Raw genomic sequence first — 56957 nt, forward strand, 5'->3', positions numbered from 1 at the left:
AGAGCATCCTGAAAAAAATTCTGACATACTTTACGGGCAGGCATAGCGGTGATCCCATTGAATTTGTGGAAGAATCAGTAGATCACATCTTGCTATGTCTGTCTCATTTTTGTGGGGATTCGTCAGGGCTAAAGGGGCTTTTTTCGCCCGGCACTAAGGTGATTATTGAAACTGATTGCTATTTGCATTTAAAATCAGGGCTTCATTTGATAACTGCGATTGTTATGACCACGCTGACTATGCCTTTACCGAAACGCACGCCTGTCGCCATGATGTTGTCCGTTGTGCTCCATGGTGCAGTCATCGCCGGTATTCTCTATGCGTCTTTTCATCAAACCCGAGAACTGCCCAAAGCATCCCAGCCAATCAGTGTGACAATGGTCGCGCCCGAGGTTCAGCCTGAACCCGCAATCACACAACCGACACCGCAACCGGACCCCCAGCCAGCCCCTGAGCCTGTGGCCGAGCCGAAACCCACTCCGGAACCGCCTAAAGCTGAGCCAGTGCCGATTCCCAAACCGGAACCCAAACCGGAACCCAAACCGGAACCCAAACCTGAGCCAAAACCCAGACCGCGGCACCAGCCCAAACATACACAGCCAAAACGCGAAGTAAAACCGCGTGAGGAAGCGAAGCCCCAGGCCAACCCCTTAAAGCAGGATGCGCCTGCAACACAGACTAAGCCTGCGACAGCGCCGAAAGCCACACCGTCAGCGACACCTGCGCAGACGGCCTCAACCGGCCCAAAAGCGCTGAATATCAGCAAGCCAGCCTATCCGCCACGCGCGGCGGCCCTGCGAGTAGAAGGCCGTGTCAGAGTGAAATTTGATGTGGACAGTGACGGACGGGTCGACAACATTGATATTCTGTCTGCGGAACCGCGCAACATGTTTGAGCGCAGCGTCAAACAGGCCATGCGTTCGTGGCGCTATCAGAGCGGTAAGCCCGGTACCGGTCTGACGATGAATATTGTGTTTAAAATTAACGGCGGGGCCAGCCTTGAATAAGGCTTGTGAGGCGTTTCAGCAATGTGAAGTCGGCTAAGCGGGCCCGGACCCACCCGGGTCCGGTTCAGATTCAGCCTGTCTGCGATGTCAGGCTGAACCGCACTCAGGCAGGGGCTGACTGATTATCCCGTCCCGCAGGCAGCTGACGGGGATGGCCTTCATTGTCCACCGCAACATAAATAAAGACCGCTTCGGTTGCGCAATAGGTCTGACCAATAGGCTCAGACGACACTTTCTTAATCCATACCTGCACATTGATCGTCATTGAGCTGTTGCCCGTGCGAATGCACTTTGCGTAGCAACTGACAACATCGCCGACCGCGACGGGTTTTAAAAAGGTCATACCATCCACTCTGACGGTGACGACACGGCCCTCGGCGATTTCTTTTGCCAGAATGGCACCGCCCATATCCATTTGCGACATCAACCAGCCACCGAAGATGTCGCCGTTTGCGTTAGTATCCGCAGGCATCGCGAGCGTCCGCATGACCATTTCGCCCTGGGGCAATTTATGTTTTTCGTCCATTGCGTTGTTTTCTTATGTAATGAATGAAAGGCTGCCCGCACAGACGGGCAGCAGGTTTATTTTTGCTGTTGTTGCGGCATTTTACGCCAGATATAGAGCCCACTCAGTAAGGTAAAGAGTAGCGTCAGGCCGGTCAGCCCAAACACTTTAAAGTTAACCCAGACTGACTGAGGTAACCAAAATGCCACATAGATATTCGCCAGACCACACAATAAAAAGAAGAGGGCCCAGGCAATATTCAGATTGCGCCATACAGTGTTGGGTAACTCCAGCTCTTTTCCCAACATGGTCTGAATTAACGGCTGTTTCATAAACCACTGGCTGAACAGTAACGCCAGCGCAAACAGGCTGTAGATCACCGTGACTTTCCATTTAATAAATTCATCATTATGGAAAACCAGGGTGAGCGTGCCAAACACCGCCACCAGCACAAACGTAAAAATGGTCATTTTTTCAAGCTTGCGATAGAGCACCCAGCTTGCCACCAGCGCCAGGCCGGTCGCGACAACCAGGGCTCCTGAGGCGACGAAGATGTCGTACAACTTATAAAAAATAAAGAAAACCACAAGGGGAAGAAAGTCGAGTAACTGCTTCATAGTCATTCCAGTTAAGGCGGTATTCCCGGCCAGTGCGCCCGAAGGCGCACGGACAATCAACGTAACAGCATATAAAGCCGGTACAGGTAAATTACTAACAGGGTTGAAATCAGATTCCCGATAGCGGTGAAAATCACCGTCGACACGTTCATCGGCAGCACTACTAACGAGGTAAAGAAAAACATCACTGCCAGTTTTGCCAGCAGCCACAGAATAATGGCTGGCGCAATCAGTCTGACGTTTTTCCAGGCCATGCGCATGCTGGCGCGCATGGCGGCGATAACGCCCAGTTTTTCATTTGCCAGAATGATTGGCGACAACGAGAGCACGATGGTAAGCAGCACGCCAGGCACCACCAGAACCATAAAACCCAGTTGGGCGACCAGGGTGATCAAAAAGGTCAGCAGCAGCAGTTTCGGTAATAAAGGCGCGGATGTACCAATGGCACGCAGCGCGCTCACGCGCTGGCCAGACGATACCAGCGGAATCAGGCACAGCATACCGCCCAACAGCAGCGTATTGCCGATAAGGCCTGCAAAAGTACCCGCAGCAGACGCACGCAGCAGAACCTGCTGCTGTTCGGGCGACATGCTCTGCACCATTTCAAACAGCGAGGCACTGCTTATATCGCCTTGCTGCAGGATCGCCATTTGATCGTCACCCGGTGTGAACGCATGTAAAAGCATCACTGTGACAAACGCGGTCAACAGTGACATCAGCACCAGGGTAATCAGTTGATGACGAAAAAAATTTCCTGTGTCACGGTATAACGAGCTTGCCGTGATAGACATGTACACTCCTTGAAAGAACCGGGTTAATTAACCCGTCGATTGTACATGTTCTGGCGGCTCGCTGGCACCCGCAACCGGATAACTTTCTGTCATAACAGGTAAAGATGAGTGAAACAGTGCGGGAAGGCCATAGCGTGCCCGGGCCCGATCGCAACCTTCATTCCCGATCCCGTTTTCGCCGGACATAGCAAACTCCCGGCAGGGCGAGGGGCGGTTCTCATAAATACTGCACGACACGCAGTGGCCGATTTCCCCTTCAAGCGCAATACAGCGCGGCGAACGATCGTTCGTCCCACGCATATTTCGCATCATCAGACTTAAAGGTTCCGTTAATTCTGTGGGAACGGGGCCGCCCGCATCGTCGGCTTCAGCCCAGTAAAACGAGACGCGGAAGTGGGCACAACAGGCACCACAGCTAATACAGGGGTTTGTAGTTTCACTCATTTGATCGCCCGCCACCTCTAAGGCATCGAACCAAAATCACAGGGGGAGATGAGCAAAGTAATGCCGCTCCATTTTTTCGGCAAGCACTATTTGTGTCCGGGATACGGGCATAAAATTGATCTGAGTCAATCCATTGTTTTTTAAATCATTTTTCCGTCTTGATTTAGATGCATTTATAAAAAAATCGCGCTAAACCTGTGCGCACAAAAAAATGATTCAGTGCAGGCACCTTACTTTCTCACAGGAGTGACTATGAAACTGGCTAAATGCACCATGCTGCTGGCGCTTGCGTTACCTCAACTGGCACTGGCCCACCAGGCTGGTGATTTTTTTATTCGCGCAGGTAGCGCCACCGTTCGACCTAACGAAGGCTCGGATAACGTACTGGGTATGGGCGGATTCAGTGCCAGTAATGATACCCAACTGGGTTTAACGTTCACCTATATGGCGACAGACAATATTGGCGTCGAGCTACTGGCCGCCACACCGTTCCGCCATAAAGTTGGCCTTGGCCCAACGGGCACGCTGGCGACGGTCCGGCAATTGCCGCCAACGCTGATGGCACAGTACTACTTCTTTGACAGCCAAAGCAAAGCGCGACCCTATGTCGGCGTCGGCATTAACTACACGACGTTTTACGATGCAAAGTTTAATCAGACCGGTCGTGATGCGGGATTAAGTGATCTCAGTGTGAAAGACTCGTGGGGCATTGCCGGTCAGGTAGGGCTGGATTATCAGATTAACCGTGACTGGCTGCTGAATGCATCATTGTGGTACATGGATATTGATACGAACGTGAAATTTAAATCGGGCGATCAGCAGCAAAATATTCATATGCGTATTGACCCCTGGGTATTCTTCTTTGGCGCAGGTTATCGCTTCTGAAGAAAAAAGGGCCACGCAATGCGTGGCCCTTTTGGGTTTAAAACGGCGTTATTTAATTTGCATGTTATTTACGACTGATCTTACCCCAGCAACGCTTCGGGTCACCTGAACGGCACGGTTAGCCATTTGTGGTGAGCTGACAAAGCCGCTGAGCTGCACTTTACCTTTAAAGGTTTCAACGTTGATTTCGGTTGATTTCAGCGACTCATCTTTTAACAATTCGGCTTTCACTTTGGTGGTAATCACGGTGTCATCAATGTAACCGCCGGTGCCTTCTTTCGTTGGCGTTGGCGCACAGGCGCTGAGTGTTAATGCAACAACAGCCGCGACCATGGCACTTGCCAGCACTTTAAACCATTTCATTGCTTCTCTCCCTGTCACAAATAGGATACGTCGTTACCATAACGGCGCCTGTTAATTGTGGTGCAGAAAATCCGAAATGGGCAAACGGACAGCGAAAAAAAACAGCGAAATCATGCCTTACCGGGCGGTAAGGCATAAGGTGAAGGCTGTTAGCGGGTGGCGGCTTTCATGCGGGAGACAAATTCTTTTAATTCAGTCAGCATCACTTTGGGCTGCGCTAAATTTTTCTCGATAATTTTTACCACGGCAGAACCAGAAATAGCCCCCGCCACGCCGGCATCAATGACTTCTTTTACCTGAGAGGGCTCGGATATACCAAAGCCCTGGAGAGAAGGCGGTGCATGGTACTCACGCATTTTATCGATCAAATGCTTCAAAGGCAGATTAGCACGATTTTCAGCACCGGTGATGCCAGCACGTGAAAGCACGTAGATATATCCACGACCATGTGAAGAAATTTGTCTCAGAAGTTCATCGTCTGCATTTGGCGGACAGAAGAAAATAGGAGCAATATTATGACGCATAGCAGCCTGTCGAAAGGGAGCAGACTCTTCCACAGGGACATCGCCAATTAATACAGAGTCAACGCCCGCTTGTTCACAGCGTTGATAAAATGCGTCGATACCATTATTAAAGACCAGATTTGCATACATCAGCAAGCCAATCGGCAGGTCAGGATATTTTTGGCGAACGCTCGCAATTATCTCAAAGCATTGTGTAGTGGTGGTGCCAGCGGCAAAAGCACGAAGGCCCGCTCCCTGAATTGTCGGTCCGTCAGCAAGAGGGTCCGAGAAGGGGATACCGAGTTCAAGTGCATCGGCGCCACCTTCAACAAGGGCATCAATAATACGTAGCGATAGCTCAGGAGAAGGATCACCCAGCGTTATGTAAGGGACAAACACACCTTCTTTCTTCGCCGCCAGACGCGTAAACAGTCGATCATAACGTTCCATCAAATTTCTCCCTGCGCAGTCAGAATATCGTGAACGGTGAAGATATCTTTATCACCCCGACCAGAAAGGTTCACCACAATCAGCTGCTCTTTCTCCGGCTCCGCCTTCGCCATTTTTAACGCATGGGCCAGCGCATGGGCGGATTCAAGCGCAGGGATAATGCCTTCCGCACGACACAGCGTTTTAAAGGCTGCCAGCGCTTCATTGTCGGTGACGGAAACATAGTCCGCGCGGCCGATGCTGTTCAGATGGGCGTGCTGAGGGCCGACTGACGGGAAATCGAGGCCGGCAGAAATCGAGTAGGACTCTTCGATTTGCCCTTCGCTGGTCTGCATCATCGGGGCTTTCATCCCAAAGTAGATGCCGACCCGGCCGTGTTTCAGCGGTGCGCCGTGCTCACCGGTTTCGATACCGTGGCCCGCTGGCTCAACGCCAATCAGTTTGACGCTCTCTTCCTCGATGAAACCGGCAAACATGCCAATCGCATTGGAGCCGCCGCCGACGCAGGCGATGACGGCGTCGGGCAGACGTCCTTCTTTTTCCAGAATCTGTTTTTTCGTCTCTTCACCGATCATGCGCTGGAACTCACGCACGATGGTCGGGAAGGGATGCGGGCCGGCCGCGGTGCCCAGCATATAGTGGGCGGTTTCATAGCTGCCCGACCAGTCACGCAGCGCCTCGTTACAGGCATCTTTCAGGGTGGCGGAACCGCTGTGAACCGGAATCACTTCGGCACCCATCAGGCGCATCCGAAAGACGTTAGGTGACTGACGCTCAACATCCTTGGCGCCCATGTAGATGCGGCATTTCATGCCCAGCAGCGCACAGGCCAGGGCTGAAGCCACACCATGCTGACCGGCTCCGGTTTCCGCAATAATCTCGTTTTTGCCCATCCGTTTAGCCAGCAACGCCTGTCCCAGTACCTGGTTCGTTTTGTGCGCGCCGCCGTGCAGCAGATCTTCACGTTTCAGGTAAAGGCGGGTTTGAGTGCCTTTGGTCAGGTTACCGCACAGGGTTAAGGCTGTCGGGCGGCCGGCATAGTTTTTCAACAGGTCGGTAAATTCAGCCTGAAACTCAGGGTCTTTTTGGGCGCTGACAAAGGCTTCTTCAAGCTGCTTCAGCGCAGGCATCAGAATTTGTGGCACGTACATGCCGCCAAACTCGCCGAAATAGGGATTAAGTAAAGTCATGGATCTATCCTTTTGTGTGCCCGCCTTCAGGCGGGCCAGTCCAGTCAGTAGGCGCGAAGCGTTCGGAACACCGCCGCAATTTTGCTGGCATCTTTGATGCCTGGCGCGCTTTCTACACCGGAATTAAAATCGAGTCCTGCACAACCCAACTGTGCGGCTTCCACACAGTTATCCGCGCTCAGCCCACCGGCCAGCAGAACATTCTTCAGGTCCTGCCCGTGTAGCAGCGACCAGTCAAAGGTCTGGCCCGAACCGCCCTGACCATTATCGAAAACGTAACGGTCAATATGCGGCCAGTTACGTTCTGGCAACGCGTCGCTGATGCTGAGCGCTTTCCAGATTTGTACCTGTTCAGGCAGTGCCTGATAAAGCGCAGCCACATAAGCGTGGTCTTCATCGCCATGCAACTGCACAGCAGACAGCTGCAATGATTCCACTTTAGTGACAATGTCACTTATTGCCGCATTGCGGAACACACCGACATAGTTAAGCGGGGCACCGGCTATCACGGCACGTGCTTTCTCGGTATCCACCTGACGCGGCGAGCCCTCGGCAAAAATAATTCCGCCGTAAATAGCGCCGGCATCACAGGCCGCGCAGGCATCTTCAGGGCGCGTCAGTCCGCATACCTTGTTGCTGCCCAGGGTGACACGTCGCACCGCAGCATGAAGATCCTCTTCTTCCATCAATGCCGAACCAATCAGGAAGCCATTTGCAAAATGACTCAGTTCACGCACATCGCGGTAATTGTTGATGCCCGATTCGCTGATAACGGTCACACCTTGCCCTAGGCGCGGCGCAAGCTGACGCGTCCGGTTGAGATCAATCGACAGATCGCGCAGGTCGCGGTTATTAATGCCGACCACTTTGGCTTCCAGCGCAATAGCGCGTTCCAGCTCCTGCTCATTGCTGACTTCAGTCAAAACGCCCATCTGCAGGCTGTGTGCGATGGCGGAAAGCTGACGATACTGCTCATCATCCACGACCGACAGCATCAGCAGGATGGCGTCAGCCTGACAAAAACGCGCCAGATAAATTTGATAAGGGTCGATGATAAAGTCTTTACACAGCACCGGCTGCGTAATCGCAGCACTGACGACGGGCAAAAAGGCAAAGTCGCCCTGGAAATATTTTTCGTCGGTTAATACCGAAACGGCAGAAGCATAATGGCGATACACCCCGGCGATCATTTCGGGATCGAAATCATCGCGGATCAGCCCTTTTGAAGGCGAAGCCTTTTTGCATTCCAGAATAAAGGCAGTGCGGGTGCCCTGCAGTGCGTCATAAAAACTACGGCTGGAAGGAACAATGCGCGGCTGGAAGCTCTCCAGCGGTTGCTGCTGCTTACGCGCTTCAACCCAGACGGCTTTGTCTTTCACGATTTTATCTAACACTGTACCCTGCATGATTATCCTCTTGATGCCAGAGCCACCACGCGCTCATAAGCCTGACCGCTACGGATGGCGTTAAGCGCACGCTGTGCATTTTCACGGAGATCTTCATTACCAAACACTTTCAGGAGCATGGCCACATTCACGGCAACCGCCTCCTCATGGGCCTGCTCGCCATTACCCTGGAGTAAACGTGTCAGAATGTCACGGTTTTCTTCGGGCGTGCCGCCTGCCAGCGCGTCTTTAGGATGGAATCCGAAACCAAAATCCTCCGGACTTAACTGATAGCGGGTGATTTCCCCTTCGCGCAGCTCGGCCACCTGTGTCACATCGTGCAGGGCAACCTCATCCATGCCGCCGCCATGTACCACGGCTGCACGCTGGTAGCCTAATACTTTCAGCGTCTGAGCAATCGGCAAGACCAGCTCAGGGCTGTACACGCCAATAACGGCTAACGGTGGGCGCGCAGGGTTGATCAGTGGCCCCAGAACGTTAAACAACGTGCGGGTCTTCAACTGCTGACGCACCGGCATAGCATGGCGAAAGCCCGTGTGGTACTGCGGTGCGAACAGGAAGCAGACATTCAGATCGTCCAGTGCGCGCCGCGCCAGCTCAGCGGGCATATCCAGGTTAATCCCGAAAGCGGCCAGCAGGTCGGATGACCCCGATTTGCTGGATACGCTGCGATTGCCATGTTTTGCCACCTTCAGACCACAGGTAGCGGCGACAAAGGCACTGGCGGTTGAAATATTAATGCTGTTACTGCCATCCCCGCCGGTGCCCACAATATCGGCGAACGCATAATCCGGACGCGGAAACGGTTTGGCATCTTCAAGTAAGGCACAGGCTGCCCCGGCGATTTCCTCCGGGTTCTCGCCCCGGACTTTCATCGCAACCAACGCCGCCGCCAGTTGGGTAGGTTCAAGCTGGCCGGTAATAATGGCGCTGAACAGCTGGTGGCTTTCTGCCTGCGTCAGACTATGCGACTGGTAAAGTTTTTCCAGAATCGGTTGCATTGCGTTCTCCCTGTTACTTCGCCAGCGCCCAGGCAAGTGTCTGTTCAAGCAGACGTGCGCCCTGAGTGGTTAAAATGGATTCAGGATGGAACTGGAATCCGCAAACCCGATCGTGTTCATGACGGACGGCCATCACCATGCCGTTGTAGCTGGCATTGACCGTTAATTCGTCTGGTGTATTGCTGCCCACCAGTGAGTGGTAACGGGCAACGGGAAGAGGATTACTCAGTCCGGCAAACATCGCCTCGCCGTCATGGTTAATGGATGACGCTTTGCCATGCAAAATTTCACCGGCCTGACCGACATGGCCGCCATACGCTTCCACAATCGCCTGATGGCCCAGGCAGATCCCGATAATCGGTAACTTTCCGCGTAGCGCACCCAGCAGTTCGGGCATACAGCCCGCGTCTTTCGGCGCGCCAGGGCCGGGTGACAGCATCAGGACAGGATTGTCCATGCTCTGCAAACGTTCAGTCAGCAAAGCGGCCGGTACGTTGTTGCGGTAAATCACCACGTTGTGCCCAAAGGTGCGTAGTTGATCGACAAGGTTGTAGGTAAATGAGTCGATGTTATCCAGCAGCAGGATGTCAGCCATCAGAAGATCTCCTTGCAGTGATGAGCAGTGGCGATAGCGCGCAGCACCGCGCGGGCTTTATTGCGGCTTTCATCGGCCTCGGCCTGTGGGTTAGAGTCGAGCACCACGCCCGCGCCGGCCTGTACAGTGGCCACGCCGTTTTCCACGTAGGCTGAGCGGATCACAATACAGGTATCCAAATCACCGTTGGCGGTGAAATAGCCGACAGCGCCGCCGTAAATACCGCGTCGGGTGCCTTCGGCTTCAGCGATCAGTTGCATGGCGCGAACTTTAGGCGCGCCGCTCAGCGTGCCCATATTCATGCAGGCGCGGTAGGCATGTAGCACATCCAGATCCTCACGCAATGTCCCCACCACGCGGGAGACCAGGTGCATAACAAAGGAATAACGATCAACCTTGGTCAGATCCGCGACGTAGCGGCTTCCGGGACGACAAATGCGCGCCAGGTCATTGCGTGCGAGATCGACCAGCATCAGGTGCTCGGCCAGCTCTTTATGATCGGTGCGCATTTCAAGTTCGATACGGCTGTCCAGATCGCGGTCCAGCGAGCCATCCGCATGTCGACCGCGTGGACGCGTTCCGGCAATCGGGTAAATTTCGATCTGTCGTGAGGCGGCGTCGTACTTGAGCGAGCTTTCCGGCGAGGCGCCAAAGAGCGAAAAATCCTGATCCTGCATAAAGAACATATACGGGCTGGGATTACTGCGTTTTAACGTATCGTAAGCGGCCAGCGGCGACGGGCAGGGCAGTGAGAAGCGACGTGATGGCACGACCTGGAAGATCTCACCAATACGAATAGCATCCTGCATCTTCCTCACCACATTACAGTATTCTTCATCGCTCTGGCTGGTGGTCAGCGTCATCGTTTCGATCGGCTTGACGGGCAACGCAGGTGCAGGTTGCAGCATTTGTCCGTGTAACTGCTCAATACGGCTTTGCAGACGCTGGAATTCGTGGGTGGACGGACAGAACAGGCTGGCCTGCAGGCGGGCACTGTGTGCCTGGTGATCGAGCACCAGCAGGGTTTCCGCCAGATAGAAACAGTAGTCAGGGCAGCGCTGCTCACTGCTGAGCGTCGGCAGGTCCTCAAAACCCGCGACCAGATCATAGGCAAACAGGCCGCCAACGAACACGGCTTCGCGCTCATCGGCGGGCGAGTTCACTAACTGCGGGATCACACGCAGGGCATCAAACACCGACAGGGCGCGTAAGCGAGAGTCTTCATCTTGCTGATCGTGGGTCGTCGTAAATGTTAACACCCGGCCATCAGGGCGCGATTCATTTTTGATTTCGGCGGGAAGCGCCTCGTCCAGCAGCGGCAGCAGCGCCCGACCATTATCAGACAGGGCCTGCACAGTGACGCAGTTACCCAGCGCGCTGATACGTAGGGCACTGTCGATGATCATCAGACTTTTTAAATTTTCCTTGCTGTCGATATCCGCAGATTCAAGCAGCAGCGTTGACGGGCGTGCGCCGCATAACTGATGAAAAACCGCGGCGGGATCTTCCCGATAAGGGGCGTTACCGGTAATTAACTTCACTGTAGGTTTTGCATTGAGCATGATGATTTCTCTGAATGTCGTCCAAAAAAAAGCCCGCTTGTTGGCGGGCTCAGGTATCTGCACAGGTTTACGCTAAGTGTGCACGACAACGCCGCCCGACCGGGAAACATTGCGCCACCAACCAGTGAAAAGCGTAATAACCATTTTCATAAACACATACCCGTCTGCGGTGAACTTGTGTACTAGTTAACTGGTTCGTGACAAAAATGTCAATACACTTTTTCAGTGACCCATAAAATCGTTATCATGCTGACCTGTTCCATCGCCAGCAGGAGTTGTTTTGAGCGATATCGCCCGTTTTCCGCTTTACGATCTACATAGTCATACACGGGCTTCCGATGGATTGCTATCCCCGCAGGCGCTGGTCGAGCGTGCGGTTGAAATGCGCGTAGGTGTGCTGGCCATTACCGATCACGATACCGTGGCGGGCGTCGCCGAGGCACAGCAGGCCGCATTACGTGCTTCGTTGCCAGTCAATGTCATAGCCGGCGTCGAGATTTCCACGCTGTGGGAAAATCATGAGATCCATATTGTTGGATTAAATATCGATATTCATCATCCCGTCATGACGCAGTTCCTTGCTGGTCAGTATACGACGCGACTGGAACGCGCCCAACGCATTGCTGAGCGGCTTGAAAAAGCCCAGATTCCCGATGCACTGGCGGGCGCCCTGCGTTTAGCTGAAGGGGGGATGATCACGCGGGGACATTTTGCCCGCTATCTGGTTGAGGTTGGCAAAGCGAGCACTATGGCGCAGGTATTCAAAAATTATCTGGCCCGAGGCAAAACCGGCTACGTGCCGCCGCAATGGTGTACAATTAATCAAGCCATTGATGCCATTCACCATTCTGGTGGCTGTGCGGTGCTGGCTCATCCGGGACGCTACGGATTGTCGGCAAAATGGCTGAAACGCCTGATCGCGTATTTTCGCGCTGCGGGTGGTGATGCTATCGAGGTGGCACAATGTCAGCAGGCACCCGATGAGCGTACCACGTTAGCCGGGTACGCCCGGGATAACGATCTGGCCGCATCGCAAGGTTCTGATTTTCATCAACCCTGCCCGTGGATTGAGTTAGGCCGCAAACTGTGGTTACCCGCAGCCGTAGAACCCGTCTGGGAACGCTTTCCCGCACTGGCTCCGGCTGCTGAATGCACGGAAAGGTGATAAGAGGTTTTTATGAGTCAACTGTTTCATATTCATCCGGATAATCCGCAACCGCGTCTGATTAACCAGGCTGTGGAGTACCTGAACAAAGGTGGCGTGATTGTTTACCCGACCGATTCAGGCTATGCCCTGGGATGTCGTCTGGAAGAAAAAGGCGCGATGGAGCGCATTTGCCCTATACGGCAACTGGATGGTCATCATAATTTCACACTAATGTGCCGCGATTTGTCTGAGTTGTCGGTGTATTCACAGGTGGGCAACAGCGCGTTCCGCCTGATTAAAAATAACACGCCGGGCAATTACACGTTTATTCTGAAGGCGACGAAAGAAGTCCCGCGCCGTCTGATGAACGAGAAACGTAAAACCATTGGTTTACGTGTCCCGTCGAATCCAGTGGCCCTAGCGTTACTGGAAGCGCTTAATGAACCGATGATGTCGACATCCTTGATTCTGCCAGGCAATGATTTCACTGAATCTGATCCGGAAGACATTCAGCACAGTATTGGTAAGCTGGTGGACTTAATCATTGACGGCGGCACGCTGGGACAGCAGCCTACCACCGTGATTGATTTGACCAGTGATGCCCCTGAAATTGTCCGTGAAGGCGCTGGCGACACAACGCCTTTTATGTAAGCCAGTCAGGTTTTACGGGTGTCAGGAATCGTCGCCTGTAACCAGTTTTTAAACTGGCCGTAAGGGATATAGAGTGACACATCTTTCAGTATCACTTTCCCGCTACGGCCATTTTTAATTGAATCGGAATACCCGACGATCACGCCGCCGATGGTATCGTCACTATTGAAGACCCCACCGCCAGACATCCCCTGAACCACGCCAGCATTGGAAGCCATCGCGATGCACGGACTTTTATTCCAGAGGTTACGAATGGCGGTGCGTGCGAGATTCACACCTTTTGATTCAACAGGTAGCGCCGAAATATAGCTGTAACCGTACATCTTTACGTGATCGCCAATATCGGTGCTGCGGAAGTGAGCCAGCGTATCAGGCGGATTCTTGTGATAAATAATCGCAAGGTCGCAGTAAGGGTGATAAGACTTCACGCGCTGCACGGCAAATTTTGCCACATGCGCGGCAGTCAGGCTGTATTCAGGCGTCAACGGAATAGTGGTGCCCAGCGTGCCTAAACCCAGAATCGTCGGAATGCCTGTCACGCTCATATCCACGTGCTGCATTGCCGTTCGGCTGTACTCGGTATGGCCCACGGAACAACCGCTCAGCGCCAACGCAATCAACGCTGAACTTACAAAACGTTTTTTCATGGTGGTGTCTTCGCTTAAGCATGCCAGTAAAATCCCTGGTGAAGATTAAAGACATGCAAATTAAAGCTCATCGTGAGCCGTATTAACGCAGCGTTTCCCGATGCGCCAGTATTAAGATTAATAACAACCCTTTAGCGTGCTGCAATTTAATGCCCGGGTCAGAAATAACTGACACCGTACGGGGCTTTGTTGAATAATAGGTAATCATTCTGTTTTGTCTGCACTGTTTTGGTAGAAAACGCTGATGCCAGACAGAACACCGTCATACGCAAGCATGTAACGCATTGATTTTATGTTATCTGAAACAACCGTTTTCATAGTACCACAGCATAAAATCCATTTATTCAACAAAGCCACCGTACGGATTAAAATCTGCTCACTGTCCGGTCGCATAATGTGTTATCGGCAATAGATTGCAATAGTCCAATTTTTTTTAACTTTACGAGGGTAGAAAAAAAGTCATTGCGGACTTAATGATAAAAAACAGGGTGATGACCACCTTATTATTCTTTCATTATCGGCTGATGAATAAAATTGTACAGTGATTTTTATGTTGTATAGCTTTTCCCGACGCAACCTGTTGATAATAGAGTAAACAGGGTGCATTGAAGATGCGAGGCGGGCTAACAGAGGGCTGCCGGGGCCCACAATGATTTTATTTGACTTAAGTAGCGGTGTTTTGTTTTTATTTTTTGTAAACAGCCACAAAAATAAAACTGTTTAGCGCGCCGACTGAGTGTGAGCCGTTAATGAAAAGTATCAGGGGCTTTGTTGAATAAATGGATTTTATGCTGTGGTACTATGAAAACGGTTGTTTCAGATAACATAAAATCAATGCATTACATGCTTGCGTATGACGGTGTTCTGTCTGGCATCAGCGTTTTCTACCAAAACAGTGCAGACAAAACAGAATGATTACCTATTATTCAACAAAGCCGGTTTATCCTGAATGTAATGGATATGGAATGATGGATAACCTTATATCAACCCGGCAGGCACTCAGGTTGCGTTGCGTTTGCTACTGGCATTACGACGAGCGGGTCTGCCACTGGCCTGGCTGTGACGTTTCACGGCCCGACGAATCTGATTGGCTTTTGTACGACGGCGATCTTTCTCAACCGCCAGTTTGGTGACGGTTTCGTCATCCATTCCTACCAGATTGCGCAGATAATTGACCGCTGGCAGATCCAGTTCCATCCAGCCACCGCGTGGTACACCTTTTGGCAAGGTGATGTCGCCATAGCGGACACGCATCAGGCGGCTGACCTGTACACCCACGGCTTCCCATAAACGGCGAACTTCACGGTTGCGTCCTTCAGTCAGGGTGACGTTGTACCACTGGTTGATGCCTTCTCCACCCGCAAAACGCAATGTTTTGAACGCTGCCGGACCATCTTCCAGTTGCACACCTTTACTGAGCTGACGAATTTTGTCATCGTCAACCTGGCCAAACACGCGCACCGCGTATTCACGTTCCACTTCCCGGCTGGGATGCATCAGGCGGTTAGCCAGTTCACCATCCGTTGTAAAAAGCATGAGTCCACAGGTATTCACGTCAAGGCGGCCAACGGCAATCCAGCGCGAACCGCGCAGGCGCGGCAGACGATCGAAGACCGTAGGCCGCCCTTCAGGATCGCTGCGTGTGCAGAGTTCACCTTCAGGTTTATAATACGCCAGCACACGGCACACTTCTGTTGCAGATTCAGCAATCGATACCAGATGGCCATCAATACGGATTTTCAGGGCTTTATTGTTTTCGATGCGATCGCCGAGTGTGGCAAGCTTACCGTCAACGCTCACGCGTCCGGCCGCAATCATCGCTTCAATTTCACGACGCGAACCGTGACCGGCACGCGCTAAGACTTTTTGTAACTTCTCGCTCATGGAGCTACCTCATTGTCGCCTTCCCAGGCGTCGTAATTTCTTAATAATCAATGGGTTATATTGACTGTTGGAGGGTATTATAACCGATGTACAACACAATGTAATCCCCTTTGTTGTCCAAGATGTTACTCAATATTAGACGTAAAAAAGCCGCTTCTGAGAGCGGCTTTTATATTTAGTTAAAGCTTGTAGAACTGTCTAAGGCGAACGTCATATTGTCCATATGATTTGTCAGTGCCAAATCCATCTTCGTATCAAACAGGTTTCCAAACTCTCCAGTATTCATCTGCAACTGTATCTGGCCTCCCATGCTCAGTTGCAATGGTGGCATACTCATTGAGAATGGATTGCCGTTCTAGTAATTCTGACCAAGGCTGGCACCAGTGAACATCGAAGCATTTGAAATTGGGTTGGTATAACCTGAGCTGAGTCCTGTTGTCTGATTATCACCAAATAAACCCCTTGCCCCATTGATAGCAGTCCCAAGCCATGAATCGTTGTAATAGAGTCCGCTACTGTTCACGTCTTGCTTCGTTCCAAAATGAGAGTTTAGCCAGTTAACAGCCCCTGCCAGTGCCGCTGCCAGTTGAACAAGATGTCCTGTAGTCTCGCCAGCAAAGGAGCCTAAATCTTTAATAACAGGCTTTAATTGTACAAATGCGTCCTCTAGACTTTCCGCACTCATGCCCGTTTTCTTGAGACCATCCGCATAGCTGGCTGCAAACTGATCGCCCATAGCGTTGGAGACTGTCTCTGCTGTCTGGCCAAGTTGGCCTAACCACTTTACAGCCTCCTGCTGTGCATCGGTTAATAGCAACCCCTTCTGTGCGATTTGCTGCATGGCTTCTACAACGTACTGGCCGTTATCACCAATGGATTTACTCACAAAGGAAAAGTCATTCACACTTTCAGAAAGTGCAGTAAATTCCTGCTCAGTTAGTTTAGCACTTTTCTTGAAGTTATTAAGGATGATGCCTAACTCGACAGGGCCTTTGGCAGATTTTAGTGTGTTAACCGCTTCATCACGGCCATACCCACCACGTGTTGTCATAATGTTTGCCCAAGCACTAAGTTCCCCACCGCCAGAATAATTCCACTCACCTGTTTTCTTATTCTGCTTCCACTGACCTTGTGAAAGCTGGCCCTGTTTGTCCTAGACATCTTTGGATATGTCGGCCAGCTTATCATCTGACAGGTCGAATCCGGTGCGTTGCATCACACTTCTTTTTAAGGCCATGGCAGAAAGTGGATCGAGGCCCATACTTTGCATTTTCATGCGGCCCTGTTGCCGCTCTACTGCGCCACTTACAGCTTCCCGAGTGGCATTGACGGCAAAGTATCCGGCACCACCAATTCCGAGTGCAGAGCCTAACGGAGAGCCTAAGAGAGCACCTAACGCAAGAGTGTTGCTGTTCCCCTTGCGTGGTTGCTTTCCTTCAATGCGTGCTGCACGGCGAGCCTGACGAGCTTGAGCTGAGGTATTAAGGCTATAAAAAAGCCGCAACATCGTCTGTTGCGGCTTTTTACTTTCTGGCTGACGCTCCCGGGCATCTTACCGGTGGAAGAGGGGAAACGCGCCGGTTACTAAGCCGCCCGCCATCAGCACCAGGCTAATCAAAATCCCCCATTTTATGGCAAAACGTTGATGGTCACCGATATCCACTTTGGCCAGACCGACTAACAGATAGACCGACGGCACCAGTGGACTCAGCAGATGGAAGGGTTGGCCCACAATGGAGGCTCGGGCAATTTCTTCTGCTGAAATGCCATAGCTGGCGGCCGTCTGCGCGATGACAGGCAGAATGCCAAAGTAGAAAGCATCGTTGGACATAAAAAAGGTAAACGGCAGACTGATCAGGGCGGTAAATAGCGCAAGATAAGGTCCGAAACTGTGCGGAATAAAGGCCAGCAGGCTTTTCGCCATGGCGTCCACCATGCCGGTACCTGACAGTATGCCGGTAAAAATACCTGCCGCAAAAATCAAGGCAGTCACTGCCAGCACATTACTGGCGTGTGAACCGATACGGGCTTTTTGCTCTTCAAGCGAGGGGTAATTAAGCATGACGGCAATTGCAAAAGCCAGCATAAACAGAATCTGGATGGGCATGGCACCCACCACCAGAAGCACCAGCAGTACCGTGGTCAGAATAAAGTTTGGCCAGAACATTTTGGGCCGGCGATTTGCTGCGCATTCGTCTGCATCACCCAGGCCCAGTTCGATATTATTCAGATGGTCGTCGCTGATGCGCATGACGCCCAGACGTTTACGTTCCTGTAGCCCAAACACGAAGGCCAGACCGACAAGAGCAACACAGGCGATAAGGATGGCCGGTAGCATGGGAATGAATATATCCAGCGCATCAATGCGCAGCGCGGCCGCCGCGCGGGCTGTGGGGCCTCCCCACGGCGACAGGTTCATGATGCCGCTGGCCAGGTTAACCAGGCAGGTCATTGCCAGCACATTCATGCCCAGTTTCCGGTAGAGGGGAAGAAACGCGGCAATGGCAATCATATAGGTGGTGGAACTGTCGCCATCCAGCGAGACCAGCAAGGTTAATACAGCGGTACCGACCAGCACTTTAAGCGGGTCGCCACGCACAATTTTCAGGATGAAACGCACCAGCGGATCAAACAGTCCGGCATCGATCATCAGGCCGAAATAGAGAATAGAAAACGTCAGCATCACTCCCGTTGGAGCCAGCGTTTTGACCCCGTTCAGCATCATTTCCCCAAGTCCGTGATAAAACCCGCCGATAAGCGCAAAAAGCGTCGGGATAAGAATGAGCGCGATTAGCGCTGACATGCGTTTGGTCATGATCAGATACATGAAACAAACCACCATCGTAAAGCCCAGTATGGTCAGCAAAATAAGAGCCCTCTTATTGGCAAAAGTTATTCAATTGTTATCAGAAAGAACATTTAATTATGGAATCGATTAGCACGGTAATGATTAACCTGTTGATTTGATTAACCACGCGCAATGGGATGATATTAAAGCTAAATATTTTTTATCATTTATTTAACATTGAAGAGTGATCCCGATCGGTTTTACGTCTCTCAACGGTAAAAATATGTGATTGAGATCAATCATGGCGGCGGCGGATGACGCCGGTTTTCAGGCAGGGTTTCTGGAAAAGGCGCGTAAAACGTTTCGCAAAATTAACATGAATGGAAAATAAAAGCGGGAAAAGCCCTGAGGACCAGCTGTGCCAGGCTGCAATGACAATAAGCGGGCATGCAGGCCGATAAACAGGGAAAAGGAAGTACAGAGGGGGCACTGCGTAAGATAAGCAGGCCGGATGCATAAGGGCAGCCAGCCTACGGTAAAGGCTACCAGTCTATTCCCTGCTGTGCCTTGATACCGGCGTCAAAGGCATGTTTCACCGGACGCATTTCCGTCACGGTGTCAGCCATATCCAGTAAGGTGCGATGGCAACCCCGACCCGTAAGGATGACGCTTTGGTGGGCAGGACGGCCTTGCAGAGCGGTTACCAGCTCGTCGAGTGGCAGATAATCCATACTGATCATGTAGGTGATCTCATCCAGAATCACTAAATCAAGCGTGTCATCCGACAGCATGCGTCTGGCATGTTCCCAGACGGCCAGGCAGGCCGCTGTATCGGTCTGGCGATTTTGCGTTTCCCAGGTGAAACCCGTGGCCATTACCTGAAACTCCACCCCGTGCCGGGCCAGAAGGTTGCGTTCGCCGTTGGGCCATTCTCCCTTAATGAACTGAATGGCCGCGGCACGTTTGCCATGCCCGCAGGCGCGTAGAGCCGTGCCAAACGCAGCGGTGGTTTTCCCTTTACCGTTTCCGGTAAACACCATCAAAATGCCTCTGACTTGCTGAGCGGCAGCAATGCGGGCATCCACCTGTTCTTTCAGACGCTGTTGCCGCTGTTGATGACGATCGCTGGTCATTACTCTGCGGCCCCGGGTTTTCTGCCTGGCTGCGCATCGAAGCTCATACCGGTTTTACGGCGGCTGTCATCGCCCATTAAATAGAGGTAAAGAGGCATGATATCGGCAGGCGTTTTGAGTTTACCGGCGTCTTCCTGAGGAAACGCACTGGCGCGCATTTTCGTACGCGTACCACCAGGATTAATACAGTTAACCCGCAATGCCTGATTTTTATACTCGTCGGCCAGCACCTGCATCATGCCTTCTGTGGCGAACTTTGATACCGCGTAGGCACCCCAACCCGCGCGCCCGGTACGGCCCACACTTGACGTCGTGAATACCAGCGAGCCGCTTTCGGATTTGAGCAGCAACGGCAATAGCGCCTGGGTGAGGTAAAACGTGGCATCAACATTAATTTTCATGACCTGTTGCCAGATTTGCGGATCCAGGTCGGCCAGCGGAACAATCTCACCTAAGATACTGGCGTTATGTAACACACCATCCAGACGGGAGAATGTTTGCGCCAGTTCCTGCGCTAGCTGCGCACAGCGTGCCGGCGTGGCGTCTGAAAGATCCAATACCACCGAATGGGCAGGGCGCTTGTTCAGTTGGTTTATCAACGCTTCTGTCTGCTGCAGCTTTTCAGCGCTGCGCCCCAGTAAAATCACCTCTGCGCCGAAGCGTGCGTAGGTCAGGGCCGCTTCGCGTCCAATGCCGTCAGAGGCACCCGTCACCAGGATAATGCGATGGGCAAGTAGATCATCTTTCGGTTGATAATGCATGTTGGGAACCTCCCGCAACGTCTGGGTTTTTCGCTTTATGCCCTAATTCAGGGCACGACGCAATTAGCAATAGGGACAATCTGTGCCAGATGCTGGCATTTCAGGCGACGCAGTAGCATAAACCCGTTAAACTAGGCGTTTGTCAGTAATCCTCTGTTTAATAAGGCGACACGATGGATCTTCTTTTGAGTTATGGATTGTTTTTAGCAAAAGCGGTGACGGTGGTCGTTGCCATTGCTGCCATCGTCATGATTGTTGTGCATGCCGCTCAGCGTAAACGTCACCCGGGCGGACAACTGCGATTAACGCGGTTAGATGACGATTACAACAAGATGAAAGAGGCGTTGCAGCTTGAGAAAATGAAACCGCAGGCGCAAAAACTGTGGTTAAAAAACCATAAAAAGGCTGAAAAACAGAAGGCGAAAGCAGAGAAACGCGACGCGAAGCAGGGCAATGTCGACACCGTTAAACCCACGTTGTACGTGCTTAATTTCAATGGCAGCATCGATGCCAGTGAAGTGAAATCGCTACGCGAAGAAATTTCAGCCATTCTGGCGGTTGCCCAGCCGGGCGATGAAGTATTACTGCGTCTGGAAAGCCCGGGCGGCATGGTTCACGGTTATGGCCTGGCGGCGTCACAATTGCAGCGCCTGCGTGATGCCGGGTTGAACCTGACAGCGGCCGTGGACAAAGTGGCGGCGAGCGGCGGCTATATGATGGCCTGTGTGGCCAATACCATCGTGGCCGCGCCTTTTGCCGTCATCGGTTCCATCGGGGTTGTCGCGCAAATCCCTAACTTCAACCGTCTGTTGAAACGTAATGACATTGACGTTGAGTTACACACGGCGGGTCAGTACAAACGTACGCTGACGCTGTTTGGTGAAAACACCGAAGAAGGACGTGAAAAATTTCAGCAGGATTTGAACGAAACCCACCTGTTGTTTAAACAGTTTGTTCATGAAATGCGTCCTTCCCTCGACATTGACCGGGTGGCAACCGGCGAGCACTGGTATGGCCGGCAGGCGCTTGGACTGGGCCTGATCGATCGCATTTCGACCAGTGACGATCTCATTATCGCGAATATGGCGAAATTCACGGTACTGGGCGTGACGTATGTACGACGTCGTTCAAAAATCGATCGCCTGACGCAAAGCGCAGGGCAGGTGCTTGAGCGCATTATGCTCAAATGGTGGCAGCGCAGCGACAAACGGTTTTTGTGATGCATCGACCCGGCTCAGGCCGGGTTTTTTATACCAGGTGATAACGGGGTGACAGCAGAACGGCCAGGTGTTTGAACAGGTTGAACACCGCCGTGGTTTTTGCGGTCGGCAGGCCTTCCGTGTCCAAAAAGTACGGCCCTTTAAACACCAGCACATCGCCCTGCTGGCTGACGGCAGTAGCTTCAATACCGGCGATAAAATCATCATGTTCCCTGAGCATCGCGTTAGCGATATCTAACAGTGCCTGGGACGACACTCCCTCAGTCAGATTCTGCATATGTCTGTGCCTTTTTGACAGCCTGATAATTCTTTCTATATTACTTCCGTACTGCACTGTTCGACAAATCGTGGGCAGGGGTAAAAAAGGGCTTTCCTCACACCAGATGCTAATTAAGTTGCGTAACAGATTTTATCAGGTACAGTGTGGGCGTTTCAGATTCTAGGGATATTGCACCGGGAAGTGCGATTAAGTCAGGCAGAAAAAGCGATTTTTATCATAAAGTTGCACTGTAAAGAATCGACTGACCAGAGATTGAGCCCCACGTCTTGAAATACCAAACAGGCGTAGCAATATTGAACCCGATGGGTTTTCAGGGCGTCCAATCCTCTCCCGTTGAGCAGGATGTATTCATTAGGTAAAGGTAAATATGGGTAAAGCACTCGTTATTGTTGAGTCCCCGGCAAAGGCTAAAACAATCAATAAATACCTCGGCAGTGGCTACGTGGTGAAATCCAGCGTGGGCCATATCCGGGATCTGCCGACCAGTGGTTCAACCGCCAAAAAAAGTGCTGAAACCCCGACAGATAAGAAAGCCAAAAAAGTTAAGAAGGATGAGAAAGCCGCGCTGGTCAGTCGTATGGGCGTTGATCCCTATCACGGCTGGGAAGCGGATTATCAAATCCTGCCCAATAAAGAGAAAGTGGTAGCGGAACTCAAAGCTTTAGCCGAGAACGCCGACCATATCTATCTCGCAACCGACCTTGACCGCGAAGGGGAAGCCATTGCGTGGCACCTGCGGGAAGTGATCGGGGGTGACGATAAGCGCTTTAGCCGCGTTGTGTTCAATGAGATCACCAAAAATGCGATTCGCCAGGCGTTTGAAACGCCGGGCGAACTCAACATTGACCGCGTCAATGCACAGCAGGCACGCCGCTTTATGGACCGTGTCGTGGGGTACATGGTATCCCCGTTATTATGGAAAAAAATCGCGCGAGGCCTGTCTGCCGGTCGCGTGCAGTCTGTTGCTGTCCGGTTAGTGGTTGAGCGTGAGCGTGAAATCAAAGCTTTTGTGCCCGAAGAGTACTGGGAACTGAGCGCTAACCTGACCACGCCGAAGGGCGATGAGCTGACGATGGACGTCACTCATGCGGGCGATAAACCGTTCCGTCCGGTCAATCACGACCAGACGCACGCCGCGCTGGCTCTGCTGGAAAAAGCGCGCTTTGCGGTCACGGACCGTGAAGACAAGCCAACCAGCAGCAAACCCGGCGCGCCGTTTATTACCTCCACGTTGCAGCAGGCGGCGAGTACCCGGCTGGGCTTTGGCGTGAAAAAGACCATGATGATGGCGCAGCGCCTGTATGAAGCGGGCCATATCACCTATATGCGTACCGATTCCACGAACCTGAGCCAGGATGCGGTTTCGATGGTGCGCGGCTACATTGAAGGCCATTTTGGTAAAAAGTACCTGCCCGATGCGGCGAATACCTTCGCCAGCAAAGAGAATTCGCAGGAAGCGCATGAAGCCATCCGTCCATCAGATGTGGAAGTGCTGGCCGAGCAGCTCAAAGATATGGAAGCGGATGCGCAGAAACTGTATCAGCTTATCTGGCGTCAGTTTGTCGCCTGTCAGATGACACCGGCACAGTACGATTCGACCACGTTGACAGTCACGGCAGGGGATTACAAACTGAAGGCCAAAGGGCGTACGCTGCGCTTTGACGGCTGGACCAAAGTCATGCCTGCGCTGCGTAAGAATGATGAGGATCGTACTTTACCGCCGGTTAACGTTGGCGATGAGCTGAGCCTGCAGGACCTGTTACCCAGCCAGCACTTTACCAAGCCACCGGCTCGCTTTAGTGAAGCTTCACTGGTCCGTGAGCTGGAAAAACGCGGTATCGGCCGTCCTTCGACCTATGCGGCCATCATTTCCACTATCCAGGATCGTGGCTACGTCAGGGTGGAAAACCGCCGCTTTTACGCTGAAAAAATGGGCGAAATTGTCACCGATCGTCTGGAAGAGAACTTCCGCGAGCTGATGAATTACGACTTTACCGCTCACATGGAAAACAGCCTCGACCAGGTCGCCAACAATCAGGCGGAGTGGAAAGCGGTTCTGGATCGCTTCTTCTCCGATTTCAGCCAGCAGCTGGAACAGGCTGAGAAAGATCCGGAAGAAGGCGGAATGCAGCCGAATCAGATGGTCCTGACCTCCATCGACTGCCCAACCTGCGGCCGTAAAATGGGGATTCGGACAGCCAGCACCGGTGTTTTCCTGGGGTGTTCAGGCTATGCGTTACCGCCGAAAGAGCGTTGCAAGCAAACCATCAACCTGATTCCGGAAAATGAAGTTCTGAATATTCTGGAAGGGGACGATGCCGAAACCAACGCGCTGCGTGCCCGTCGTCGTTGCCAGAAATGTGGCACAGCGATGGACAGTTATCTGATTGATAACGGACGCAAGCTGCACGTTTGCGGTAACAACCCTGAGTGCGATGGTTATGAAATCGAAGAAGGGGAGTTTCGTATCAAGGGCTACGATGGTCCGGTCGTCGAGTGCGAAAAATGTGGTTCTGAAATGCACCTGAAAATGGGGCGTTTCGGTAAGTACATGGCCTGTACCAATGATGACTGTAAGAACACCCGTAAGATTTTGCGTAATGGCGATGTCGCCCCGCCGAAAGAAGATCCCGTGCCGCTGCCCGAACTGCCGTGTGAAAAATCGGATGCGTATTTTGTGTTGCGTGACGGTGCTGCCGGTGTGTTCCTAGCCGCCAATACCTTCCCCAAATCGCGTGAAACCCGCGCACCGTTGGTGGAAGAGCTGCAGCGTTTCCACGACCGTTTACCTGAGAAGTTGAAATATCTGGCCGAAGCGCCAGCAACCGATCCGGAAGGCAACAAGACGCTGGTGCGCTTTAGCCGTAAAACGAAACAGCAGTATGTGGCGTCTGAGAAAGACGGCAAAGCGACAGGCTGGTCAGCGTTTTACATTGACGGCAAGTGGCAGGAAGCGAAAAAGTAACCCTGTAAGGCCAGCATTGCTGGCCTTTTTTCCCCGCCTTATATCATTCCGTTCTACATTGATACTTAAAATGCTATAGTGGTTATAGCATTTCCGATCCCTTCTTTCTGCTCAGCACCTTTCACCCGCCTGGGCGACAGTAAGCCACCCGGGGATGCGACTCTGTAACCGACCAGGATAACAACAGATATGAAATTACAGCAGTTGCGCTATATCGTAGAAGTCGTGAACCACAACCTGAATGTTTCATCGACAGCAGAAGGGCTTTACACCTCGCAGCCGGGCATCAGTAAGCAGGTCCGTATGCTGGAGGATGAGCTTGGGGTGCAGATTTTCGCCCGCAGCGGTAAGCACCTGACGCAGGTTACGCCCGCCGGTGAAGAAATCATTCGCATTGCGCGCGAAGTGCTTTCCAAAGTGGATGCCATTAAATCTGTCGCAGGTGAACATACCTGGCCGGATAAAGGCTCGTTATATGTTGCCACTACGCATACTCAGGCGCGCTATGCGCTGCCCGGCGTGATTAAGGGCTTTATCGAACGGTATCCATGTGTCTCGCTGCATATGCATCAGGGTTCACCAACGCAGATTGCCGAGGCGGTTTCTAAAGGCAACGCAGACTTTGCAATTGCCACGGAAGCGCTCCACCTCTACGACGATCTCATTATGCTACCGTGCTATCACTGGAACCGCGCTATCGTGGTCACGCCAGACCATCCGCTGGCGGGAAAAGGGCAGGTGACGATAGAGGAGCTGGCCGATTTTCCGCTGGTAACCTATACCTTCGGCTTCACCGGACGCTCCGAGCTGGATACCGCCTTTATGCGTGCGGGGTTGACGCCACGTATCGTCTTTACCGCAACGGATGCCGACGTCATTAAAACATATGTTCGCCTGGGGCTGGGCGTAGGGGTGATTGCGAGTATGGCGGTGGATCCCGTTGCTGATCCTGACCTCGTCAGAATTGAAGCCTCTGAAATCTTCACCAACAGTACGACGAAGATTGGTTTCCGCCGCAGCACCTTCCTGCGCAGTTATATGTATGACTTCATCCAGCGCTTCGCTCCTCATCTGACGCGCGATGTCGTGGATACGGCTGTAGCGTTGCGTTCCAACGAGGACATTGAGGCCATGTTTAAAGATATCAAGCTGCCGTTTAAGTAACGGTTATCTGTCGTCGCGTATTCTCAGGCTGCTTAGTGCAGCCATTTTTATGCAAGAATGTTAGCGCCATGTTTATATTGAGAAGTTTCATTATCTTTTTGTAAATGTAACGTCGATCACATGTTTAAAGCTTGCTGTATCTTAAATGCGAAATACGACACATTTTTGACGCGATTTCTTTGCGGGCTGCCAGGATTATTCCCATACTCCAGTTAACGCTTGATGGAGAAGCTTTTATTTAGGGGTTAGTTAACACGGTCTTTAGTAATGACTGGATCTGAAGTTAAATTAACTCAAATTTTTGTCAGGCGGATTTTAATAGTATGGGTAATAAGTCATTAATCGTTACTTAAGTAATTTTACAGTTTTGATAAATTGCGTTAATCGTTATTGTGCAATAAAAATGACTGGATTTTTGGCCTTAACGGGTTTAGGATTCATCCTAAATCTTAATCGATGTTATCAATCGTTTTATTGAGAGTGATTATCAAAAACTATGGCTACGAGACTGACTGTTGATCCGGGCTTCCCGGCTAAAAGCACCAAGGTTAAGCGTACAGGTAACACTCGTCGCAATGCCTGGTTAACTGTGTTCGCTGCCTCAGCGCTGTTCTGGGTGGTTGTAGCATTAATGATTTGGCGCATCTGGGGTTAAGCCATGTGGGCAAACGCACTCTGCCATAAGCACACCATGACGACTCGTCAGCATCGTCTCTCTGGCTATAAAGCGAAAGAGCCGGTTGCAAAGGCGGAAAAAGTGACTATCCCCGAAAGTTGGGATCTGAACGAGCATCAGCGTAATTTCATCGAGTTCTTTCTGGACCCGAAAACAAAATAATTTTACATCGCGTTTTTCTTTCGACATTTCTTCTGTCTTTCAGACTTACTTAATTAAGCGCTCTTCACACGTTGCATAAATGATGTCATCCCTTATCAGGATGCGAGTACGGCTTTTATTGCCCTTTCTACGCAGGAGTATTGCTATGAATATGATTAAAATGACTTGGTTTAGTGCTTATGCGTTCTCATTTACCGTGTGGATGGCAGCGCTCTGGGCAGCGCTATAATTTAAACGTGTCTCTTTCTCAATAATGCCTCGCAACATTGCGGGGCATTTTTGTTTGCGTCCGATTGTAGCAATCTGTGTTGTAATCAAAACGTTAACAAAAAAGTGGTCTATCTTTATACTAAACCTTGTTGTCTCTGAGGTTTAAAGACCATGTATTATAAAGGAGGAGCTATGTCGTCATCCCTACGCGAGCAGAGTCAGGAAACACTGCAGGTAGATAATCACAACTATCACATCTTCAGTCTACCTCGCGCTTCACAACATCTCGGTAACATTGATCGGTTGCCTAAATCCCTCAAAGTGCTGTTAGAAAACCTGTTGCGCTGGCAGGATGGCGACTCAGTCACTGAGGAAGATATCCAGGCGCTGGTTGACTGGCAAAAAACCGGCCACGCCGACAGGGAAATTGCTTACCGCCCGGCCCGTGTTTTAATGCAGGATTTCACCGGCGTACCCGCCGTTGTTGATTTAGCCGCGATGCGCGAAGCGGTGAACCGACTGGGCGGAGACGTGAATAAAGTCAACCCACTGTCCCCGGTCGATCTGGTCATTGACCACTCCGTCACCGTTGACCATTTTGGCGACGACGATGCCTTTGAAGAGAACGTGCGGCTGGAGATGGAACGCAACCATGAGCGTTACGTCTTCCTGCGCTGGGGCCAGAAAGCCTTTGACCAGTTCCGGGTGGTGCCACCGGGGACCGGGATCTGTCACCAGGTAAACCTTGAATACCTGGGGAAAGCAATCTGGCAGCAGCAGATAAACGGCGAAACCTATGCCTGGCCGGACACCTTAGTCGGGACGGATTCTCATACCACGATGATCAATGCGCTTGGCGTGCTGGGATGGGGCGTCGGCGGGATTGAAGCCGAAGCGGCGATGCTGGGGCAACCGGTGTCTATGCTGATCCCGGATGTCGTGGGCTTCAAACTCACTGGCAAACTGCGGCCGGGCATTACCGCGACCGATCTGGTGCTAACGGTGACGCAAATGTTGCGTAAGCACGGCGTGGTGGGCAAATTTGTGGAATTCTATGGTGATGGCCTGGCCGATCTGCCGCTGGCGGATCGCGCAACCATCGCCAATATGGCACCGGAATACGGCGCCACCTGCGGTTTCTTCCCTGTCGATGAAGTGACACTGAGCTATATGACCTTAACCGGACGCGATGCCGAACAGGTTGCGCTGGTAGAACATTATGCTAAACGCCAGGGAATGTGGCGTAATGCGGGCGATGAACCTGTCTTCACCAGCAGTCTTGCGCTGGACATGAATGATGTTGAATCAAGTCTGGCCGGACCAAAACGCCCACAGGATCGCGTGTCCCTGGGCGATGTCCCGGCGGCGTTCGACGCCAGCAATGAACTGGAAGTCAACCACGCGCAGAAACCTCATAAAGAAGTCACCTACACGAACAGCGATACCGGACTTTCCCATACCCTGACCGACGGCGCGGTGGCCATTGCGGCGATTACCTCGTGTACAAACACCTCAAACCCAAGTGTCCTGATGGCCGCAGGTTTACTGGCGAAAAAGGCGGTAGAGCGGGGCCTGAAACGCCAGCCGTGGGTCAAGGCATCTCTTGCTCCGGGCTCTAAAGTGGTTTCCGACTATCTAGCCGTCGCACAACTGACGCCGTTCCTCGATAAACTGGGCTTTAATCTGGTCGGCTATGGCTGTACAACCTGTATCGGTAACTCCGGCCCGCTGCCGGATGCGATCGAATCGGCGATTAAAGAGGGCGACCTCACTGTGGGGGCCGTGCTGTCGGGTAACCGTAATTTCGAAGGCCGTATTCATCCGCTGATTAAAACCAACTGGCTGGCTTCACCGCCGCTGGTGGTGGCCTATGCGCTCGCGGGGAATATGAAGATCAACCTGCAAACTGATCCGCTCGGACAGGATCGGGATGGCAAGCCGGTCTTTTTGAAAGATATCTGGCCTTCGCCTGAAGAAATCGCGACAGCGGTACAGCAGGTTACCAGCGATATGTACCACAAAGAGTATGCGGAAGTCTTTGACGGTACGCCCGAATGGCAGGCCATCAAAGTCAGCGAAGCCGCGACCTATGACTGGGACGAAGGATCAACCTATATCCGTCTGTCACCGTTCTTTGATGACATGGAAAAAACGCCCAAACCGGTCGAAGACATTCGTGGCGCGCGTTTGCTGGCTATTCTGGGGGATTCGGTCACAACAGACCATATTTCACCGGCAGGTAGCATCAAAGCAGAAAGCCCGGCAGGGCGCTATCTGTTGGCGCATGGTGTCGAGCGCAATGACTTCAACTCCTATGGCTCGCGTCGTGGTAACCACGAAGTCATGATGCGCGGAACCTTTGCCAACATTCGTATCCGCAATGAAATGGTGCCGGGCGTTGAGGGTGGCTATACCAAACATTATCCGAGTGGTGAACAACTGGCCATTTACGATGCCGCGATGAAATATCAGGCCGAAGGCGTGCCGCTGGCCGTCATTGCCGGTAAAGAGTACGGGTCAGGTTCGAGTCGTGACTGGGCAGCGAAGGGACCGCGTCTGCAGGGCGTTCGCGTGGTGATCGCCGAATCGTTCGAACGTATCCACCGCTCTAATCTGATCGGTATGGGGATCTTACCGCTGGAATTCCCCCAGGGCGTAACGCGTAAAACATTAGGACTGAAAGGGGATGAGTCGGTTGACGTTGAGAACCTGTCACAGCTCACGCCGGGCTGCACCGTGCCAGTGACAATCACGCGTGCCGATGGCAGCAAAGAGAAGCTGGATACCCGCTGTCGCATTGATACCGGTAATGAGCTGACCTATTACCGCAACGACGGTATTCTGCATTATGTGATTCGAAATATGCTCAACTGATATGAAAAAGCCGGGGAAACCCGGCTTTTTTATTCACTGCTTCGGCAACAGATGGCCCATTTTTTCGGCTTTAGTATCGAGATAGTGCGCATTTTTGGGATTCCGTCCCACCACCAACGGCACACGTTCGACGATGTTAATACCGGCTTCGCTCAGGATTTCAACCTTGCGCGGATTATTCGTAAGCAGGCGAACCTCGTTCACCCCAAGGAGCTTAAACATATCTGCGCAGAGCGTGAAGTCACGCTCATCAGCGGCAAAACCGAGCTGATGGTTAGCTTCAACCGTGTCATACCCTTTGTCCTGCAAAGCGTAAGCGCGAATCTTATTCAGCAGGCCGATATTGCGGCCTTCCTGGCGGTGATAAAGCAATACACCACGTCCTTCTTCGGCAATGGCATTCAGCGCAGCTTCAAGTTGGAAGCCGCAGTCGCAACGCAGGCTGAACAGCGCATCACCGGTAAGGCATTCCGAATGAACGCGCGCCAGGACCGGTTCGTTATCATTGATATCGCCAAAGACCAGAGCAACGTGGTCGTGACCGGTTGCCAGTTCTTCAAAACCTACCATCAGGAAATCTCCCCATGGCGTTGGCAGTTTGGCTTCTGCCACCCGTTTAAGCTGCATGTGACTCTCCAGAACCATCAGAGGATGCACTATCATCATGATAGTGCACAGGCCGATGTGGCCCGACAAACGTGCAATATTGTGCCACAACCGCGAGGTTGGCTGTTAATCTGTGTAAACGATTGTTGTGATAAAGCACGATTATCTAATCCGTAAAGGTTATGTTATTCTTTTTTAAGCTAAAGTTTTACCGGTATGACGGCTTTTCATCAGCAAAAAGGGAAAAGGGATGGTTAAAATTTTGCAACGTACCACAGCAGGGATGGTGTTACTGCTGATGATGCCATTAGCCGTGTGGCTGTCCGGCTGGCAATGGCAACCCGAGGAAAGTTACACGTTTCTGAGAGTCCTGTTCTGGATGACAGAAACGGTGACCCGGCCATGGGGCATACTGACCAGCCTGGCGTTAAGTGCCTGGGTATTATGGTGTCTTCGCTTTCGGCTTAAACCGGCATTGCTGCTGTTGCTGATCATGAATGTCACGATTCTGGCAGGCCAGTATACCAAATCATTCATTAAAGAGCGGGTGCAGGAACCCCGACCTTATGTGGTATGGCTGGAGAAAACGCACGGTCTGGATGACAAAACCTTCTATCAGTTAAACCGCACCCAGCGTGGTGAACGCGTTACCGCACTGATTGCGGATGAATCGCATATTCCGGTCTGGCTGAAAAAGCACTGGCCGTTTGAAACAGGGTTCGCCTTCCCGTCAGGTCGAACCTTGTTCGCGGCGAGCTGGGCATTACTGGTCATTGGTCTGCTATGGCCGCGCCGGCATTATAAAACGATAGTGCTGGTCGGCGTTTGGGCGGTGGGCGTTATGGGAAGCCGCTTGTTACTGGGTATGCACTGGCCGCGCGATCTTGCCGTTGCCACCGTGCTGTCCTGGTTTTTGGTGGTCATCGCCACCTGGCTTGCCCAGCGCTTTTGTGGACCGCTGACGTTGCCCCCCGACGAGCAAAAGGAAGTGGCAGAACGCGACCAGGGATTGTAATTGCGCCGTTCAGCCTCATATCTTGCGACTGAACCGCGCAAAAGTGCTTCGCCTGATGCTGCAAGGAGCAGTATTTCTGCCGTAATTTTGGCATACTTTGATTCGACAACCTCACAACAGGATGCACTGTGAAATATTTGCTGATTTTTTTAGTGGTTTTGGTCATTTTTATCATTTCTGTGACCCTTGGCGCACACAACGACCAGGTTATCACCTTTAACTATCTGCTGGCGCAGGGCGATTTCCGTATCTCCACTTTACTGGCAACGTTGTTCGGCGTGGGCTTCCTGCTGGGCTGGGTCATTTGTGGGCTGTTCTGGCTGCGTGTTCGCGTCTCGCTGGCGAACGCCCAACGTAAAATTAAACGTCTGCAGGCTCAGGTTGATCAGAATGCGCCTAGCACAGGTGGTAAACCGTTGCCGCCAACCGTGCAGGAATAAGATTCCATGTTAGAACTGCTGTTTCTGTTACTGCCTGTTGCGGCGGCCTATGGCTGGTACATGGGACGCCGTAGTGCGCAGCAGGACAAGCAACAGGAATCCAACCGCTTGTCACGCGAATACGTGGCCGGCGTTAACTTTCTGCTGTCCAACCAACAGGATAAAGCGGTCGATCTGTTCCTTGATATGCTGAAGGAAGACAGCGGCACCGTTGAGGCGCATCTCACGCTGGGAAACCTGTTCCGCTCCCGCGGTGAAGTTGACCGTGCGATTCGAATCCATCAGTCGTTAATGGAAAGTGCCTCTCTGAGCTATGAGCAGCGTTTATTGGCTATCCAGCAACTGGGGCGCGATTACATGGCCGCGGGGCTTTATGACCGCGCAGAAGACATGTTTAAACAGCTCACCGATGAAACGGATTTCCGCATTGGTGCCCTGCAGCAGTTATTGCTTATTCATCAGGCGACCAGCGACTGGCTTCAGGCGATTGAGGTCGCTGAGCGCCTGGTGAAATTAGGCAAAGACAAGCAGAAGGGCGAGATCGCGCATTTCTACTGTGAACTGGCTTTGCAGGCGATGAGCAGCGACGATCTTGACCGCGCAATGACGCTGTTGAAAAAGGGCGAGGCGGCAGATCGCCAGAGCGCGCGAGTTTCCATTATGATGGGACGCATTCTGATGGAGAAAGGGGAGTACGGCAAAGCGGTTGAGCATCTGCAACGTGTACTGGATCAGGACAAAGAACTGGTCAGTGAAACGCTGCCGATGCTGGAGACCTGTTTTCAGCGACTTAATCAGCCCGACGCCTGGGCCGCCTTTCTCAAACGCTGCGTGGAAGAAAATACCGGCGCCGCCGCAGAACTTTATCTTTCCGCGATTCTGGAGCAAGAGCAGGGCGCGGAAGCCGCACAAAATTACATTAATCATCAGTTACAGCGTCATCCCAATATGCGCGTGTTTCATCGCCTGATGGAGTTTCACCTGCATGAGGCGGAAGACGGTCGCGCCAAAGAGAGTTTGATGGTCCTGCGCGACCTGGTCGGCGAACAAATCCGGACGAAGCCGCGCTACCGTTGCCAGAAATGCGGGTTTACTGCCCATGCGCTCTACTGGCATTGTCCTTCCTGCCGCACCTGGTCATCGGTCAAACCGATTCGGGGACTCGACGGGCAATAACTGCGCACGTGATGCGCACTGTTGCCTGTCTTTCTGGTGCCTAATTTAGTTACAACATACTATAAAGAACCTGTTCACCAGCCTGCATCAGCACCGTGCGAATATCGCCTCGCAGGATAACAGGGATTGTGATGGGAAATGCGGGCAGGTAGAATGCGTGCCGTTTGTCTAACGCGCCAGCAGGTGCCTACCGCAGAGGAAATAGCATGGCCTTATCCCCGACTTCACCCGTGTTAGTGGCGCTTGATTACCACGATTTAAACAGCGCGCTGCATTTTGTTGATCAGATAGAGCCAGGTAGCTGTCGCCTGAAAGTGGGCAAAGAAATGTTCACCTTATTTGGCCCTCAGTTGGTCAAAACGCTGCAACAACGCGGCTTTGAAATCTTCCTCGACTTGAAATTCCATGATATTCCCAATACAACGGCCCATGCTGTCGCCGCCGCCGCCGATCTTGGTGTCTGGATGGTGAATGTGCACGCCAGCGGCGGTGCGCGTATGATGAACGCCGCCCGTGAAGCGCTAGTGCCTTTTGGTCAGCAAGCGCCGTTACTGATTGCGGTCACCGTCCTGACCAGTATGAATGCAGATGACTTGCTGGGTCTGGGTATCACGCTTTCGCCGGCAGAGCAGGCCGAGCGCCTGGCGAAGCTGACCCACGAATGTGGCCTGGATGGTGTGGTTTGTTCCGCCCACGAAGCCGCCCGATTTAAACAGGTCATTGGCAGGGATTTCACGCTGGTCACGCCAGGCATCCGACCGGCCGGCAGTGACGCCGGCGATCAGCGTCGCGTAATGACGCCGCAGCAGGCGAAGCTCGCCGGGGTGGATTATATGGTCATTGGCCGCCCGGTTACACAGTCTGCTAACCCGGCGGCGACGCTGAAAGCCATAATCAATGATCTGGAGGCGGTAAAATGAGTCGTGACAACCCACTTGTATATTCCACAGATTCAGGCCGCATTGTGCAACCCGAACAGAAAGTGGAACGTCCTAAAGGGGACGGCATTGTCCGTATTCAGCGCCAGACCAGCGGCCGGAAAGGCAAGGGCGTTTGCCTGATAACTGGCGTGGACATGGATGACGGTGCACTGAATCTGCTGGCTGCCGAGCTAAAAAAGAAATGCGGTTGCGGCGGATCGGTGAAAGACGGTGTGATTGAAATTCAGGGCGACAAACGTGATTTACTTAAAAGCCTGCTGGAAGCCAAAGGTATGAAAGTAAAACTGGCGGGCGGTTAAATAAAAAACCGGGCGACTTGTGTAGCCCGGCTTATGGTGTAGATGCGCTGCGTAGCCGTTAATTATTTTAATTGCGGTTCTTAGTGAATCTGATGACCGATAATGCCACCTACTGCGGCGCCGCCGACTGTACCCAGCGCGCTGCCGTTGGTCAGTACTGAACCACCAATGGCACCCGCACCTGCACCAATCGCAGTATTGCGGTCACGCTTAGACCAGTTAGAACAGCCGCTTAACGCCACAACCAGGGTGGTCGCTAAGACCGCAACGGTCAATTTTTTCATTGTAATTGTCATAAACTTCTCCTTTATTGTGTTTGCAGAGGCAACACACTAAGTATAGCTTTGAAATTTTTTCAGGCCGCCTGTGCCGCATTATTACCGCATCCTTTTAGTATAAAAACGCGGACACCATGGACGATCTGTTTGTAGCGGCTGAAAAGCACCAGTAGCAGGTGGACCTGCCCGACGCCTGACAGAATTCTATTCATTTTGAAGGTTTTCCGAAGAGGGATAATTCTTAATTCTCAGCACAATTTTCCATTCACAGCTATTTTCCGCTGCTTTTTAGCCATTTGCTCCATAACGTTTTTTCTGCCTGCTCCGCAAAATGTTAAGACCTTATTCAGCAGGAGAAAAAAATGCTGGAACATCTGAAACAACAGGTTCTGGAAGCCAATCTCGATCTTCCTAAACATAACCTTGTTACCTTCACCTGGGGCAATGTCAGCGCCCTCGATCGTGAGCAGGGTTTGCTGGTGATTAAGCCTTCCGGCGTCAGTTACGATGTAATGAAAGTTGATGACATGGTAGTGGTGGATCTGGCGAGCGGAGAGGTTATCGAAGGCACAAAACGTCCTTCCTCTGACACGGCTACGCACCGGGCGCTTTATCTGGCCTGGCCCGAAGTAGGTGGAATTGTCCATACGCACTCACGCCACGCCACCATCTGGGCGCAGGCCGGTCGTGCCATTCCGGCCTGGGGAACCACACACGCGGACGACTTCTACGGTGAAATTCCCTGTACCCGCGCCATGCGTGACGAGGAGATTCAACAGCAATACGAGTGGAATACGGGTGAAGTGATTATTGAAACCTTTGCACAGCGTGGGCTTTCTCCCACTGCGATTCCCGCCGTGCTGGTGAATTCACATGGCCCCTTCGCGTGGGGCAAAGATGCCCATGCGGCGGTGCACAGCGCGGTGGTGCTGGAAGAGGTGGCGTATATGGGATTGTTCAGTCAGCAGCTGACGGCCGGTCTTCCCCCCATCCAGCAAACCCTGCTCGATCTGCATTACTTGCGCAAGCATGGTGAAAATGCCTGGTACGGCCAGAAATAAGAAGGTTGAGGGCGCAGCCTGGTCTGCGTCCTGATTTGCGCGTTACGCACGGCTTACGTGGCGTGAAAGTCTCTTCAGTGCCCGTTATCGGTTGGCGCTGTTCTGCCAGCGAGTCGCGTGCTATCAAGAAATCATACTAATCAATTAAATGTCGTGCATCAGGGATCACTCTGGAATTTATCTTGTAAATCAATCTCTCATTTGGTCTGGCCTCACTCTGGATTAGGCTGATGTGGCGCAATTAGCGCATCAAAATAACAGAGGATGAGACAATGACCGTGATTAACCAACCCACATGCAGACTGTTTTCCGAAGCCGGACAAACCACGCAGTTAGTGGCTTATTACGAAGAAGGGAGACGTACCATGTGGATGATGTTACGCGCCCAACCGCGCCCCAGCTTTAATCATGAACTGATTGAAGAGATCATGAATCTCAGTTACGCGGCCCAGCGTTCTGGCTTACCCATCGACTTCTGGGTCACCGGCTCGTTAGTGCCGCAAATGTTTAATGCCGGTGGTGATTTGCGCTTCTTTGTGGAGTGTATCCGTAATAATCGCTGGGAAGCGTTGCGTGCCTATGCACGCGCCTGTGTTGACTGCATTCATTCTGCCGCGCGTGGCTTTAACACCGGAGCCGTGACGCTGGCAATGATTGAGGGCAGTGCACTGGGCGGCGGTTTTGAGGCAGCGCTGGCGCATCACTTTATCCTGGCGCAAAACAACGCCCGTATGGGTTTTCCGGAGATTGCGTTTAACCTGTTTCCGGGGATGGGCGGCTATTCATTAGTCGCCCGGCGTTCGGGCATGAAGCTGGCGGAGGAGCTGATCATCGAAGGCGAATCCCACAGCGCAGAATGGTACGAAACGCGGGGGCTGGTTGACAAAGTGTTTCAGCCAGGCGACAGCTACCGTGCCACCCGGACGTTCATTGATACCTTGCGGCCCAAACTCAATGGAGTGCGCGCTATGCTGAAGGCGCGCCAGCGCGTATTGCAGCTTTCCCGCGCCGAGTTAATGGACATCACGGAAGACTGGGTCGATTACGCCTTTTCGCTTGAAGCAAAAGATATCGCCTATATGGAGCGTTTAGTCCAGTTACAAAACCGCCACACCGCATCACTGCGTAAAGCGGGTTAGGGACTTAAGCGTTTACTTGCGGGCAGGATGCTGAGCCAGCCAATGCCGAAACTGTTCGGCGGGCATTGGTTTTGCGTAGAAATAGCCTTGTCGACCATCGACGCCATTCTTCAGCACGAAGGCCTCTTCATCGGCGGTTTCTATGCCTTCGGCAATAACCTGTAAATCCAGCGCCTTGGCAACCGCAACAATCGCGCGCACCAGCGACTGGGAGACAGGGCGTTTATTCACATTGCGGATAAAACTTTGATCCAGCTTAATGGCGTTAATAGGCACTCGTGCCAGCTGTGATAACGAGGAATAACCGGTACCAAAATCATCCAGATGGACCTGGGCACCCAGCTCCTGGAACTTGTGCATTAACTTCAGCGCTTCCGCTTCGTTCTCAATCAGACAGCTCTCCGTGAGTTCGATATCGATCGGGCTTTCCGTTAAACCGGCGTCAGTCAGCGCCTGCTTCAGATCGCTGTAGATCGACTGATCCATCAACTGGCGCGCGGAGACGTTGACGGCCACGCGCAGATGAATATCCTGCTGGCGCCATGCGATAATCTGTTTCAACACATTGAGCATCACCCAGCGCCCCAGCGGCACAATCAGTCCTGAATCTTCAGCATAGGGGATAAAGTCAGCAGGCGAGACCAGTCCGCGCTCGGGTGAATGCCAGCGCACCAACGCTTCGGCACTGCGAACTTTCCCGTCCGTGTCCACTTTGGGTTGGTAGTGCACCAGTAAATGGTCCTGCTCCAGCGCTTTACGAAGATTGGTATCAAGCCACAGATATTCAAATACCCGCCGGTTCATCTCTTCAGCAAAGACGCAATATTTACCGCGATTGTTCTCTTTGGCGTGATACATCGCCGTATCGGCATTGCGGATCAGGCATTCACGATCTTCCCCATGCAGCGGCGCGATGGCAATGCCGATGGAGCAGCCGCTGTAAACTTCGATAAGGCCAATGCGGAAGGGCTGACGTAACCGATCCAGAATGCGCGTCGCCATCGCTTCCAGCGCCGCCTGGCTGGTCTGTTCGGCCAGCACCACAAACTCATCACCGCCAAGGCGTCCCAGCGTCTGGTTCTTACTCAGACAACTCAGAATAGCCAGCGACACCGCCTGCAGCAGTTGATCGCCAAACATATGGCCATAAGCGTCATTCACTTTTTTGAAATTATTCAGGTCCAGATAGACCACACCGGTTTCACTGCCTTCCGCCCGCTCCAGCGCCTGACTGATTTGCTGATGTATCGCGTGACGGTTGGGCAGGCCGGTAATACCATCCGTATTGGCCATGACACGCAGTCGCTCCTGAGCGCGACGTTCTTCGGTAATATCCGTTCCGTAACAGATGAGGAAAATTTCATTTTTTCCGCTGCCGCTGTGAACAAACTTATTACGAAACAGAAAGAGTCGCTGTCCCTTCATCGTTTTGATCCAGCGTTCGACTTCATAAGAGTTACCATCACGGAAGAAGCCCGCAATGTTGCGACGTGACGCTGCCGCCTCCTGCTTGGTCATAAACAGCTGAAAAACATTCCGGCCAATCACATCCTGCTCATACAGGCCGGTGTACTCTTCGCTGAGTCGGTTAAAGCGCTGAATATTGCCCCGCTGGTCAAGAATGACGATAACGGAATTGGCCTCTGAAACCACCTGTTCCGCAAAGGACAGCCCCAGCGTCAGATCGCGTGCGACCGCCGATGTATCGCCCCAGGCGGATGCGGTACCGGCCCAGACGGACTGATTGATGCGCCGTCCGACAAAATGCATGGCCACCTGCTCACCATGGATTGTTAACGTCAGGTTGATACTGGAAGTAATCACTGGCATAGCTCGCAGTAAACTGCACTGGCCAGGCGTCAGCGGCACAGCAACACTCGTATTCGATGATTCATCTAAGGCAAAAAGCAGCGCATCGCTGTCCGCGCTTAACCGCCAATGAGGGCTGGTTGTACCAAACAAGGTATACAACAATGATTGCCCTTGTTCATCGGTCATGATCACTCCCTCCGGGAAGTCCATAGCTGACGTTATCTCATTATTTTAGCAACAGTATTCATCTACTGATGTCAGCACAAGATGAAAGTGTATTTATTTTTCTTTCCAGAAAAAACAGGAACAAAAAACCCCGCCGAAGCGGGGCCGGCAGGCGGTTCAGCACGGACATTTACCCAGTTTTCCAGCCTGACTGGGAAAGCGGGCGTCCAGACAATAACGATGAAAGTCACGCTCGCTCATCGGCGGCAGGTCTGGATGCTGCTGCCGCATGTGCTGCAGGTATTTTTGGTAGTCCTGAACGCCCACCATCAGACGAAAGCTTTGCTGTAGCCCCTGCCAGAATGCCCGCCAGCGAAAGCCAGGGCGGACGGGAGCATAGCGTAATTCGCAGCGCACAATTTGCCACGTCCCTGTTGGCCGTGTTACACGATGAATGCTGTCAGACATGGCGAATCTCCTTCCGCAACGTGGTCGCGGACTCATGCGTGGTAGGTACCTCACTGCGCAGGGCACGACGAATCACAAAAAAAGCCGCAATGAGCATGGTGACGGCGACCAGCATAAAGAACCCGCACAGGGCCGCGTTAATCTGGTTACTGAAAACGATGGTGTGCATATCGGCGACGGTTTTCGCCGGTGCGATAATCACGCCTTCATCCAGACCTTTACGGAATTTATTGGCCTGCGCCAGAAAGCCGATGGACGGTTTTTCGTGGAAAATCTTCTGCCATGCCGCGGTCATTGAGGTAATAAACAGCCAGATCGTTGGCAGAATGGTCACCCACGCATAACGCTGCTTCTTCATTTTAAACAGCACCACGGTGCCCAGAATCAGCGCCATGGAGGCCAGCATCTGGTTACCGATGCCAAACAATGGCCATAGCGTATTGATGCCGCCCAGGGGATCAATCACGCCCTGATACACAAAGAATCCCCAGCCTGCCACCGCAACGGTTGTGCCCGCAAGGTTACCCAGCCAGGAGCGGTTATTGGCCATTGATGGCACCACGGTGCCCACCAGGTCCTGCACTATAAACCGACAGGCACGCGTACCGGCATCGACGGCAGTCAGAATAAACAGGGCTTCAAACAGAATGGCAAAGTGATACCAGAAGGCCATCATGGCGCGACTGTTAACCACCTCGGTAATGATATGGGCCATACCGAAGGCGAACGTCGGGGCGCCGCCAGCACGGGACAGAATGGAGGCTTCCCCTACATCCCGTGCAATTCCACTTAACATCTCCGGTGTAACAACAAAGCCCCAGCCGTTGATCACCTGGGCGGCATTTTCAACGGTGGTACCAATCAGCGCCGCTGGGGCATTCATTGCAAAATACACGCCAGGGTCCAGCACTGAGGCGCAAATCAGCGCCATTATGGCGACAAACGACTCCATCAACATCGCGCCGTAGCCAATAAAGCGAATGTGGCTTTCCCGCTCCACGAGTTTTGGCGTGGTTCCGCTGGAAACCAGCGCATGAAAGCCGGAAATCGCCCCGCAGGCAATAGTGATAAACAGGAACGGGAACAGAGCCCCTGAGAAGACCGGGCCGGTGCCGTCAATGAAGCGGGTCACGGCGGGCATCTTCATCTCTGGCATGGCGAACACGATACCTACAGCCAGACCAACGATGACGCCAATTTTCAGAAAGGTCGAGAGGTAGTCCCTCGGTGCTAACAGCAGCCACACCGGTAATACCGATGCGATAAAACCATAAATGACCAGCACCCAGGTCAGTGACGTGCCTTTCAGGGTAAAGAACGGCCCCCAGTAGGGATGTTGTGCGACATCGCCACCGTAAATAATGGCCGCCATCATCAGCACAAAACCAATCAGTGAGACTTCAGCAATTTTACCGGGGCGCAGAAAGCGCATGTAGATGCCCATAAACAGCGCGATAGGGATCGTTGCGGCAATGGTAAAAAGGCCCCAGGGGCTGTTCGCCAGTGCCTTCACCACCACCAGCGCCAGCGCGGAAAGGATAATAATCATCACGCCCAGCGCACCCAGCATAGTGATGACGCCAGCGAAGGCCCCCAGCTCCTGACGGGCCATTTCGCCCAGTGAACGGCCATCGCGTCGGGTCGAGATAAACAGCACCAGGAAATCCTGAACCGCACCGGCCAGCATCACGCCGACCAGAATCCAGATCGTGCCAGGTAAAAAGCCCATCTGCGCGGCCAGAATCGGGCCGACCAACGGGCCCGCACCGGCGATAGCGGCAAAATGGTGACCAAACAGCACCCATTTGTTGGTGGGGACGTAGTCCAGACCGTCGCTGAGACGTTCAGCAGGCGTCAGGCGATGATCGTCGAGTTCGAAAATGTTGCGGGCGATAAAGAGGCTGTAAAAACGATAGGCAATGCTGTAACAGGCGACTGCGGCAACCACCAGCCAGACTGCGTTGACGTGTTCGCCGCGATTAAGCGCCAGCATCGCGAACGCGCCCGCGCCAGTTAACGCCACCGCTAACCAGATCACGCCGGTTTTGACGTTCTTCATAACTCACTCCTTGTAGAGACCGAATGGAAGGCGATCGAATACAACGAGCTAACGTTAATGTAATGGAATGTAAGTGAAAGTTAATAAGGATAGAACTGTGAAGCGCAGTGCAAATTTAGCGTGTGCGGAAGCGGTACGTCAGGAATGAGCGGGACAGGCTATCCTGTCCCGCTGGATAATACTCAGGCTGCGGGGCGAGCGACGACGCTGCGGGTTTCCATACGCACTTCGGCGATGGTCACGTCGATCACATCGGTCACGCGGTAAACCACTTCACCTTTGATCTGCACTGTGCCGCTTTCCTGGCTGCACACAAGTTCGTCACGAACGGAGTGCAGGAACGGAGCAGGGATAAACGCCACTGCGCCATTCTCCAGCAAACGCACGCGCATGCCACCACGGGAAATATCGATAATTTCCGCGCTGAATTTACGATCTGTCGCCGCAAAAGGTGACAGGTAACGGGCATAAAGCCAGTCGCCCACGTCACGCTCGGCCATGCGGTTAAGACGGCGGCGCTCGCTCATGGTGACCGTGACAGCGTCATCGGGCCGGGCGATCGACTCACCACGCACGATGGCTTTCAGCAGGCGATGGTTGATCATGTCGCCAAATTTACGAATCGGTGAGGTCCAGGTCGCATAGGCTTCCAGGCCCAGACCGAAGTGCGGGCCAGGTTCGGTGGTGATTTCCGCATACGTCTGGAAACGACGAATACGGCTGTCCAGGAACTGGGTCGGCTGGGCATCCAGCTCCCGGCGCAGCACACGGAAACCGTCCAGCGTGGTAATCGCTGAAGGATCTGCCGTAATCCCATGTGTCGCCAGCACGGCGGCGGCCTGCTCGGCGTTGGCACTATCGAAGCCTGCATGGACGTTATAGATCCCAAAGCCCAGCTTATCGCGCAGCACCTCGGCCGCACAGATGTTGGCCAGAATCATGGCTTCTTCAACGATTCGGTTGGCAATGCGACGCGGTTCAGCGACGATATCCAGCACTTCGCCTTTCTCGCCCAACAGGAAGCGGTAAGCCGGGCGATCTTTAAACACCAGCTCATGGGCCTGGCGCCATTCGCCGCGAGACAGGCACAATTGATGCAGCAGGCGGATCTGATTCGCAATCGCGTCATTCTGCGGCTGCCACTCGCCGCTGTTCTCCAGCCAGTCAGAAACCTCGTCGTAAACCAGTTTGGCTTTCGATTCGATCCAGGCCGCGAAGAAGTGCACATCAGACAGGCTGCCGTCCTGCGCCACGGTGACGCGACAGGCCAGTACCGGGCGACGCACATCAGGGCGCAGGGAGCAGACATCATCGGAAAGCTCGCGCGGCAGCATCGGAATATTAAAGCCCGGCAGGTAGTTGGTGAACGCACGTTGCGCGGCCAGCTTATCCAGCTCGCTGCCTTCAGCCACGTAGGCGGTCGGATCGGCAATGGCGACCGTCAGGCGCAGGGCATTGTCTTCCAGCGCCTCAACATAGAGCGCATCGTCCATATCTTCTGTGCTGGCGCTGTCGATGGTCACGAAATCCAGCGCGGTCAGGTCTTCACGCTGCAGGTTTTCGTCCAGCATCTCGCCAAAACCCATTTCAGGGGCCTGGCGCTCCAGATTGTGACGTGACAGTGTCACCCACCACGGCGCAAGATGGTCGTCTGCGCTGACAATAAATTCGGTCAGTTCGGCATAAAAGCCGCGGTCACCCTTTAACGGATGACGTCGCATTTCCGCGACGGCCCAGTCGCCCTGTTGGAAATCGTGGGTCAGCCCACGTACCGGACGGCACTGAATGGCCTCTTTCAGCAGGGGATGATCGGGCACGATAGAAAGACGATCGTCTTTTTTCTGCACACGGCCTACAAAACGGCTCAGGAAAGGCTCGACCAGCGTTTCTGGTTCTGCGCTTTCACGATCTTTATCGGTGTGGATGACGGCAATAATACGGTCGCCGTGCATCACTTTCTTCATCTGCGGGGGCGGGATGAAATAACTTTTTTGTGCATCGACTTCCAGAAAGCCGAATCCCTTTTCGGTGCCTTTTACAACGCCTTCTGCACGCGGCGTTTGTGAATGGAGCTTCTCTTTAAGCTGCGCAAGCAGCGGATTATCCTGGAACATGATTTTTACGTTTCGTGGCCTAATAGCGGCTGACAGTTTTACGCGAATCGCGGTCCCGCGGCAAGGCAAAAAGCCGGACGAACCGGCTTTTTGCCTGGAGCAAAGCCTGAATCAGGCAATGCGTTGGGTGACCGTTGCCTGCGACAATTCCAGCTTAACCGGCACCGATTTCGAGGTTGGCGTACCGCTAATATCACCGTAGCTGTTCAGCGGAACCAGCGGGTTGGTTTCTGGATAATAGGCCGCCAGGTTGCCACGCGGGATGTTGTAAGGCACCAGCTTAAAGCCGCTCACGCGACGTGTTACGCCATCATTCCACAGGGTTTCAATGTCAACATTCTGGCCTTCGCTGAAGCCTAATGCCGCCATATCGTCCGGGTTGATAAAGACGACTTCACGCTGACCGTAAACGCCGCGATAGCGGTCATCAAGGCCGTAAATCGTCGTGTTGTACTGATCGTGCGAACGCAGGGTTTGCAGCGTGAAGGGCACCTCCTGATCCAACTGCGGAAACAGCGAGTCAGGCAGCGCGGCAGGGCTGAACTCGGCCTTACCGGTCGGCGTGTTGAAGCGCAGTTCGGCGGCGGCATTACCCAGATAGAACCCACCAGGCTGATCGCATTTGCTGTTAAAGTCGGCAAAGCCAGGAATCGTGGCTGCGATGTGATCGCGAATCAGGTTGTAGTCCGCCGCCAGATCCAGCCACTTCACCTTTTCATCGCCCAGTACCGCATGCGCAATGCTGGCGACAATCGACGTTTCTGAACGTTGTGTATTCGCCAGCGGAATACCCACGCCTTCAGACGCGTGCACCATGCTGAAGGAATCTTCCACGGTAATATACTGATTGCCCGTCGCCTGCAAATCGCGCTCGGTGCGGCCCAGCGTAGGCAGAATCAGGCCCTCATGACCGGGAACCAGATGGCTGCGGTTCAGTTTGGTACTGATATGCACGGTCAGGCCACAACGTGACAGCGCTTCTTCGGTGCGCGGTGAATCCGGTGCCGCCGCCGCCAGGTTGCCACCCAGCGCGATAAGCACTTTGATTTCGTCACGCAGCATGGCATTCAGTGCTTCAACGGTGTTATGACCTGCCGCACGCGGTGGCTCAAAATTGAAGTGCTGACCCAGCGCATCCAGGAACGGTTTTGCCGGTTTCTCATCAATGCCCATGGTGCGGTTACCCTGCACATTACTGTGACCACGAACAGGGCACAGACCCGCACCTTTTTTACCTAACTGGCCAAACAGCAGCTGCAGGTTAGTAATTTCGCGCACGGTATCGACGGAATGTTTGTGCTGAGTGATACCCATCGCCCAGGTACAGATGACCCTATCGGCGCTCTGGTAAATCGCTGCCGCTTCACGGATCTGCGCTTCAGTCAGGCCGGACTGCGCCACAATCTGCATCCAGTCGGTGTTATCCACGGCGTCAAAGTAGGCTTCAACGCCGTGCGTTTTGGCATTCAGGAACGCCTGATCGAACAGGCCGCTTTCGCCTGCCGCAATGCGCGCGCGATGCGTTTCCAGCAGGGCTTTAACCATGCCGCGCACCGCGGCCATATCGCCACCCAGGTGCGGCTGATAATAGGCCGAGCTGATGGTACCGGCTTTCGAGGTCACAATTTCCAGCGGCTTCTGCGGATCGGCGAACCGTTCCAGACCGCGTTCGCGCAGCGTATTAAAGGTCACAATTTTTGCACCGTGATCGGCAGCGTGACGCAGGCTGTGCAACATGCGTGGATGGTTAGTGCCCGGATTCTGTCCAAAAACAAAAATCGCATCCGCGTGGTCAAAATCATCCAGACGAATCGTGCCTTTACCCACGCCAATGCTGCGCTTCAGTCCCGCACCGCTGGCTTCGTGACACATGTTCGAGCAGTCAGGGAAGTTATTGGTGCCCAGCATGCGGCCAAACAGCTGATAAAGCCATGACGCTTCATTACTGGCGCGACCTGAGGTGTAAAGCTCCATCTGGTCTGGATTGTCCATCGCTTTGATGTGCTGCGCGATAAGCGCATAGGCGTCATCCCAACTGATGGGCTCGTAGTGATCGGTTTCACGGTTGTAGCGCAGGGGATGCGTCAGGCGGCCCTGATACTCCAGAAAGTAATCGCTTTGAGCATAGAGCGTGGTCACGCTGTGTTTCGCAAAGAAGTCGGCATCCACAACGCGGCGTGTCGCTTCCCAGGTAACCGCTTTCGCTCCGTTTTCACAAAAGCTGAAAGTACTTTTATTGTCATCGCCCCAGGCGCAGCCCGGGCAGTCAAAGCCACGCGCCTTGTTCATACGCATGAGATTGCGCAGGTTTTTCAGGGCAGCTTTACTGTCGAAAACAAAACGTGTCGTGGCTTCCAGTGAACCCCAGCCACCCGCGGCGGCGCGGTATGGTTTAATTTGGCGCTTAAATTTCATCATAGGTGCAGGCTTATTTTTTTGTTGGACGAATGTTGCAAGGATATATCCTGATAGTGAAGATTAGTGTGCGTTCGACGACATAGCTTGTCTAATTGATTGACTTAATGGTGCGATAGATCGCGTTTATCGTGACGGCACAACAACTGTGATGCTGTTCATATTTTACCCTTTCATAACTTCTCCGTATCAGGTGTTATCGGCACATCGCGCTAATACTTGCTGTTTATGACACAAAAAGGCGCGAAACCATGAAACACCTGACCAGCCAGATTCATGCATTTGGCAAGGCGTTGATGATGCCTATTTCGGTGATCGCGGCAGCCGGTATTTTTCTGGGGCTGGCCGCGGCCATGCAGAACCCCGCAGTGACGGGGGAAGCCTTTGCGCAAATGCAGGTGGCCCAGCTCATTATCGGTTTTATTCGCAAAGTCGCAGGAGCGCTGTTTGCCAATCTGCCCCTGTTCTTTGCCGTCGCCAGTGCGATTGGTCTGGCAAAAGCCGAGAAACCGACCGCCGCCTTTGCGGCGGTGATTGGCTATATCGCCATGAACGTGGGGATTAATGCGACGCTGGCCGCAAAAGGCATAACGGCGGCCACCACGACGCCTCAGGCGCTGCAACAGGCGGGACTGGATCAAACGACCGCCATGATGACCTCGGCGGAATATATCCAGATGCTGGGGATTTTTACCTACAACATGAGCGTGCTGGGCGGCGTGGTGGCTGGCCTGCTCACCGTAATGTTGCACAATCGTTTTTATACGCAGCAACTTCCTACAGCGATCAGCTTCTTTGGCGGCCGACGTTTTGTGCCCATTGTCACCGTCGTGGTTCTGCCGCTGGTGGGTGTATTGCTGGCGCTGATCTGGCCAACCCTCGGAGAGGGCATCGCCTGGGTGGGACAGATGATTGGCCACAGTGGTCAGTACGGTGCATTTCTGCTGGGGGCGGCTGAACGCCTGCTGATTCCTACCGGGCTGCACCATATTCTCAATGAAACGGTCCGCTTTACGCCGATTGGCGGTATGGCGGTTGTGGACGGACAGACCCTTGTCGGCGCATTGAATATTTTCAATGCCTCGCTGACACATCCTGGCCTCATCCCGGATGCCACGCTGCGAACGGCTACCCAGTTCCTGGCGCAGGGAAAAATACCGGTGATGATGTTCGGGCTGCCTGCTGCAGCACTGGCGATCTATCACACCGCACGTCCGGAGCATAAACAACGCGTGAAAGCGCTGGTGCTGGCCGGCGCGCTGACCTCCTTTACCACCGGGATCACCGAACCTCTGGAGTTCTGCTTTATTTTTGTGTCGCCCGTGCTCTATGTGTTGCATGCGTTTTTGACCGGCCTTTCATTTATGTTGATGTCAATGCTGCATCTGATGATTGGCAACGTGCAGGGCGGCATTATCGACCTGGTGGTCTTCGGTGTGCTGGGTGGCAGTAAAACCCACTGGTGGTGGACGCTGGTGCTTGGCGTGATCTACGCACCGATCTATTACTACGGGTTCCGTTTTGTCATTACCCGCATGAATGTCGAAACACCGGGACGGGAAACCGAGGAGGAAAAACCGCAGGTCGTTGATTGCAGTGAACGCACTCAGGTCATTATCAGTGGATTGGGTGGGGCTGCCAATATAGAGGACATCGATTGCTGCTTTACGCGCTTACGGGTGCGGGTAAAAGATATGAAAGAGGTGGTGGATCACACCCTGATGAGTACGGGCGCGAATGGCGTGAATCGCGTCAGTGAGCAGGATGTTCAGGTGATTTACGGTCCTCAGGTCGAAAAGATTGCGCAGGAAGTGAAGTCGATGCTTGGCGTCGGCTGACGGCGGCCTCACTGGGCGCAGCAGGTGCGCCCTCCCTGTCTGACATATTACGGCATTCCGTTCCGTTCTAAGCTCCGTTTTTATCCGTTCCCCTCACGTTCACGATTAACACAAAAATATAAGCAATGCTTTATGTTTCATTTTGTGATCTGTGCTTGAATTTTACCGGTACCACTCTATGGTAAGAGGTGGAAAGTGCAATACACGCAATTAAAAGGGGGTTATTTATGGCGAAAAACAGGTTAGTTAAAGCCGTTGAAATATCGGCAATTGTTGTTTTCACACTTGTCGTGATCTATTTACTGGCGACGGGCGTACTGTCGTCAACGGGCATTGATCACGCCTGGCCTTATCCAACGAAGTAACAACGGGCAACACCAGGGAAAACACCATAAAAAATAATAATTCTGCCAGCCTGATTCTGAAAGAGTCCGGCCTGTTGCGCGCCCATTACGCCTTTCGTCTCGCCCCCAAAAGTATCTCCTGTCAGCCGGACACTCGGGCTGCATTACTGCACTCTGCCTGTTCCAGAGTCCTGAACGCACACTGACTGGCATTCTGTTGCACCCTCGGCACATAATAGACGTTCAACTGAGCGACGTTATGGCGGGCACAAAAAATCGACATTAAGCAACTCATCTACCTCTGAAATCTGTGTGTAAATAACGCCTTATCCTTCCTCATCCCTGCACATCCTTTCAATTCCCCGCCGCACAACACTCAACAACTAATTTCAATCCTGCACACTCTCAAACAGTCACTAAACATCCCGATACGACCCTGTGATTTATGTACATGTGTTAGTACAAAAAATCGGTTAGTCTGCGATCCTCTCTTTTTTATGTACTAATGAGGATGCTATGGCGCTCACTGACAGCTACCTGCGTTCTGTGCTCGGGCGCGAGCATGAAGGGGTATTTGAAAAGACGGACAGGGATGGCCTTTCTGTCCGGGTGTCAAAAAAAGGAAAGGTCGTTTTCCAGATGCGATACATGTTCGCCGGCAAACAGCGTAGGGTTGACATTGGAAGCTACCCGTCTCTCGGGTTGCGGGAAGCCCGTGATGAGATACTGAAGATACGCCGTGCGCTTGAGGAAGGTATAGACCCTCAGCTTTACATGGCGGCGCGGTATGAGAAGAACGTCACGGCCATGACGGTTGAGCAGGTCATCAGGGAATGGGACCGCGTTTATGCCCAGGCGAATATAAAAAACGCCCACGGCATACTTAGATCGTTTGAGATTCACATATTCCCCCGCATAGGCCATCTGCCGCATGACTCTGTAGGCACGCATACATGGATAGAGGTTATTGAGAGTGTCCAGGCGAAAAGACCTGGAATTGCCAGGCGCTTGCTGACAAACGCAAAGCAGGCACACTCATGGGCGCTCAGGAGAAAAATGGTTGAGTATGCGCCGGTGGAATCCCTTAAGCCTCATGACTTAGGCATGAAAATAAACGTCACTAAACGCGTGCTGAGTGACGACGAAATCAGGGTGCTGTACGAAACCTTCGAAAATACCGGCATGCGCAGGAAAAACGCGCTGCTCATGCAACTTATCCTGTTATTCGGCTGCCGTTCTGGCGAGATGATACAGAGCAAACGTGAGCATTTTGATTTTGAGGAGGGCGTGTGGACGGTTCCGCCTGAGAACCACAAAGGCGGACAGAGCGGCAAACCATTAAGACGACCGATCATCCCGGCGGCGCAGGAAATGATTCAGGAAGCAATGTCGCTCAGCTCGCACAAGGATTTTATATTTCAGAGTGCGCTGGCTAAGGACAGGGAAAGGGCGCTTAACAGCGGATCAGCATTAGGATTGCCGAAAACTGTCATGGCTTACTACCAGAGAACAAGAGGCGAGATAATGCCGCACTGGTCTATCCATGACCTGAGAAGAACGGCGAGGACGCGGTGGGCTTCCATTGCTCCACCGCATGTCTGCGAGGTGATGCTGGGGCATGCCCTGCCAGGCATATGGGCGGTATACGATCACAATGACTACATCGATGAGCAGAGGAAGGCATATACCGCCTGGTGGGCTCTGGTAATGAAGATAGTGAATGGTGAGTCGAAAGTACGCTCAATCGTGACAATGTAGCTTACCGAACTTTTCGATATCGCTTTTCAGGAACAAGCCGTGGTGTGCAGGGTCGGGGAATCCGCACATACGTTTCTCACCGGTCCGGCGGTTACGGCTGTTCCAGTTGCGGATTGTTTTTACCGACCGGCGGAAGAATGCGGCCGTTTCCTCAAATGTCATGTATGGTGATTCCATATCTACTCCTCAGGTGGCTTGCTGTGTTTTAATGCGTAAATGAGAGCGATGAGAAGGGCGAGAGTGAGAATGTCGCCAGGTTCGGCGGTGATGTTGATGTTCATTTCATCGACGTGAATCCTATGATTTCAGCGCTCATCAGCATCCTTGGCAGGAAGTCGTAGCAATCCTCCTCATCATCGGCACACTCAAGCGTATTGCCGTCTTTGTCGGTCAGCATCAGATAGGGTACTTTCGTCCCTTCAAGCTCTGGAAGGTCTTCATAGAAAGAATCAATCGCGGATGTGATAACATCCAATCCAGAACAGTTGCCAGAAACCTCACGAATCGCTTCCGCCCGGAACTGCCATACACCAAAAACTAGTTTCACTGTGTGAACTGACTTATTTGAAAAAGAGAATTTATTCGGATCGTAATCAATGACATTTTGTTCTTCAGACATAACAACTCCTCACGCAGAGCGCGATAAAGGTTAATTGGGTGGGGTTATTTATTCAGGTGAGAAATGATGCGCTTGCCAATCCAGGCCATTACCGGTACTGCCATGGAATTACCGATTGCTTTGTAGCGCGGGCCGTCAGCTGCCTGGCGGTACGCCTCTTCTGCGGTCATGGTTGGGAAGTGGCTGCGCAGATACGCATACTCATCCGCCGTGATCTGCTTGCGCTTAGATACCGGGATCAGGGTGTGGTTGTCGGGGAACCCCTGCAACCGCTCACACTCTACAGGGGTCAGGCGGCGGACCGACATGTTATGCATGACAGCCTCCATTCTTCCCCCGCCGCGCTCTTTGGCATCCAGCGGCGGCGATAATTCTTCAGCAAACTTCGGTGTAGGCTGGTTGCTGATGCCATACGCCACTGCCGGAGGTGCCCCTGCGTTCTGATGGCTGTTGACGCTGCCGCTGGCCCGCAGCTTAGGCGCTATCTCAACTGCTGCGTCCTGCCCGTGGTCCTTGCTGTTGAAGGCGATGGCGAGGATGCCGTTCTCCTGTCCCTGGTTGCGGCCCAGAGTGTGTGCCAGCTCGACGTTGGTGTCAGGGTCTTGGGTTGCGTGAACAGCCATCACCGCCAGATGGTCGTGGCTCTCCTGCTCACGGGCGCGCAGTGTCCCAGCTCCTTCCGCCCATGCACCCTGACCGGTGCTGCTGAACTGGGCGAGGAAGGTCTCGACCTCGAAATCTATGCGCTGGCCTCGGGCTGTGAGGCAGGCGGCAACTTCGATAGATCCGCTGCGGTTTCCGCCTCCGAAGGCTGCAACGAGGTGCCCGGCTTGAGCCTGGTTGTCGTCAGCGCCACACGTTCCAACGCCATTTGCAGTAAGGGCGGCAGCGACCGACCCCGCGCTTCGGCTCGGCGCAGTATCCCGGCGCACGCCTTCGAGCTCAAATAGAACTTTTGTGGGATCGAAATCGGTTCGAGCACTTGCGACAACAAACACACGGCGGCGGCGTTGGGCCACTCCGAAATATTGGGCATCAAGGACGCGCCACGCGATTGACCTTTTGGGTCCAGACACATAACCAGCGTTCGACCATTTTTTCCCTGGTGGTTCCAGCTCACAGTCTTCGCCGGCGAGGAGGCCAAGAAACGCACCGAAGGCGTTATCTTTGGACGACAGGACGCCTGGCACGTTTTCCCAGACGATAATTGATGGTTGATTTCCTTCGCTGATTCGCTGCTCGTCGATTGCATCAGCTAATTCTCCGTATGAAATTGTTAACTGACCTCGTTCATCTTCAAGGCCCTTACGTGCTCCGGCTACAGAAAATGCCTGGCACGGCGTACCGCCAACAAGGATGTCGGGAGCTTCCACTTCACCAGACCTCACCATGGCAGCCAGCTTTGTCATATCGCCAAGATTGGAAATATTCGGCCAGTGGTGGGAGAGAACGGAAGAAGGGAAGTCAGGGCCTTTTTTGTAGTTGTGCTCCGGGTCAAACTGAGAGAACCATGCCGGGCTAAGTCCAATCGGCTCCCATGCTATGCTGGCAGCTTCTATGCCGCTGCAAACCGAACCGTAGGTTAGTTTCACGCCACTCTCCTCTGTTTATTGGCCCGCTCAACCTTCTCAAAGTCCTCACAGCACTCAGGGGAGCAGAAAAATCCGGTCGATACCTTCTCTTCGCAGTAATGGCAGGTGCCAGTGAATTGCATGGTAGGGTGAGGGCGGTTGGCTAATGCCAGGTCAATCATGTGCTGCGTGTGTTCGGCAGCTTCGTCGAGAATATCTGCGCACATAGTGTTTACTCCTGAATGAAATCGTAAAAAAACCTGCCGGAGCAGGTTAGTTATTCGGGGATGGATTTGCGTTCGGCGGGGATTTAGGCATTAGTCATCATCCTCATCCCATTCATCATCGCCTTCGTCATCCTGATCGCACAGGGAAGCTAACGGGTTTGTCGCAGCAAGCATGACACTGGCTGCACCTCTGCGCTGGAGCCTGCGCAGAGCCTCGGCAAAATCAAACGCCTCTATGCGCTCCTCTCCTAAGTCAAGATTGCCCGCATAGCTAAAAGCCTGACTGACGAGATTTTGCAGGCCTTCATAAATTTCCTGTTTACTGCTCATCCTGACCTCCCGGCGCTGCTGGCAGTGGCATCCAGTGGGTTACATCGTCAATTACGCATCCGTTGTGCTCATCCTTGAAGATGCCGCGAAGCCTGTTGAACCATGCAGCCATTACAATCATCGAATCGGTGTAGACTATGAACTGATCTTGTTGATAGGGTATCTCCGGCATCCGCTCACTGCACTTTACCCACCCATCGCTTACAGGCTGTGCGGTGGCGTTAAGGCGCTGGACTTCGGTGATAAATTCCAGTATTGCAGCGCATGTTTTTGCTTCTTTCATGCCTGGCTTATCAAGCATTACGCGTTCAATCCATAGCTTTGCTTTCTGAATGCGAATCTCAGAAAAATCATCTGGCAACTTAATCATGACTTCACCCTTGACTCTTGAACGGAACACCAGCATTTTCCAGCGCTCTGAAAACGCCATCCATGTCGAAATAATATCCGTACCCGTTGCCGTCTAAGCGCTGACTTTTGGGCAACTCCACCGGGCGCAAAAGCTGAGCGGGCGGGGTGGTGTAGAGGTCTCCGGTCATTTTCTGCGCTTCGGCATAAGCCTCCTCGTTTGTGGCGAATTCTGGCGTGTCACCGTGTACCCAGCAATGCACGCTTTCGATTTCGTTGGTATCACCGATAAACTTAGGTAGTACAGACGAGTATTTAAGTTTCGTTTTAACAGGCTCAGCCGTCAGCGCTGCGAGTGCTATTTGCCGAATCAGTAAATCTTTTTTGTGGCCCGGAATTGTGCTAAAAATCTTATTCGCTTCACATCGTCTGATGGTGCCCTCCAAACGCGCAATATCAGACTTGCAGACATCGATCAGCGCCTGCACATCACCATCAACTGGATTGGGGGAATTAGTTGTCATGCTTGGCCTCTTTGAATAATTTAGGATAAAGAGCGCGTGCAGAATGCTTCAGCCATGGCGCACGGATCGTAAAGTTATAGCCCAGCCAAAAGAATTCGCGTGCATTTGCAATTCGAACCGTATGAGGTTTCCAAAACCAATCCCTGACATATGACTTTCTTACTTTTATCAGAGTTGCCTTCGGCAATCTTTTATCGAAAAAGTACTTTCTCATATCAACCCGCCTTATCCGCAGTTTCATGGGTGCCGGAGCGGATTAAATCCGAAAGCTCCTGAATTGTCTGATGGTCGACTAAATCCCTGTCAGGCATCTGAGTGATGTTGTATTTCTGGTAGACGTGAGCCGATTCACTGCATAGCTCAAGTGCCTTTGCAGAAATCGCATCCAGCTTCTGCTGCAAATCAATGACACTTGAAGCAAGCTCAATTACCACTTCCTCGTTGTCTTTGCCTATGTGTGATGGCGGATATCCCTGAGCCATGTGTTCGATATCGCTGTTAGTCATTTCCCTTCTCCTGAATCCGCTACAGACACCAAGACAAGCTCATCGTTATCGAATGACTCTGGCTTATCGTTGATGTAACAAAGCACCTTATTGGCAAGGTGCCTGACGTTGGTAACCATTGCTGTTTGCTCATCGGCTAATACGATGAACATGAAGCTGTTGAGGCGATATGCCGGTATGCGGCATTGCCTTCAGTGAAGTGTTTGCATGGGAGTGTGTCCGGTCAGGCGGCTGTTAAGCTAAGCGCCGCCACCAGGAGCTTTAGCTTTCTATCCTGCTGCTCGGCTGCTAATTGAGCCTTAATGGGATTGGTTGTCAGCGTGTTATCAGGTAGCAACCATGCTTTTCGCTGCCAGAAAAAAGGGAGCGTTACGCTCCCGACTTTCATTGGACTGTAAGGGTTCTGCATCATCACTCCTCACTGGAGCCATCCAATACGCTGTATTCAGCACTGAGCACTGAAGCGTTGTCCTGATCGACGTCGCTTTCAGCTTTCTCATCAAGGATGACGGCCTTCTGCATTTCAATGCTCACTGGCAGGTATTTGAACAGGCGGCGGATGACAGTTTTCTTTGCCATCTCTTCCCAGTGCGTAACCCAGGGCCCGTTTGATGAAGCTTTGCTTTGTGCCTTGACCTTTTCAATCTGCTTCACGGTCATGACTTCGAACTGTGTTCCTCCGTCCTTAAGCCGCGCCACCGCATAAACGTGGGTGATAGGGGCGTCTTCATTTTCGCCCGGGCGGTGAATCAGGTTTTCATCAAGTCCGTACTCAAAGCTGAATTCATCATCAGCTCGAACGACGCGGGCGGATAGGCTGACGATTTGACCGGACCGGCGGGCTAGGTCAATCATGCCGCGATAGCCGATAATCAGTTGAACGTTAGACTGGCCTGATTTCGAACGTCCATTGCCGAACGGCAGAAGATACGCATGCCCAAGCGCGCTGCCAGGCTCCAGGCCAAGCTGAGAGCACTGTACGACTGCGCCTATAAAGCTGCTCTGGTCACATGTTGCCAGTGCCGGTGTTTTGCGAATCTCAGTGGTGACAATGCGAATCATGCGGTCTGCAGTCATGTGTCGTGGCAGTGCCGCGGCAAGCTGGCTTTTCATTGCAGGCTGATTCATGAAGCCAACCAGCGTCTGCTCTGGCGTTTTATTCGCTACCTGCTTACCGGTGTTGGCCTTCTGCAGGTCAGCGCTGGCGATTGGTGGCTGGTTAGACATTTCGGATTTCCTTAGCCCAGTACGGGAGTGAAAGAGTTGCGATGCCCGGCCATTCATTCCTTGCCTGGCATTCTGCATAAGTTGTCAGGTTTCGCTTGTATTCGGCACGGCCAGCATCTTTAGCCTGCTGGTCCATGATGAAAACCTGAACCGGATAGCGGCCGCAGTCGATGGATGAGCTGACTACCAGAAACGCGAAGGTAGGAACTTCGCAGAACTGAGCCTCGTACCCATCGGAATAGAACGCGTCCTGAACGTGATAGCGGTATGAGTAAAAGTCCTTTTGAAACTTGCCGATGTCGGCTGTGCTTTTTACGTCCACGCACCAGCTAAACTCGGTGATCAATTTGTCAGGACGGCAGCGCGATAAAATCTGTGTGTCACGGTCGTTCCAGTAAATGCTTGCCTCTGCTTTTCCTTCAGTTTCAAGCATCCACCGGGCAACAGGGTGAGCAAAGGCGCTGTCACGCATTAACCGCAATTTACGGTTGTCGTCGTGCGTGATTGGCGTGATGCCTTGCTGCTCACACATGTCCAGAAAGTCCTGCTCTTTTTGCTTCCCTGCGTTGGTGCGCCGGTTAACTTCGGGGCCAATCATGAATCGCTTGCTGAATTCATCAGGTTCAAGCAGGAGGCAATGAAGGGCAGTACCTAAATCCAGCGCCGCGGTTTTCTCATCATCAACAGGTGCTGATTTTCGCCACTGGAATATTGCCGGGCTGACAGCGATATCATCCAGCTGTGATTTGCTGATGCCCGGGCCGGCGTGATATTCCTCGTTGCTGATATCGTAGTAAACGCCGGGTTGCATCACGCCACCTCTCCCATAAACTCTGCTTCCATGCGCAGCTTTGTTGCTTTCGCCAGGCATACGGCTTCAACAAACTCTGCATAAGCGTCCTGCGCCTCATCAGAATCCAGCCCAACCTGATAGGGGTTAAATGCGCCTTTGCTTTTCGGGTAGAAATCCATTGCGCACTGTGGGAAGAAGGCTGCAAGCTGATCGGCCTTGTCGCGAATCCATTCATCTCTTTCCACCTTCGCAGCTTCGACTTCCTCGTTGTGCCGCTCAATCAGGTCATAATGTGTGAATCTGTTCATCTCACAGCCCTCCGTAACAGCCGCATTGCCATAGCCCACTTAACCTTGTCGCCGTATAGCTGCGCCTCTCTGGAAAGCTCCTGAGCGCGTTTAAAGAAGTTGGTTTTCATAATTACGGCCTTCCTGGTTGATTTAAGGTGTCAACGAACCAGCGGCCAATGCGGCGAAGCTGTTCGGTTAAGCGGGAAAGTTGAGACGTGTTATTACAGGAGCCACCCACAGGGAAGGCTCCCACTAATGCGTATTGCATATGGGTAACTCCGTTGAATTGATGATTTAACCGGGAAAAAGAAAGGCCGACATTGCGCCGGCCGTTAAGGGTATTACTGTCTGGTTATCTGAGCCCCTCTAAAGGCGTTGGTGCGTAGCACCTCAAACCCGTCTAAGCAGACAGCTTTACGGTGTCACTCAGTCATCGTCGTCGTCATCAAGATTGATGACCTTCAACCATGTTCCGCCAGCGTTGCGTGAACACCAGTCATCAGCATCGTTGTAATTGTTAAAAACCCAGTTATCGCCATTTTTATCCTGAGCGATTGAGGTATTGTCAGGGTCATCTACGTTAAGTAAAACAATGCAGCGCATCCTCTCTCCTGTAGTGGTTACTGGCCCAATGCCTTGGCAATGGCGGCTCGCGCTAATGAAATTTCAACCGTGTTGCAGGTTGCAGGCCTTGCGGCAACCATCACCTGCAG

Annotated in this window: 57 protein-coding genes, 3 pseudogenes and 1 other annotated feature (1 of these 61 running past the window's edge); of the genes and pseudogenes, 20 read left to right on the forward strand and 40 right to left on the reverse strand. The window is 52.7% G+C overall.

Going from position 1 to position 56957, the window contains the following annotated elements; genetic code table 11:
- Positions 1–224 precede the first annotated feature (224 nt).
- Complete coding sequence (tonB, locus tag F7Q90_RS09340) at positions 225–1007, forward strand: TonB system transport protein TonB (protein ID WP_006119365.1); 783 nt, start codon at positions 225–227, stop codon at positions 1005–1007.
- A 103-nt stretch (positions 1008–1110) separates the two neighbouring features.
- Here tonB and yciA read toward each other — a convergent pair whose 3' ends face one another.
- The 4 genes from yciA to F7Q90_RS09360 are packed head-to-tail and all read right to left on the reverse strand — an operon-like array spanning position 1111 to position 3364.
- Positions 1111–1533 carry an acyl-CoA thioester hydrolase YciA gene (yciA, locus tag F7Q90_RS09345; protein ID WP_006119364.1) on the reverse strand — a complete coding sequence of 141 codons (423 nt, stop codon included), beginning with the start codon at positions 1531–1533 and terminating at the stop codon, positions 1111–1113.
- Between the two features lie 56 nt (positions 1534–1589).
- Positions 1590–2129: a septation protein A gene (locus F7Q90_RS09350; protein WP_006119363.1), complete on the reverse strand. Its 540-nt coding sequence runs from the start codon at positions 2127–2129 to the stop codon at positions 1590–1592.
- A 56-nt stretch (positions 2130–2185) separates the two neighbouring features.
- Complete coding sequence (locus F7Q90_RS09355; protein WP_006119362.1) at positions 2186–2920, reverse strand: YciC family protein; 735 nt, start codon at positions 2918–2920, stop codon at positions 2186–2188.
- Between the two features lie 27 nt (positions 2921–2947).
- Positions 2948–3364, reverse strand: coding sequence for a YkgJ family cysteine cluster protein (locus tag F7Q90_RS09360; protein ID WP_006119361.1), 417 nt, complete (start codon positions 3362–3364; stop codon positions 2948–2950).
- 252 nt (positions 3365–3616) lie between these two features.
- On the opposite strand from F7Q90_RS09360, the gene ompW reads away from it, so the two are divergent.
- The gene (ompW, locus tag F7Q90_RS09365) at positions 3617–4249 is read left to right on the forward strand and encodes an outer membrane protein OmpW (protein WP_006119360.1); all 633 of its coding nucleotides are present in this window, start codon (positions 3617–3619) and stop codon (positions 4247–4249) included.
- Between the two features lie 48 nt (positions 4250–4297).
- Here ompW and F7Q90_RS09370 read toward each other — a convergent pair whose 3' ends face one another.
- The 6 genes and pseudogenes from F7Q90_RS09370 to F7Q90_RS09400 all read right to left on the reverse strand — a co-directional run bounded on the left by F7Q90_RS09370 (position 4298) and on the right by F7Q90_RS09400 (position 11319).
- Positions 4298–4612, reverse strand: a complete 315-nt coding sequence (locus F7Q90_RS09370; protein WP_006119359.1) for a BON domain-containing protein — start codon at positions 4610–4612, stop codon at positions 4298–4300.
- Positions 4613–4761: 149 nt separating this feature from the next.
- On the reverse strand, positions 4762–5565 hold the full coding sequence (trpA, locus tag F7Q90_RS09375; protein WP_006119358.1) for a tryptophan synthase subunit alpha: 804 nt from the start codon (positions 5563–5565) through the stop codon (positions 4762–4764).
- Positions 5565–6755 carry a tryptophan synthase subunit beta gene (trpB, locus tag F7Q90_RS09380; protein WP_006119357.1) on the reverse strand — a complete coding sequence of 397 codons (1191 nt, stop codon included), beginning with the start codon at positions 6753–6755 and terminating at the stop codon, positions 5565–5567. Before trpB ends, trpA begins: the two co-directional genes overlap by 1 nt.
- A gap of 44 nt (positions 6756–6799) precedes the next feature.
- On the reverse strand, positions 6800–8161 hold the full coding sequence (gene trpCF / locus F7Q90_RS09385; RefSeq protein WP_006119355.1) for a bifunctional indole-3-glycerol-phosphate synthase TrpC/phosphoribosylanthranilate isomerase TrpF: 1362 nt from the start codon (positions 8159–8161) through the stop codon (positions 6800–6802).
- A gap of 2 nt (positions 8162–8163) precedes the next feature.
- Positions 8164–9757: pseudogene (gene trpD / locus F7Q90_RS27130) on the reverse strand (bifunctional anthranilate synthase glutamate amidotransferase component TrpG/anthranilate phosphoribosyltransferase TrpD).
- Complete coding sequence (locus tag F7Q90_RS09400; RefSeq protein WP_006119351.1) at positions 9757–11319, reverse strand: anthranilate synthase component 1; 1563 nt, start codon at positions 11317–11319, stop codon at positions 9757–9759. Before F7Q90_RS09400 ends, trpD begins: the two are co-directional and overlap by 1 nt.
- 23 nt (positions 11320–11342) lie before the next feature.
- Positions 11343–11445 (reverse strand) — a sequence feature (Trp leader region).
- 154 nt (positions 11446–11599) lie between these two features.
- Here F7Q90_RS09400 and rnm point away from each other — a divergent pair.
- Both rnm and F7Q90_RS09410 read left to right on the forward strand, forming a co-directional pair.
- A complete protein-coding gene (rnm, locus tag F7Q90_RS09405) occupies positions 11600–12484 on the forward strand; it encodes an RNase RNM (RefSeq protein WP_006119350.1) in 885 nt (294 codons plus the stop codon).
- A 12-nt stretch (positions 12485–12496) separates the two neighbouring features.
- Complete coding sequence (locus tag F7Q90_RS09410; protein ID WP_006119349.1) at positions 12497–13117, forward strand: L-threonylcarbamoyladenylate synthase; 621 nt, start codon at positions 12497–12499, stop codon at positions 13115–13117.
- 5 nt (positions 13118–13122) lie between these two features.
- Here the strand turns inward: F7Q90_RS09410 and F7Q90_RS09415 are convergent, their stop codons facing one another.
- The 7 genes from F7Q90_RS09415 to F7Q90_RS09450 form a co-directional block, all read right to left on the reverse strand.
- On the reverse strand, positions 13123–13764 hold the full coding sequence (locus F7Q90_RS09415; RefSeq protein WP_006119348.1) for a hypothetical protein: 642 nt from the start codon (positions 13762–13764) through the stop codon (positions 13123–13125).
- Positions 13765–14763: 999 nt separating this feature from the next.
- Entirely contained in the window at positions 14764–15648 is an 885-nt protein-coding gene (gene rluB, locus F7Q90_RS09425; RefSeq protein ID WP_006119347.1) for a 23S rRNA pseudouridine(2605) synthase RluB, read from the reverse strand.
- Between the two features lie 355 nt (positions 15649–16003).
- Positions 16004–16699 (reverse strand): hypothetical protein, encoded by a 696-nt coding sequence (locus F7Q90_RS09430; RefSeq protein ID WP_044242041.1) that lies wholly within the window; start codon positions 16697–16699, stop codon positions 16004–16006.
- Between the two features lie 102 nt (positions 16700–16801).
- On the reverse strand, positions 16802–17155 hold the full coding sequence (locus tag F7Q90_RS09435; RefSeq protein ID WP_006119346.1) for a hypothetical protein: 354 nt from the start codon (positions 17153–17155) through the stop codon (positions 16802–16804).
- A 45-nt stretch (positions 17156–17200) separates the two neighbouring features.
- Complete coding sequence (locus F7Q90_RS09440; RefSeq protein ID WP_006119344.1) at positions 17201–18514, reverse strand: CitMHS family transporter; 1314 nt, start codon at positions 18512–18514, stop codon at positions 17201–17203.
- Positions 18515–18978: 464 nt separating this feature from the next.
- Positions 18979–19569, reverse strand: coding sequence for a cob(I)yrinic acid a,c-diamide adenosyltransferase (gene cobO, locus F7Q90_RS09445; RefSeq protein WP_151160859.1), 591 nt, complete (start codon positions 19567–19569; stop codon positions 18979–18981).
- Complete coding sequence (locus F7Q90_RS09450; protein ID WP_006119341.1) at positions 19569–20330, reverse strand: YciK family oxidoreductase; 762 nt, start codon at positions 20328–20330, stop codon at positions 19569–19571. The genes cobO and F7Q90_RS09450 overlap by 1 nt, the downstream gene beginning before the upstream one ends.
- Before the next feature lie 173 nt (positions 20331–20503).
- Here F7Q90_RS09450 and sohB point away from each other — a divergent pair, with 173 nt between their 5' ends.
- Positions 20504–21550 (forward strand): protease SohB, encoded by a 1047-nt coding sequence (gene sohB / locus F7Q90_RS09455; RefSeq protein WP_006119340.1) that lies wholly within the window; start codon positions 20504–20506, stop codon positions 21548–21550.
- A 28-nt stretch (positions 21551–21578) separates the two neighbouring features.
- Here sohB and F7Q90_RS09460 read toward each other — a convergent pair whose 3' ends face one another.
- Positions 21579–21827, reverse strand: coding sequence for a DUF2498 family protein (locus tag F7Q90_RS09460; RefSeq protein WP_006119339.1), 249 nt, complete (start codon positions 21825–21827; stop codon positions 21579–21581).
- 370 nt (positions 21828–22197) lie between these two features.
- Here F7Q90_RS09460 and topA point away from each other — a divergent pair, with 370 nt between their 5' ends.
- From topA to acnA, 5 genes are all read left to right on the forward strand, one after another.
- Positions 22198–24795 (forward strand): type I DNA topoisomerase, encoded by a 2598-nt coding sequence (gene topA / locus F7Q90_RS09465; protein WP_006119337.1) that lies wholly within the window; start codon positions 22198–22200, stop codon positions 24793–24795.
- 189 nt (positions 24796–24984) lie between these two features.
- Positions 24985–25959: an HTH-type transcriptional regulator CysB gene (gene cysB, locus F7Q90_RS09470; RefSeq protein WP_006119335.1), complete on the forward strand. Its 975-nt coding sequence runs from the start codon at positions 24985–24987 to the stop codon at positions 25957–25959.
- A gap of 496 nt (positions 25960–26455) precedes the next feature.
- Positions 26456–26614 carry a YmiA family putative membrane protein gene (locus tag F7Q90_RS09475; RefSeq protein WP_006119333.1) on the forward strand — a complete coding sequence of 53 codons (159 nt, stop codon included), beginning with the start codon at positions 26456–26458 and terminating at the stop codon, positions 26612–26614.
- Between the two features lie 36 nt (positions 26615–26650).
- Positions 26651–26797 carry a hypothetical protein gene (locus F7Q90_RS09480; RefSeq protein ID WP_249042818.1) on the forward strand — a complete coding sequence of 49 codons (147 nt, stop codon included), beginning with the start codon at positions 26651–26653 and terminating at the stop codon, positions 26795–26797.
- 402 nt (positions 26798–27199) lie between these two features.
- The gene (gene acnA / locus F7Q90_RS09485; RefSeq protein WP_006119330.1) at positions 27200–29881 is read left to right on the forward strand and encodes an aconitate hydratase AcnA; all 2682 of its coding nucleotides are present in this window, start codon (positions 27200–27202) and stop codon (positions 29879–29881) included.
- A gap of 33 nt (positions 29882–29914) precedes the next feature.
- Here the strand turns inward: acnA and ribA are convergent, their stop codons facing one another.
- On the reverse strand, positions 29915–30508 hold the full coding sequence (gene ribA / locus F7Q90_RS09490) for a GTP cyclohydrolase II (RefSeq protein WP_006119329.1): 594 nt from the start codon (positions 30506–30508) through the stop codon (positions 29915–29917).
- Positions 30509–30737: 229 nt separating this feature from the next.
- On the opposite strand from ribA, the gene pgpB reads away from it, so the two are divergent.
- From pgpB to yciH, 5 genes are all read left to right on the forward strand, one after another.
- Positions 30738–31502, forward strand: coding sequence for a phosphatidylglycerophosphatase B (gene pgpB / locus F7Q90_RS09495; RefSeq protein ID WP_006119328.1), 765 nt, complete (start codon positions 30738–30740; stop codon positions 31500–31502).
- 128 nt (positions 31503–31630) lie between these two features.
- Positions 31631–31942 (forward strand): LapA family protein, encoded by a 312-nt coding sequence (locus tag F7Q90_RS09500; protein ID WP_006119327.1) that lies wholly within the window; start codon positions 31631–31633, stop codon positions 31940–31942.
- A 6-nt stretch (positions 31943–31948) separates the two neighbouring features.
- Entirely contained in the window at positions 31949–33118 is a 1170-nt protein-coding gene (gene lapB / locus F7Q90_RS09505; protein WP_006119326.1) for a lipopolysaccharide assembly protein LapB, read from the forward strand.
- 206 nt (positions 33119–33324) lie between these two features.
- Positions 33325–34038 (forward strand): orotidine-5'-phosphate decarboxylase, encoded by a 714-nt coding sequence (gene pyrF, locus F7Q90_RS09510; RefSeq protein ID WP_006119325.1) that lies wholly within the window; start codon positions 33325–33327, stop codon positions 34036–34038.
- Positions 34035–34358: a stress response translation initiation inhibitor YciH gene (gene yciH / locus F7Q90_RS09515; protein WP_006119324.1), complete on the forward strand. Its 324-nt coding sequence runs from the start codon at positions 34035–34037 to the stop codon at positions 34356–34358. Before pyrF ends, yciH begins: the two co-directional genes overlap by 4 nt.
- Positions 34359–34438: 80 nt before the next feature.
- Here yciH and osmB read toward each other — a convergent pair whose 3' ends face one another.
- The gene (gene osmB, locus F7Q90_RS09520; RefSeq protein WP_006119323.1) at positions 34439–34654 is read right to left on the reverse strand and encodes an osmotically-inducible lipoprotein OsmB; all 216 of its coding nucleotides are present in this window, start codon (positions 34652–34654) and stop codon (positions 34439–34441) included.
- A gap of 344 nt (positions 34655–34998) precedes the next feature.
- Here osmB and araD point away from each other — a divergent pair, with 344 nt between their 5' ends.
- Positions 34999–35697: an L-ribulose-5-phosphate 4-epimerase gene (gene araD / locus F7Q90_RS09530; RefSeq protein ID WP_006119322.1), complete on the forward strand. Its 699-nt coding sequence runs from the start codon at positions 34999–35001 to the stop codon at positions 35695–35697.
- A 272-nt stretch (positions 35698–35969) separates the two neighbouring features.
- Complete coding sequence (locus F7Q90_RS09535; protein ID WP_006119321.1) at positions 35970–36836, forward strand: crotonase/enoyl-CoA hydratase family protein; 867 nt, start codon at positions 35970–35972, stop codon at positions 36834–36836.
- Positions 36837–36848: 12 nt separating this feature from the next.
- Here the strand turns inward: F7Q90_RS09535 and pdeR are convergent, their stop codons facing one another.
- From pdeR to F7Q90_RS09560, 5 genes are all read right to left on the reverse strand, one after another.
- Entirely contained in the window at positions 36849–38834 is a 1986-nt protein-coding gene (gene pdeR / locus F7Q90_RS09540; RefSeq protein ID WP_006119320.1) for a cyclic di-GMP phosphodiesterase, read from the reverse strand.
- A 156-nt stretch (positions 38835–38990) separates the two neighbouring features.
- On the reverse strand, positions 38991–39281 hold the full coding sequence (locus F7Q90_RS09545; RefSeq protein WP_006119319.1) for a YbdD/YjiX family protein: 291 nt from the start codon (positions 39279–39281) through the stop codon (positions 38991–38993).
- Entirely contained in the window at positions 39274–41340 is a 2067-nt protein-coding gene (locus F7Q90_RS09550) for a carbon starvation CstA family protein (RefSeq protein WP_006119318.1), read from the reverse strand. The genes F7Q90_RS09545 and F7Q90_RS09550 overlap by 8 nt, the downstream gene beginning before the upstream one ends.
- Positions 41341–41522: 182 nt before the next feature.
- Positions 41523–43454 (reverse strand): exoribonuclease II, encoded by a 1932-nt coding sequence (locus tag F7Q90_RS09555; RefSeq protein WP_006119317.1) that lies wholly within the window; start codon positions 43452–43454, stop codon positions 41523–41525.
- A gap of 111 nt (positions 43455–43565) precedes the next feature.
- Positions 43566–45869 carry an FdhF/YdeP family oxidoreductase gene (locus tag F7Q90_RS09560; protein WP_044242048.1) on the reverse strand — a complete coding sequence of 768 codons (2304 nt, stop codon included), beginning with the start codon at positions 45867–45869 and terminating at the stop codon, positions 43566–43568.
- A gap of 251 nt (positions 45870–46120) precedes the next feature.
- On the opposite strand from F7Q90_RS09560, the gene F7Q90_RS09565 reads away from it, so the two are divergent.
- The 3 genes from F7Q90_RS09565 to F7Q90_RS09570 all read left to right on the forward strand — a co-directional run bounded on the left by F7Q90_RS09565 (position 46121) and on the right by F7Q90_RS09570 (position 49809).
- The gene (locus tag F7Q90_RS09565; RefSeq protein WP_006119315.1) at positions 46121–47707 is read left to right on the forward strand and encodes a PTS transporter subunit EIIC; all 1587 of its coding nucleotides are present in this window, start codon (positions 46121–46123) and stop codon (positions 47705–47707) included.
- 227 nt (positions 47708–47934) lie between these two features.
- Positions 47935–48072 carry a hypothetical protein gene (locus tag F7Q90_RS26640; RefSeq protein ID WP_006119314.1) on the forward strand — a complete coding sequence of 46 codons (138 nt, stop codon included), beginning with the start codon at positions 47935–47937 and terminating at the stop codon, positions 48070–48072.
- A 495-nt stretch (positions 48073–48567) separates the two neighbouring features.
- Entirely contained in the window at positions 48568–49809 is a 1242-nt protein-coding gene (locus tag F7Q90_RS09570) for a tyrosine-type recombinase/integrase (RefSeq protein ID WP_151160861.1), read from the forward strand.
- A 277-nt stretch (positions 49810–50086) separates the two neighbouring features.
- On the opposite strand, the gene F7Q90_RS09575 is transcribed toward F7Q90_RS09570, so the two are convergent.
- The 15 genes and pseudogenes from F7Q90_RS09575 to F7Q90_RS09635 form a co-directional block, all read right to left on the reverse strand.
- Entirely contained in the window at positions 50087–50428 is a 342-nt protein-coding gene (locus F7Q90_RS09575) for a DUF5406 family protein (protein ID WP_151160863.1), read from the reverse strand.
- 59 nt (positions 50429–50487) lie between these two features.
- Positions 50488–52020, reverse strand: a pseudogene (gene dcm / locus F7Q90_RS09580) (DNA (cytosine-5-)-methyltransferase); the annotation flags it as partial.
- Positions 52017–52226, reverse strand: a complete 210-nt coding sequence (locus F7Q90_RS09585; RefSeq protein ID WP_151160867.1) for a hypothetical protein — start codon at positions 52224–52226, stop codon at positions 52017–52019. The pseudogene dcm and the gene F7Q90_RS09585, both read right to left, overlap by 4 nt.
- A 90-nt stretch (positions 52227–52316) precedes the next feature.
- A complete protein-coding gene (locus F7Q90_RS09590; RefSeq protein WP_151160869.1) occupies positions 52317–52556 on the reverse strand; it encodes a hypothetical protein in 240 nt (79 codons plus the stop codon).
- A complete protein-coding gene (locus tag F7Q90_RS09595; protein ID WP_170283811.1) occupies positions 52546–52926 on the reverse strand; it encodes a DUF551 domain-containing protein in 381 nt (126 codons plus the stop codon). The genes F7Q90_RS09590 and F7Q90_RS09595 overlap by 11 nt, the downstream gene beginning before the upstream one ends.
- A 4-nt stretch (positions 52927–52930) precedes the next feature.
- Positions 52931–53428 carry a hypothetical protein gene (locus tag F7Q90_RS09600; protein WP_151160873.1) on the reverse strand — a complete coding sequence of 166 codons (498 nt, stop codon included), beginning with the start codon at positions 53426–53428 and terminating at the stop codon, positions 52931–52933.
- Positions 53418–53642, reverse strand: coding sequence for a hypothetical protein (locus F7Q90_RS26645; protein WP_170283812.1), 225 nt, complete (start codon positions 53640–53642; stop codon positions 53418–53420). Before F7Q90_RS26645 ends, F7Q90_RS09600 begins: the two co-directional genes overlap by 11 nt.
- A 1-nt stretch (position 53643) precedes the next feature.
- Positions 53644–53934 carry a hypothetical protein gene (locus tag F7Q90_RS09605; RefSeq protein WP_151160875.1) on the reverse strand — a complete coding sequence of 97 codons (291 nt, stop codon included), beginning with the start codon at positions 53932–53934 and terminating at the stop codon, positions 53644–53646.
- Positions 53935–54157: 223 nt separating this feature from the next.
- Positions 54158–54346: a DUF1317 family protein gene (locus F7Q90_RS27845; RefSeq protein ID WP_151160877.1), complete on the reverse strand. Its 189-nt coding sequence runs from the start codon at positions 54344–54346 to the stop codon at positions 54158–54160.
- On the reverse strand, positions 54346–55161 hold the full coding sequence (gene recT, locus F7Q90_RS09615; protein ID WP_151160878.1) for a recombination protein RecT: 816 nt from the start codon (positions 55159–55161) through the stop codon (positions 54346–54348). The genes F7Q90_RS27845 and recT overlap by 1 nt, the downstream gene beginning before the upstream one ends.
- A pseudogene (locus tag F7Q90_RS09620) lies at positions 55154–55972 on the reverse strand (PD-(D/E)XK nuclease-like domain-containing protein); the annotation flags it as partial. The pseudogene F7Q90_RS09620 and the gene recT, both read right to left, overlap by 8 nt.
- Complete coding sequence (gene gamL / locus F7Q90_RS09625; RefSeq protein WP_151160882.1) at positions 55972–56262, reverse strand: host nuclease inhibitor GamL; 291 nt, start codon at positions 56260–56262, stop codon at positions 55972–55974. The gene gamL and the pseudogene F7Q90_RS09620, both read right to left, overlap by 1 nt.
- A gap of 112 nt (positions 56263–56374) precedes the next feature.
- Positions 56375–56512: a protease FtsH-inhibitory lysogeny factor CIII gene (locus F7Q90_RS27850; RefSeq protein ID WP_151160884.1), complete on the reverse strand. Its 138-nt coding sequence runs from the start codon at positions 56510–56512 to the stop codon at positions 56375–56377.
- Positions 56513–56670: 158 nt separating this feature from the next.
- Positions 56671–56847: a hypothetical protein gene (locus tag F7Q90_RS26650; RefSeq protein ID WP_170283813.1), complete on the reverse strand. Its 177-nt coding sequence runs from the start codon at positions 56845–56847 to the stop codon at positions 56671–56673.
- Positions 56848–56864: 17 nt separating this feature from the next.
- Positions 56865–56957 carry the end of a hypothetical protein gene (locus F7Q90_RS09635; protein WP_151160886.1) on the reverse strand. 165 nt of this gene lie beyond the right edge of the window, so only the last 93 of its 258 coding nucleotides appear in the window; the start codon falls outside the window, past its right edge; the stop codon is at positions 56865–56867.

This window comes from Pantoea stewartii subsp. stewartii (genome assembly GCF_008801695.1).
Classification (GTDB): domain Bacteria; phylum Pseudomonadota; class Gammaproteobacteria; order Enterobacterales; family Enterobacteriaceae; genus Pantoea; species Pantoea stewartii.

Coding starts and splice junctions, on each gene's coding strand:
- tonB (WP_006119365.1), top strand. CDS start 225: ATGACCACGCTGACTATGCCTTTACCGAAACGCACGCCTGTCGCCATG.
- yciA (WP_006119364.1), bottom strand. CDS start 1,533: ATGGACGAAAAACATAAATTGCCCCAGGGCGAAATGGTCATGCGGACG.
- F7Q90_RS09350 (WP_006119363.1), bottom strand. CDS start 2,129: ATGAAGCAGTTACTCGACTTTCTTCCCCTTGTGGTTTTCTTTATTTTT.
- F7Q90_RS09355 (WP_006119362.1), bottom strand. CDS start 2,920: ATGTCTATCACGGCAAGCTCGTTATACCGTGACACAGGAAATTTTTTT.
- F7Q90_RS09360 (WP_006119361.1), bottom strand. CDS start 3,364: ATGAGTGAAACTACAAACCCCTGTATTAGCTGTGGTGCCTGTTGTGCC.
- ompW (WP_006119360.1), top strand. CDS start 3,617: ATGAAACTGGCTAAATGCACCATGCTGCTGGCGCTTGCGTTACCTCAA.
- F7Q90_RS09370 (WP_006119359.1), bottom strand. CDS start 4,612: ATGAAATGGTTTAAAGTGCTGGCAAGTGCCATGGTCGCGGCTGTTGTT.
- trpA (WP_006119358.1), bottom strand. CDS start 5,565: ATGGAACGTTATGATCGACTGTTTACGCGTCTGGCGGCGAAGAAAGAA.
- trpB (WP_006119357.1), bottom strand. CDS start 6,755: ATGACTTTACTTAATCCCTATTTCGGCGAGTTTGGCGGCATGTACGTG.
- trpCF (WP_006119355.1), bottom strand. CDS start 8,161: ATGCAGGGTACAGTGTTAGATAAAATCGTGAAAGACAAAGCCGTCTGG.
- F7Q90_RS09400 (WP_006119351.1), bottom strand. CDS start 11,319: ATGCTCAATGCAAAACCTACAGTGAAGTTAATTACCGGTAACGCCCCT.
- F7Q90_RS09410 (WP_006119349.1), top strand. CDS start 12,497: ATGAGTCAACTGTTTCATATTCATCCGGATAATCCGCAACCGCGTCTG.
- F7Q90_RS09415 (WP_006119348.1), bottom strand. CDS start 13,764: ATGAAAAAACGTTTTGTAAGTTCAGCGTTGATTGCGTTGGCGCTGAGC.
- rluB (WP_006119347.1), bottom strand. CDS start 15,648: ATGAGCGAGAAGTTACAAAAAGTCTTAGCGCGTGCCGGTCACGGTTCG.
- F7Q90_RS09430 (WP_044242041.1), bottom strand. CDS start 16,699: ATGACAACACGTGGTGGGTATGGCCGTGATGAAGCGGTTAACACACTA.
- F7Q90_RS09435 (WP_006119346.1), bottom strand. CDS start 17,155: ATGTTGCGGCTTTTTTATAGCCTTAATACCTCAGCTCAAGCTCGTCAG.
- cobO (WP_151160859.1), bottom strand. CDS start 19,569: ATGACCAGCGATCGTCATCAACAGCGGCAACAGCGTCTGAAAGAACAG.
- F7Q90_RS09450 (WP_006119341.1), bottom strand. CDS start 20,330: ATGCATTATCAACCGAAAGATGATCTACTTGCCCATCGCATTATCCTG.
- sohB (WP_006119340.1), top strand. CDS start 20,504: ATGGATCTTCTTTTGAGTTATGGATTGTTTTTAGCAAAAGCGGTGACG.
- F7Q90_RS09460 (WP_006119339.1), bottom strand. CDS start 21,827: ATGCAGAATCTGACTGAGGGAGTGTCGTCCCAGGCACTGTTAGATATC.
- topA (WP_006119337.1), top strand. CDS start 22,198: ATGGGTAAAGCACTCGTTATTGTTGAGTCCCCGGCAAAGGCTAAAACA.
- cysB (WP_006119335.1), top strand. CDS start 24,985: ATGAAATTACAGCAGTTGCGCTATATCGTAGAAGTCGTGAACCACAAC.
- F7Q90_RS09475 (WP_006119333.1), top strand. CDS start 26,456: ATGGCTACGAGACTGACTGTTGATCCGGGCTTCCCGGCTAAAAGCACC.
- F7Q90_RS09480 (WP_249042818.1), top strand. CDS start 26,651: ATGACGACTCGTCAGCATCGTCTCTCTGGCTATAAAGCGAAAGAGCCG.
- acnA (WP_006119330.1), top strand. CDS start 27,200: ATGTCGTCATCCCTACGCGAGCAGAGTCAGGAAACACTGCAGGTAGAT.
- ribA (WP_006119329.1), bottom strand. CDS start 30,508: ATGCAGCTTAAACGGGTGGCAGAAGCCAAACTGCCAACGCCATGGGGA.
- pgpB (WP_006119328.1), top strand. CDS start 30,738: ATGGTTAAAATTTTGCAACGTACCACAGCAGGGATGGTGTTACTGCTG.
- lapB (WP_006119326.1), top strand. CDS start 31,949: ATGTTAGAACTGCTGTTTCTGTTACTGCCTGTTGCGGCGGCCTATGGC.
- pyrF (WP_006119325.1), top strand. CDS start 33,325: ATGGCCTTATCCCCGACTTCACCCGTGTTAGTGGCGCTTGATTACCAC.
- yciH (WP_006119324.1), top strand. CDS start 34,035: ATGAGTCGTGACAACCCACTTGTATATTCCACAGATTCAGGCCGCATT.
- osmB (WP_006119323.1), bottom strand. CDS start 34,654: ATGACAATTACAATGAAAAAATTGACCGTTGCGGTCTTAGCGACCACC.
- araD (WP_006119322.1), top strand. CDS start 34,999: ATGCTGGAACATCTGAAACAACAGGTTCTGGAAGCCAATCTCGATCTT.
- F7Q90_RS09535 (WP_006119321.1), top strand. CDS start 35,970: ATGACCGTGATTAACCAACCCACATGCAGACTGTTTTCCGAAGCCGGA.
- pdeR (WP_006119320.1), bottom strand. CDS start 38,834: ATGACCGATGAACAAGGGCAATCATTGTTGTATACCTTGTTTGGTACA.
- F7Q90_RS09545 (WP_006119319.1), bottom strand. CDS start 39,281: ATGTCTGACAGCATTCATCGTGTAACACGGCCAACAGGGACGTGGCAA.
- F7Q90_RS09550 (WP_006119318.1), bottom strand. CDS start 41,340: ATGAAGAACGTCAAAACCGGCGTGATCTGGTTAGCGGTGGCGTTAACT.
- F7Q90_RS09555 (WP_006119317.1), bottom strand. CDS start 43,454: ATGTTCCAGGATAATCCGCTGCTTGCGCAGCTTAAAGAGAAGCTCCAT.
- F7Q90_RS09560 (WP_044242048.1), bottom strand. CDS start 45,869: ATGAAATTTAAGCGCCAAATTAAACCATACCGCGCCGCCGCGGGTGGC.
- F7Q90_RS09565 (WP_006119315.1), top strand. CDS start 46,121: ATGAAACACCTGACCAGCCAGATTCATGCATTTGGCAAGGCGTTGATG.
- F7Q90_RS26640 (WP_006119314.1), top strand. CDS start 47,935: ATGGCGAAAAACAGGTTAGTTAAAGCCGTTGAAATATCGGCAATTGTT.
- F7Q90_RS09570 (WP_151160861.1), top strand. CDS start 48,568: ATGGCGCTCACTGACAGCTACCTGCGTTCTGTGCTCGGGCGCGAGCAT.
- F7Q90_RS09575 (WP_151160863.1), bottom strand. CDS start 50,428: ATGTCTGAAGAACAAAATGTCATTGATTACGATCCGAATAAATTCTCT.
- F7Q90_RS09585 (WP_151160867.1), bottom strand. CDS start 52,226: ATGTGCGCAGATATTCTCGACGAAGCTGCCGAACACACGCAGCACATG.
- F7Q90_RS09590 (WP_151160869.1), bottom strand. CDS start 52,556: ATGAGCAGTAAACAGGAAATTTATGAAGGCCTGCAAAATCTCGTCAGT.
- F7Q90_RS09595 (WP_170283811.1), bottom strand. CDS start 52,926: ATGATTAAGTTGCCAGATGATTTTTCTGAGATTCGCATTCAGAAAGCA.
- F7Q90_RS09600 (WP_151160873.1), bottom strand. CDS start 53,428: ATGACAACTAATTCCCCCAATCCAGTTGATGGTGATGTGCAGGCGCTG.
- F7Q90_RS26645 (WP_170283812.1), bottom strand. CDS start 53,642: ATGAGAAAGTACTTTTTCGATAAAAGATTGCCGAAGGCAACTCTGATA.
- F7Q90_RS09605 (WP_151160875.1), bottom strand. CDS start 53,934: ATGACTAACAGCGATATCGAACACATGGCTCAGGGATATCCGCCATCA.
- F7Q90_RS27845 (WP_151160877.1), bottom strand. CDS start 54,346: ATGATGCAGAACCCTTACAGTCCAATGAAAGTCGGGAGCGTAACGCTC.
- recT (WP_151160878.1), bottom strand. CDS start 55,161: ATGTCTAACCAGCCACCAATCGCCAGCGCTGACCTGCAGAAGGCCAAC.
- gamL (WP_151160882.1), bottom strand. CDS start 56,262: ATGAACAGATTCACACATTATGACCTGATTGAGCGGCACAACGAGGAA.
- F7Q90_RS27850 (WP_151160884.1), bottom strand. CDS start 56,512: ATGCAATACGCATTAGTGGGAGCCTTCCCTGTGGGTGGCTCCTGTAAT.
- F7Q90_RS26650 (WP_170283813.1), bottom strand. CDS start 56,847: ATGCGCTGCATTGTTTTACTTAACGTAGATGACCCTGACAATACCTCA.